Source organism: Mesorhizobium sp. M7D.F.Ca.US.004.01.2.1 (genome assembly GCF_003997785.1).
In the GTDB taxonomy this organism is placed as follows: Bacteria; Pseudomonadota; Alphaproteobacteria; order Rhizobiales; family Rhizobiaceae; genus Mesorhizobium; species Mesorhizobium loti.
In genome coordinates, this window is record NZ_RZRQ01000007.1 from 1 (window position 1) to 53,127 (window position 53,127).

At 62.7% G+C, this 53,127-nt stretch carries 45 protein-coding genes, 2 tRNA genes and 1 pseudogene; 22 read left to right on the forward strand and 26 right to left on the reverse strand.

Going from position 1 to position 53,127, the window contains the following annotated elements:
* Window positions 1-438: 438 nt before the first annotated feature.
* Both EN993_RS02930 and EN993_RS02935 read right to left on the reverse strand, forming a co-directional pair.
* A complete protein-coding gene (locus EN993_RS02930) occupies window positions 439-879 on the reverse strand; it encodes a hypothetical protein (protein ID WP_109666627.1) in 441 nt (146 codons plus the stop codon).
* A 123-nt stretch (window positions 880-1,002) separates the two neighbouring features.
* Window positions 1,003-2,547: a winged helix-turn-helix domain-containing tetratricopeptide repeat protein gene (locus EN993_RS02935; RefSeq protein ID WP_127262332.1), complete on the reverse strand. Its 1,545-nt coding sequence runs from the start codon at window positions 2,545-2,547 to the stop codon at window positions 1,003-1,005.
* A gap of 184 nt (window positions 2,548-2,731) precedes the next feature.
* Here EN993_RS02935 and EN993_RS02940 point away from each other — a divergent pair, with 184 nt between their 5' ends.
* Window positions 2,732-3,433: an alpha/beta hydrolase gene (locus tag EN993_RS02940; protein ID WP_127262333.1), complete on the forward strand. Its 702-nt coding sequence runs from the start codon at window positions 2,732-2,734 to the stop codon at window positions 3,431-3,433.
* Between the two features lie 1,134 nt (window positions 3,434-4,567).
* On the opposite strand, the gene EN993_RS02950 is transcribed toward EN993_RS02940, so the two are convergent.
* Both EN993_RS02950 and EN993_RS02955 read right to left on the reverse strand, forming a co-directional pair.
* Window positions 4,568-4,643: transfer RNA gene (locus tag EN993_RS02950), tRNA-Phe, on the reverse strand.
* A 324-nt stretch (window positions 4,644-4,967) separates the two neighbouring features.
* Window positions 4,968-5,861: a helix-turn-helix domain-containing protein gene (locus tag EN993_RS02955; RefSeq protein ID WP_206532339.1), complete on the reverse strand. Its 894-nt coding sequence runs from the start codon at window positions 5,859-5,861 to the stop codon at window positions 4,968-4,970.
* An 85-nt stretch (window positions 5,862-5,946) separates the two neighbouring features.
* Here EN993_RS02955 and EN993_RS02960 point away from each other — a divergent pair, with 85 nt between their 5' ends.
* From EN993_RS02960 to EN993_RS02980, 5 genes are all read left to right on the forward strand, one after another.
* Window positions 5,947-7,218, forward strand: a complete 1,272-nt coding sequence (locus EN993_RS02960) for an ABC transporter substrate-binding protein (RefSeq protein ID WP_109670578.1) — start codon at window positions 5,947-5,949, stop codon at window positions 7,216-7,218.
* Window positions 7,219-7,375: 157 nt separating this feature from the next.
* A complete protein-coding gene (locus tag EN993_RS02965) occupies window positions 7,376-8,236 on the forward strand; it encodes a sugar ABC transporter permease (protein ID WP_109670576.1) in 861 nt (286 codons plus the stop codon).
* The gene (locus tag EN993_RS02970; protein WP_127262335.1) at window positions 8,233-9,069 is read left to right on the forward strand and encodes a carbohydrate ABC transporter permease; all 837 of its coding nucleotides are present in this window, start codon (window positions 8,233-8,235) and stop codon (window positions 9,067-9,069) included. Before EN993_RS02965 ends, EN993_RS02970 begins: the two co-directional genes overlap by 4 nt.
* 11 nt (window positions 9,070-9,080) lie before the next feature.
* The gene (gene ugpC, locus EN993_RS02975; protein ID WP_127262336.1) at window positions 9,081-10,190 is read left to right on the forward strand and encodes a sn-glycerol-3-phosphate ABC transporter ATP-binding protein UgpC; all 1,110 of its coding nucleotides are present in this window, start codon (window positions 9,081-9,083) and stop codon (window positions 10,188-10,190) included.
* A gap of 35 nt (window positions 10,191-10,225) precedes the next feature.
* Window positions 10,226-12,253: an aldo/keto reductase gene (locus EN993_RS02980; protein ID WP_127262337.1), complete on the forward strand. Its 2,028-nt coding sequence runs from the start codon at window positions 10,226-10,228 to the stop codon at window positions 12,251-12,253.
* Between the two features lie 37 nt (window positions 12,254-12,290).
* Here EN993_RS02980 and EN993_RS02985 read toward each other — a convergent pair whose 3' ends face one another.
* A complete protein-coding gene (locus EN993_RS02985; protein WP_206532340.1) occupies window positions 12,291-13,322 on the reverse strand; it encodes an AraC family transcriptional regulator in 1,032 nt (343 codons plus the stop codon).
* Window positions 13,323-13,397: 75 nt separating this feature from the next.
* Here EN993_RS02985 and EN993_RS02990 point away from each other — a divergent pair, with 75 nt between their 5' ends.
* The 6 genes from EN993_RS02990 to EN993_RS03015 all read left to right on the forward strand — a co-directional run bounded on the left by EN993_RS02990 (window position 13,398) and on the right by EN993_RS03015 (window position 22,435).
* Window positions 13,398-14,864, forward strand: a complete 1,467-nt coding sequence (locus EN993_RS02990; RefSeq protein WP_127262339.1) for an alpha-glucosidase/alpha-galactosidase — start codon at window positions 13,398-13,400, stop codon at window positions 14,862-14,864.
* Window positions 14,865-14,997: 133 nt separating this feature from the next.
* Window positions 14,998-17,082, forward strand: coding sequence for an ABC transporter substrate-binding protein (locus tag EN993_RS02995; RefSeq protein WP_127262340.1), 2,085 nt, complete (start codon window positions 14,998-15,000; stop codon window positions 17,080-17,082).
* A gap of 134 nt (window positions 17,083-17,216) precedes the next feature.
* Window positions 17,217-18,224 carry an ABC transporter permease gene (locus tag EN993_RS03000; RefSeq protein ID WP_127262341.1) on the forward strand — a complete coding sequence of 336 codons (1,008 nt, stop codon included), beginning with the start codon at window positions 17,217-17,219 and terminating at the stop codon, window positions 18,222-18,224.
* Window positions 18,225-19,364, forward strand: a complete 1,140-nt coding sequence (locus tag EN993_RS03005) for an ABC transporter permease (RefSeq protein ID WP_126067675.1) — start codon at window positions 18,225-18,227, stop codon at window positions 19,362-19,364.
* A gap of 10 nt (window positions 19,365-19,374) precedes the next feature.
* Window positions 19,375-21,042 carry an ABC transporter ATP-binding protein gene (locus tag EN993_RS03010; RefSeq protein ID WP_127262342.1) on the forward strand — a complete coding sequence of 556 codons (1,668 nt, stop codon included), beginning with the start codon at window positions 19,375-19,377 and terminating at the stop codon, window positions 21,040-21,042.
* 19 nt (window positions 21,043-21,061) lie between these two features.
* On the forward strand, window positions 21,062-22,435 hold the full coding sequence (locus EN993_RS03015; protein WP_109670562.1) for an alpha-glucosidase/alpha-galactosidase: 1,374 nt from the start codon (window positions 21,062-21,064) through the stop codon (window positions 22,433-22,435).
* Between the two features lie 16 nt (window positions 22,436-22,451).
* Here EN993_RS03015 and yacG read toward each other — a convergent pair whose 3' ends face one another.
* The 9 genes from yacG to EN993_RS03060 form a co-directional block, all read right to left on the reverse strand.
* Window positions 22,452-22,649: a DNA gyrase inhibitor YacG gene (gene yacG / locus EN993_RS03020; RefSeq protein WP_023809262.1), complete on the reverse strand. Its 198-nt coding sequence runs from the start codon at window positions 22,647-22,649 to the stop codon at window positions 22,452-22,454.
* The gene (locus tag EN993_RS03025) at window positions 22,646-23,275 is read right to left on the reverse strand and encodes a Maf-like protein (protein WP_023809261.1); all 630 of its coding nucleotides are present in this window, start codon (window positions 23,273-23,275) and stop codon (window positions 22,646-22,648) included. Before EN993_RS03025 ends, yacG begins: the two co-directional genes overlap by 4 nt.
* A 21-nt stretch (window positions 23,276-23,296) precedes the next feature.
* Window positions 23,297-23,515 (reverse strand): translation initiation factor IF-1, encoded by a 219-nt coding sequence (infA, locus tag EN993_RS03030; protein WP_006200926.1) that lies wholly within the window; start codon window positions 23,513-23,515, stop codon window positions 23,297-23,299.
* Window positions 23,516-23,714: 199 nt separating this feature from the next.
* Window positions 23,715-24,185: a low molecular weight phosphatase family protein gene (locus EN993_RS03035; protein WP_109670560.1), complete on the reverse strand. Its 471-nt coding sequence runs from the start codon at window positions 24,183-24,185 to the stop codon at window positions 23,715-23,717.
* Entirely contained in the window at window positions 24,173-24,658 is a 486-nt protein-coding gene (locus EN993_RS03040; protein WP_109670558.1) for a UPF0262 family protein, read from the reverse strand. The genes EN993_RS03035 and EN993_RS03040 overlap by 13 nt, the downstream gene beginning before the upstream one ends.
* 6 nt (window positions 24,659-24,664) lie before the next feature.
* The gene (hisD, locus tag EN993_RS03045) at window positions 24,665-25,957 is read right to left on the reverse strand and encodes a histidinol dehydrogenase (protein WP_109670556.1); all 1,293 of its coding nucleotides are present in this window, start codon (window positions 25,955-25,957) and stop codon (window positions 24,665-24,667) included.
* 7 nt (window positions 25,958-25,964) lie between these two features.
* Complete coding sequence (locus tag EN993_RS03050) at window positions 25,965-26,399, reverse strand: DUF2948 family protein (RefSeq protein ID WP_109670553.1); 435 nt, start codon at window positions 26,397-26,399, stop codon at window positions 25,965-25,967.
* Between the two features lie 206 nt (window positions 26,400-26,605).
* The gene (gene murA / locus EN993_RS03055; protein ID WP_109670551.1) at window positions 26,606-27,898 is read right to left on the reverse strand and encodes a UDP-N-acetylglucosamine 1-carboxyvinyltransferase; all 1,293 of its coding nucleotides are present in this window, start codon (window positions 27,896-27,898) and stop codon (window positions 26,606-26,608) included.
* Between the two features lie 128 nt (window positions 27,899-28,026).
* Window positions 28,027-28,221, reverse strand: coding sequence for a hypothetical protein (locus EN993_RS03060; RefSeq protein WP_109670614.1), 195 nt, complete (start codon window positions 28,219-28,221; stop codon window positions 28,027-28,029).
* 161 nt (window positions 28,222-28,382) lie between these two features.
* Between EN993_RS03060 and EN993_RS03065 the strand changes: the two genes are divergently transcribed.
* The 4 genes from EN993_RS03065 to EN993_RS03080 all read left to right on the forward strand — a co-directional run bounded on the left by EN993_RS03065 (window position 28,383) and on the right by EN993_RS03080 (window position 32,912).
* A tRNA-Thr gene (locus tag EN993_RS03065) sits at window positions 28,383-28,457 on the forward strand.
* A gap of 310 nt (window positions 28,458-28,767) precedes the next feature.
* Complete coding sequence (locus tag EN993_RS03070) at window positions 28,768-30,411, forward strand: DUF882 domain-containing protein (RefSeq protein WP_164757523.1); 1,644 nt, start codon at window positions 28,768-28,770, stop codon at window positions 30,409-30,411.
* 242 nt (window positions 30,412-30,653) lie between these two features.
* Window positions 30,654-31,553: a MurR/RpiR family transcriptional regulator gene (locus EN993_RS03075; RefSeq protein ID WP_127262344.1), complete on the forward strand. Its 900-nt coding sequence runs from the start codon at window positions 30,654-30,656 to the stop codon at window positions 31,551-31,553.
* A gap of 42 nt (window positions 31,554-31,595) precedes the next feature.
* The gene (locus tag EN993_RS03080) at window positions 31,596-32,912 is read left to right on the forward strand and encodes an ArgE/DapE family deacylase (RefSeq protein ID WP_127262345.1); all 1,317 of its coding nucleotides are present in this window, start codon (window positions 31,596-31,598) and stop codon (window positions 32,910-32,912) included.
* Between the two features lie 24 nt (window positions 32,913-32,936).
* On the opposite strand, the gene EN993_RS03085 is transcribed toward EN993_RS03080, so the two are convergent.
* The 5 genes from EN993_RS03085 to EN993_RS03105 are packed head-to-tail and all read right to left on the reverse strand — an operon-like array spanning window position 32,937 to window position 37,558.
* On the reverse strand, window positions 32,937-33,971 hold the full coding sequence (locus EN993_RS03085; RefSeq protein WP_127262346.1) for a branched-chain amino acid ABC transporter permease: 1,035 nt from the start codon (window positions 33,969-33,971) through the stop codon (window positions 32,937-32,939).
* On the reverse strand, window positions 33,968-34,843 hold the full coding sequence (locus EN993_RS03090) for a branched-chain amino acid ABC transporter permease (protein WP_127262347.1): 876 nt from the start codon (window positions 34,841-34,843) through the stop codon (window positions 33,968-33,970). Before EN993_RS03090 ends, EN993_RS03085 begins: the two co-directional genes overlap by 4 nt.
* A gap of 10 nt (window positions 34,844-34,853) precedes the next feature.
* Window positions 34,854-35,567 carry an ABC transporter ATP-binding protein gene (locus EN993_RS03095; RefSeq protein ID WP_127262348.1) on the reverse strand — a complete coding sequence of 238 codons (714 nt, stop codon included), beginning with the start codon at window positions 35,565-35,567 and terminating at the stop codon, window positions 34,854-34,856.
* Complete coding sequence (locus EN993_RS03100) at window positions 35,564-36,301, reverse strand: ABC transporter ATP-binding protein (RefSeq protein WP_109670308.1); 738 nt, start codon at window positions 36,299-36,301, stop codon at window positions 35,564-35,566. Before EN993_RS03100 ends, EN993_RS03095 begins: the two co-directional genes overlap by 4 nt.
* 3 nt (window positions 36,302-36,304) lie before the next feature.
* Window positions 36,305-37,558: an ABC transporter substrate-binding protein gene (locus EN993_RS03105; protein ID WP_109670307.1), complete on the reverse strand. Its 1,254-nt coding sequence runs from the start codon at window positions 37,556-37,558 to the stop codon at window positions 36,305-36,307.
* Between the two features lie 190 nt (window positions 37,559-37,748).
* Between EN993_RS03105 and EN993_RS03110 the strand changes: the two genes are divergently transcribed.
* Both EN993_RS03110 and metH read left to right on the forward strand, forming a co-directional pair.
* The gene (locus EN993_RS03110) at window positions 37,749-38,567 is read left to right on the forward strand and encodes an alpha/beta hydrolase (RefSeq protein WP_109670304.1); all 819 of its coding nucleotides are present in this window, start codon (window positions 37,749-37,751) and stop codon (window positions 38,565-38,567) included.
* Between the two features lie 131 nt (window positions 38,568-38,698).
* Window positions 38,699-42,508 carry a methionine synthase gene (gene metH / locus EN993_RS03115; protein ID WP_127262349.1) on the forward strand — a complete coding sequence of 1,270 codons (3,810 nt, stop codon included), beginning with the start codon at window positions 38,699-38,701 and terminating at the stop codon, window positions 42,506-42,508.
* 89 nt (window positions 42,509-42,597) lie between these two features.
* Here the strand turns inward: metH and EN993_RS03120 are convergent, their stop codons facing one another.
* Complete coding sequence (locus EN993_RS03120) at window positions 42,598-43,002, reverse strand: VOC family protein (protein ID WP_109670300.1); 405 nt, start codon at window positions 43,000-43,002, stop codon at window positions 42,598-42,600.
* Between the two features lie 102 nt (window positions 43,003-43,104).
* Here EN993_RS03120 and EN993_RS03125 point away from each other — a divergent pair, with 102 nt between their 5' ends.
* Both EN993_RS03125 and EN993_RS03130 read left to right on the forward strand, forming a co-directional pair.
* Window positions 43,105-43,737 (forward strand): TetR/AcrR family transcriptional regulator, encoded by a 633-nt coding sequence (locus tag EN993_RS03125; RefSeq protein ID WP_109670298.1) that lies wholly within the window; start codon window positions 43,105-43,107, stop codon window positions 43,735-43,737.
* 156 nt (window positions 43,738-43,893) lie between these two features.
* A complete protein-coding gene (locus EN993_RS03130; protein ID WP_127262350.1) occupies window positions 43,894-45,288 on the forward strand; it encodes a multicopper oxidase family protein in 1,395 nt (464 codons plus the stop codon).
* A gap of 52 nt (window positions 45,289-45,340) precedes the next feature.
* Here EN993_RS03130 and EN993_RS03135 read toward each other — a convergent pair whose 3' ends face one another.
* The 3 genes from EN993_RS03135 to EN993_RS03145 all read right to left on the reverse strand — a co-directional run bounded on the left by EN993_RS03135 (window position 45,341) and on the right by EN993_RS03145 (window position 47,588).
* Window positions 45,341-45,628 carry a PTS sugar transporter subunit IIB gene (locus EN993_RS03135; RefSeq protein ID WP_056583361.1) on the reverse strand — a complete coding sequence of 96 codons (288 nt, stop codon included), beginning with the start codon at window positions 45,626-45,628 and terminating at the stop codon, window positions 45,341-45,343.
* 17 nt (window positions 45,629-45,645) lie between these two features.
* The gene (locus EN993_RS03140) at window positions 45,646-46,107 is read right to left on the reverse strand and encodes a PTS sugar transporter subunit IIA (protein ID WP_127262351.1); all 462 of its coding nucleotides are present in this window, start codon (window positions 46,105-46,107) and stop codon (window positions 45,646-45,648) included.
* A gap of 74 nt (window positions 46,108-46,181) precedes the next feature.
* A complete protein-coding gene (locus EN993_RS03145) occupies window positions 46,182-47,588 on the reverse strand; it encodes a PTS transporter subunit IIC (RefSeq protein WP_109670291.1) in 1,407 nt (468 codons plus the stop codon).
* A 338-nt stretch (window positions 47,589-47,926) separates the two neighbouring features.
* Between EN993_RS03145 and EN993_RS03150 the strand changes: the two genes are divergently transcribed.
* The gene (locus EN993_RS03150) at window positions 47,927-49,243 is read left to right on the forward strand and encodes an NAD(P)H-dependent oxidoreductase (protein WP_127262352.1); all 1,317 of its coding nucleotides are present in this window, start codon (window positions 47,927-47,929) and stop codon (window positions 49,241-49,243) included.
* Window positions 49,244-49,247: 4 nt separating this feature from the next.
* On the opposite strand, the gene proC is transcribed toward EN993_RS03150, so the two are convergent.
* Genes proC through EN993_RS03165 form a run of 3 tightly spaced genes read right to left on the reverse strand, consistent with a single transcriptional unit; the run spans window position 49,248 to window position 52,437 of the window.
* Window positions 49,248-50,063, reverse strand: coding sequence for a pyrroline-5-carboxylate reductase (gene proC, locus EN993_RS03155; RefSeq protein ID WP_109670284.1), 816 nt, complete (start codon window positions 50,061-50,063; stop codon window positions 49,248-49,250).
* A gap of 60 nt (window positions 50,064-50,123) precedes the next feature.
* The gene (locus EN993_RS03160) at window positions 50,124-51,470 is read right to left on the reverse strand and encodes an O-antigen ligase (protein WP_127262353.1); all 1,347 of its coding nucleotides are present in this window, start codon (window positions 51,468-51,470) and stop codon (window positions 50,124-50,126) included.
* The gene (locus EN993_RS03165) at window positions 51,439-52,437 is read right to left on the reverse strand and encodes a glycosyltransferase (RefSeq protein ID WP_109670280.1); all 999 of its coding nucleotides are present in this window, start codon (window positions 52,435-52,437) and stop codon (window positions 51,439-51,441) included. The genes EN993_RS03160 and EN993_RS03165 overlap by 32 nt, the downstream gene beginning before the upstream one ends.
* 171 nt (window positions 52,438-52,608) lie before the next feature.
* Here EN993_RS03165 and EN993_RS03170 point away from each other — a divergent pair.
* Window positions 52,609-53,127 (forward strand): annotated as a pseudogene (locus EN993_RS03170) (glycosyl transferase); the annotation flags it as partial.

The window sequence follows — 53,127 nt, forward strand, 5'->3', positions numbered from 1 at the left end:
CCGCAAGGCTGGTTTCGCCGGCACGCCCTGCGAGCTGCAGACGGAAGCGCGCCATTGCGGTCGCGTATGCGGTCACAAGATCCGCTTGGCGAAAATAGGCGGTCGCTAGGCTTGAGCGGTCAAGCAGATGAGACATCCACTCGCCTGCCTCTACCGGCCTCAGCAAGGCAACAAACGCAAGAAAGGCGAAGCAAGCTCGTGACATTTCCAGCAGCCATATCGATCTCGGCGTGCCGGTTTGCCCCCCGGTTGCCCTCCCATAACATCCTGCCAATCGGCGCCCGGCGCAAGCCGCTTGCGGAGGCAGCTCAAAAGGCCGCCGAGCAAAGGCGCCTAGAGCCGAAGACGGTGACCCGCATCGACGAACTTGTGTGGGCGATGGCGAGGTGGAGGCGGGGTTTGCGGCAAGGGCTGAAGATCTTCACCAGCCAGGGTTCCTTAGCCGATGCGAGCCGGCGGCAGTTCGAACAGAGTGGCGCCGTTCTCCTGGCCGCGTTCGACATAGCCGATGACTCCAAACCATCTTGCGACATCCGGTCCCCGGAGCCAGCTGCGCGAGTGGATGGGGAGGTTGCCGGCAAGCGCCTGGATGTGCCGGATATGCCGCTTGCAGAAGCGGACGGTCGCCGCACGGAAGAAATCCTCCTGTGCGGCAAACAGCGTGTCGGCGGCGTCGCTGTTCTCATGCCAGGCGATGATCGCCACGGCCTTGTCGCCCTCGACAAGCGCGTGAGCACGGCCTTCCTTCAAATTCATCATCAGATTGTCGTAGGCGATCTTGCTGTCCTTGCCGGCCGCCGCGTATTCGTCCGACATCCGCTTGGACAGACCACGAAAGACATCTTCCAGATCCCCGAGCGTTGCTGCGCGTGCTCTCATTTCTCCTCCTGACGCCCCGGCAGGCAGTTTGCCCTAAGGTTGGGGGATCACCAAGCAAATCAAATCCGCTGGTGGCCTAATATGCGCAAAGTGATTTCGCCCAGAGGATGCGGGCGCCGCCGCCTACGCCGGCAAGCCTGCAATCCGCATGGCGTCGGTGACATCATCGACGATATCAGGCGCAAGTCCCACCGCGGCGGACCAGCGGCCGATGGTGAAATGCGGGTCGAGCGACAAAAGCCGTGCTCCCGCCGCTTTTGCCTCGTCGATCCGTCCGAGCCTGGCCAGCGGTGCGGCCAGCCATCCGTGCAGCATGCTGAATCCGGGGTTCATCTCCACCGCCCGCCGGCCTGATATGACGGCCTGTTCGTGCAGGCCGGTGAGAAAATTGCCGAATCCGATCATGCCTGGCGGCACACAGCTCATGGCGTCGAGGGGGTTCAGCCGTAACGCTTGCTCGCCCCAGTCGATTGCCCGGGCAGCGTCGCCGCCATAGGCAACCGACACGCAACCGAAGGCATAGACGAAGGCGCAGGAGGCGCTGAGCGTCAAAGCCTGCGCAAACGCCTCGTCGGCCAGCCTGCGATCATGCTCCACGATGCCGATGGTGAACCCGGCCAGAGCGAGCGCCATGGCGTCGCCCGAGCCGTGCTCGATCGCTGCATGGGCATGGCGGATCGATCGCTCCCGATTCTCCGGTTTCATGCCGCCGCGCACGAACAGCGACTGATGCGCCCAGGCGGCAAAGCCATGGGCAAGGGCATAGGTCGGTTCGATGGCGAGCGCCTGGTCCAGCAGCGGCAGGCCCTTGGCTGCACCATGCGGCATGAAGGTGTAGACGTCAGGCAGCGCGCGCAGCAGCAGATCATAGGCGTCGAGACTGTGGGGGCGCTGGCGCTTGACGCGTTCGACCTCGGCCCGGCGCAGATTGGGCTCTATTGCCGCAACCACGCTGATGGTGATCTCGTCCTGCAGCGCGAACACATCGGTCAGTTCGCGGTCGTAGCGTTCGGCCCACAGATGGCTGCCGTCCTCCGCGTCGATGAGCTGGCCGGTGATGCGCACGCGGCTTCCCACCTTGCGCACGCTGCCTTCCAACACATAGCGCACGCCGAGCTCGCGCCCGACCTGCTTCACATCCACCGCGCGGCCTTTATACGTGAAGCTTGAGTTCCGCGCGATCACGAACAGCCAGCGGATCTGCGACAGACCGGTGATGATGTCCTCGACCATGCCGTCGGCAAAATAATCCTGCTCCGGATCGCCGCTCAGGTTCACGAAGGGCAGCACGGCGATGGACGGACGGGCGGGAATGCCCAGGCCGGGCTTCGGTTGCTTCACCGAGGCGATAGCCTCGGCCTCCTCGCGCACGGTGCCGACGAAGCGAAGGCCCCTGCGCAGGATGGTGCGGATGAGGCGCTGCTCCTCGCCGCTGTCGTGCAGTGCATTGCGCGCCGCGTTGATGCGGCTGGCGAGCGTGGCGTCGGAGACGATGCGCCCCTGCCAGACCGCGTCGATCAAATCGTCCTTGCTGACCACCCGCTCGCGATTGCGGATCAGATATTGCAGCAGGTCGAACACCTGCGGCTCGATGGAAATCAGGTCGTTGCCGCGGCGCAGTTCGCGCCGATCGCCGTCCAGGGCAAAATCCTCGAAGAGATACGGCAAAATGGCTTGCTCCAGACCGCGCGGCAAACAGGCCGACACTTTAGCCGTGTCGTGGACGCAAAATCAAAGCGATCTCAAGGTAAAATCAAGAGGTCCTGAAGGCCGCCTCAAAGCGCGTCCGTCAGCCCTGCCGCATAGTCCTCCTGCAACCAACGCAAACAACATTTTGAAAAGGAGAACTCAAATGTCTAACACCGCAGCAAAGTCCGTCGTCCTTGTCCATGGCGGCTTCGTCGATGGCTCCGGCTGGGACGGCGTCTATCAGATCCTCAAGAAGGACGGCTATGACGTGACCATCGTCCAGAACCCGACCACCTCGCTCGCCGACGATGTCGCTGTGACCAAGCGCGCCATCGCCGCCGCTCCTGGCAACGTCATCCTGGTCGGCCACTCCTATGGCGGCGTCGTGGTGTCGGAAGCCGGCACCGATCCGAAAGTGGCAGGTGTAGTCTACATCGCAGCCTTCGCGCCGGACGCCGGAGAGTCGGTTTCGAGCCTGATCGCCAACCCGCCGCCAGGAGCGTCGGTGCCACCGATCCTGCCGCCCGTAGACGGCTTCCTGATGCTCGACAAGGCCAAATTCGCAGCCTCGTTCGCCGCCGACGTCCGTCCCTCGCTCGCCTCCTTCATGGCGGATTCGCAGGTGCCGTGGGGCGTGGCGGCGCTCGAAGGCAAGGTCACCGCTCCAGCCTGGAAGGTGAAGCCCAGCTGGTATCTGGTCGCCACGGATGACCGGATGATCCCGCCGCCGGCTCAGCGCAATATGGCCAACCGCGCCCAAGCGACGACGGTGGAAGTACCCGGCAGCCACGCCGTCTATGTCTCCAACCCCGCAGCTGTCGCCAAGCTCATCGAACAGGCAGCCGCCGGCATCGCCAAGAGCTGAACCGCATCACATCCGGAGATGGATGGCCCGGGCGCCTGTGGCGCCCGGGCTTGTTGCTTTGCTGGGATGATCCACGAAAGACATCCTCCAGATCCCCAAGCGTTGCTGCGCGTGCTCTCATTTCTCTACTGGCGCCCCGGCGGGCAGTTTGCCCTAAGGTTGGGGATCACCAAGCAAATCAAAATCCGGATGCAGGCCAATAGGAGCAAAGTTTCGCCCGAAGGATCGCGATGCAATGCAGTGTCCAGTAGTTTGGCGGACGGATCGATGTCGTTCGGCCCCGATCTGACAAGCGAAGCGTGCCGCAAATCTTCCTCGCCGCGGAAGTGCTTCACATTTCGCCGTCCAGTTGTGCCGTTGCGGGCGAAAATCCGGACGTCGTGGTCAATGATGATTGGCTACGGTAGTCGTCGAACTTTATCTCGTGAATTCGGCCGTTACCTTCAGGAGGCTTCTCAACCAAGGTCGGCTGCATGGCTCGACAAACTTCAAACGCATCAACAGACTTGCAAAACCGCGATTCAATTACCTTGCGCTGAAATGGTTACAAAACGCGAAAGAGCCCGCGCATTGTCCAAAGGACACGCGGGCTTTTTGATTGTTTTGGGGGGATCCCTCAATCCCCGTGTCGCGACCCATAAGCAGACATTGCCCTGAATGGCGCTGATGTAGGCAACGGCTAGAGTGGTGGCACTGGCAACAGGCTAGTTTCCTCTGTCACCCGGCTTGTGGCCAGCGTCGCGAGTGTCAGCCGTGCTGAAACTCGTCGTTACGCCGACAGTAGTGGAACAGAGCACGATGATCGCCAGAACTCTAAATAATGCGGTTCGCATGCTTCGCCTCCCTGCGCCGAAACCGGCCATCCAGTCTCGGAACTCAAGGATCATATCGCGTTATTCAAATGAACAACGAGGCGTCGCATACACCAATCGGTCATTTTTCCATGTCAGTTCGACGTAGGCTCATGTCAGTTCGACGTAGGCTGATGTGCAATGACCCGCGCCTCCCCACTGACGCGGGCCGACCAAGCGTTGCCTTTGGCCAGCAGCCTTACCCAGGGAAGGGACGGCGCTTTCCGTCCAACTTTCCGCCTGGTTCCCGTTTCCTCGGATGCCCTTCCCGAGAGATGGGTGATGGTGCCCAGAGGCGGATTCGAACCACCGACACGCGGATTTTCAGTCCGCTGCTCTACCAACTGAGCTATCTGGGCCTGTTCCGGCAAACGAAAACGCGTTGACCGGATTTCATGAAGGCGCCGTGGGGCGCCCCTTGAAAGCGCGTGGGTTATAGCACGGGAATTCGGCCTGTCCAGCGCCTAGGTGGCGATTTCAGACAGGAAAAGCGATGCCGTGTAATACCCCGGTTTCCATGCTGCTTGCATGGCCGGAATGGCGCACGGCATGGCACGATCCGGCCTTCGTCACCCTTGCCCGCGTCGCTGTTGCGGGCTCAAATGCCATGTCACGGCTTTTAGCCGGCGATCGAGGCACAGCAATGCTTTCGCGGCACCAGGCGCGCCGCAAGTAGTCATCGCCTATCTGGCGCCGGTCACGCCTCTGCGAAAATCGGAGGGCGACATGCCAGCCAGCTTGCGGAACGACTTGTTGAAGGCGCTGAGCGAACCGAAGCCTGAATCCATGGCGACGCGCAGCACATTGGCGTCCTGATGCATCAAAAGCGCCTGCGCGTAGCTCAACCGCAGCAGGTTGACATATTCGTTGAGCGTCATGCCGGTGGATTTCTTGAACAGGCTCATGGCGTATTTGGGGTGAATGTCGGCGGCGGCAGCGATGTTCACGCAATCAATGTCGTAGAGGAAGTTCTCGGCGATGAAATCGCACATGCGCCCGACATTGCGCGACGATTGCTGGTCGAAGGGGCTGCCCGCCTCCTGCCCGGGCGCGGTTTCGGGCACGAGCCGGTAGGGCTCGAACCGCACCCGCTCCAACCTGAGCAGCAATTCGTTGACGGCGTGTTCCGCCTTGGCCTGGTCGCCGGACCGTGCGTAGCGGTTCCAGCGCTCGAAACTATGGTTGTCGGACTGGTCGGTGGCGCCGGTCACCAGCGTGGCGCCCGTCATCAGCCGGTGCCTTATGTCCGTTGGCAGGTGCAGGCGAAAAAAATGCACCAGCGGCAGATGCGCTCCGGCATAGATGGCGTCGTCGGACAAATCGTCCATCTGGTGCGGCAGGCCACCCCAGAACAGGCACATCTCGCCGGCCGAAAGCGAAATCTCGTGGTCGTTCATGCGGTAATGCACGCTGCCGCGCACGATGAAATTCACCTCGACCTGGGCGTGCCAATGTGGCTTGAGCATCACGAGGGGATTGGTGTGAAACATCTGCAGGAGCAGTGGCAGGCCTTCCACGCTGCTGGCGCCAGGCTGGTAAAACGGCCGCTCAGGCATCTTACTTTCCGCCAATTTCATATTCCCTTTGACGGCGACAGGCCCTGCCCACTGCATAGTCTAGCCACGCTCACAGTGAGAGAGCAAATGAAATGGGAGGATTTCTATGCGCATCACAATGACCTGCGCCGCGCTCGCGCTTGCCCTGGGCTCAGCCCCGGCCTTTGCGCAATCCGGCGAAATCACCATCTGGAGCTGGAACGTCGCGGCTTCGTCGCTGAAGGCGACCATTGCCGGCTTCAACAAGCAATTTCCCGACGTCAAGGTCACGGTCCAGGATCTCGGCAACCAGCCGACCTACGACAAGTCGATTGCCGGCTGCGCCGCCGGCGGCGTCGGCCTGCCGGACATAGTCACCATCGAGAACGGTGAGGCCGAGAATTACTGGAGCCAGTTCCCCGACTGTTTCGTCGACCTGCATACGCTGGGCTACACTGCCGAGGACCAGGCGAAATTCCCCGACTTCAAACGCACCGAACTCGAAGTCGGCGACAAGGCCTACTCGATGCCGTGGGATTCGGGCCCGGTCGCCGCCTTCTATCGCCGCGACTTCTACGAAAAGGCTGGCGTCGATCCGGCGTCGATCAAGACCTGGGATGATTTCATCGCCGCCGGCAAGAAGATCCAGGCCGCCAACCCGGGCGTCACGATGACCAACGCCGATTTCAACGGCGACTCGGAATTCTTCCGCATGATCTCCAACGAGCAGGGCTGCGCCTATTTCGCCGCCGATGGCCAGTCGATCACGGTCAACCAGCCCAAATGCGTCGACGCCATGACCAAGGTCAAGGAGATGAAGGACGCCGGCATCATCTCGTCGGCGGACTGGGGCACCAAGATCACCAACAACACCGCCGGCACCGTCGCCACCCAGATCTATGGTGGCTGGTATGAAGGCACCATCCGCACCGAATCGGCCGGTGAAAACGGCAAATGGGGCGTCTATCTGATGCCGAGTCTCACTGCCGACGGTCCGCGCGCCGCCAATCTCGGTGGTTCTTCGCTGGCCATTACATCGGCGTCCAAGAACAAGGAGGCTGCCTACGCCTATCTGAAATACACGCTCGGAACCAATGAAGGCCAGATCACGATGCTGAAGGAGTTCGGCCTGGTGCCGTCGCTGGTGTCGGCGCTCAATGACCCCTATGTCTCGCAAGGCTTGCCCTACTGGGGCGGCCAGGCGGTGTGGAAGGACATTCTGGGCACCTTGCCCAAGGTTGTTCCGAGCCGCGGCACGCCGTTCCAGAGCGATGCCGAAATCATCGTCCGTGCCGTGCAGACCAAATATCTGGGCGGCGGCTATCCGGACGCCAAGGCGGCGCTCGACGACGCCGCAAGCCAGATCGCGGCGGCGACCGGATTGCCCGTCAAGTCATGACCTCCCAAGCCGGGTCCGGGGCAGGCGCTTGCGCCGCCCGGACCCGATCTCGCGCGCTCCTTGCGGGGCGTGTGATGGCTTGCATTTTCTGACAAACCGGCTCCGCTGCTGCGGGGGCATAGAATGAAACGTCGACGGATAAAGGAGGAGGAGGAAGATGCGCAACCGCAACGCCACGGCCTATCGCTTCCTCACGCCCTATCTGCTGATCTTTGCAGTCTTCTGGGTGTGGCCGATCATCAGCTCCTTCATGATCTCCTTCCAGGCGACGCGCACCGTGCCGTGGCGGTTCGCGCCAGGCTTCAACTGGGGGCGATTGATCGGCGATCCGGCCTTCTTCAACGCGCTGAAGAACACGCTGCTCATCCTAGTCATCCAGGTGCCGGTGATGATCTCGCTGGCGCTCGTCATGGCAGTGCTTTTGAACTCGCCGTTGCTCAAGGCGCGCGGCCTCTATCGCTTTGCCTTCTTCGCCCCGGTGGTGGTCGGCGAAGTTGCCTACTCGGCGGTGTTCCGGCTGATGTTCAACCTCGATTTCGGCATCATCAACAAGCTCCTGAACAGCGTCGGCCTGCCCAAGATCGACTGGTTTTCCAACGTCACGCCGGCCATGGCGCTGATCATGATCGCGGTGACCTGGCGCTGGGCCGGTTACAACGCCATCATCCTGCTCGCCGGCATGCAGTCCATTCCCGAAGATGTCTACGAGGCGGCGACGCTCGACCGTGTCAGCAAGCTCAAGCAGTTCTTCTACATCACCCTGCCGCTGCTGAAGCCGGTCATCGTGTTCTGCCTCGTGCTGTCGATCATCGGCACCATGCAGCTGTTCACCGAGCCCTTCCTGATCACCGAGCGCGGCGGACCGGGCGGCGGCACGGAGACGCTTGGCCTACTGCTCTACCGCCAGGGTTTTCGGTCGCTCAATTTCGGCTATGCCTCGGCCGTCGCCTACACCATGGCCGGGCTGGCGATCGCCATCACGCTGGCGCAGCTGTGGCTGACGAGGGAACCGAAATGAGTTCGCGCTCCTCCACCAGGCTGGGACGCAGCCTCTTGCTGCATCTGTTCCTGACGCCGCTGGCGCTGATCTGGCTGTTTCCGCTGTGGATGATGGTGGTGTTCTCGACCATGCCGGACAACGGCATCTTCAGCCCCGGCATCGAGCTTTTGCCGCACGGCAACTTCATCGACAATTTCAACAATCTGCAGCGTGACACCAATTTCGTCGGCGCCATCGGCATTTCGGTCTCGGTGGCGGTGACCTACACTGTCCTGTCGGTGCTGCTGACGTCGATGGCCGGCTGGGCGCTGGCCCGCTACCAGTTTTTCGGCAAGGGCGTGGTTGTCGCCATCATCCTGGGCACCATCACGCTCCCCTATGCGGTCGTGCTGATCCCGCAATTCATCATGGTGGCGCGCGACTTCAAGCTCGCCAACACCTGGGTGGCGCTGATCGTGCCGCCGCTGTTCAACTCGCTCGGCGTGCTGTTCATGCGACAGAGTTTTTCGATGATGCCGGACGACCTCTTCGACGCGGCGCGCGTCGAAGGCGTCAAGGAATGGCGCATCTTCCTTTTCGTCGCGCTGCCTTTGGCGCGGCCGATGCTTGCCGCACTTGCCATCATCCTGTTCCTCGCCTCCTGGAACAATTATCTGTGGCCGCTTTTGATCAACAGCCAGCCCGGTTCGATGACAGCGCCGGTGGCGCTAGGCACGCTGATCGGCCTCACCAAGGTGTCATGGGGCGGCATCATGGCGGGCGCGGTGATGCTGACGGTGCCGATGCTCGTCGTCTTCGTGCTGCTGCAGCGCCATTTCATCGCCGGCATTGCCGCCGGCGCGGTCAAGTAAACAGGATCAGCATGGCAACTGTCACGCTCAACAATGTCGTCAAGCGCTTCGGTGTCTTCGAGGTCGTCCACGGTGCCAGCATCGACATCAAGGACGGCGAATTCGTCGTCTTCGTCGGCCCTTCCGGCTGCGGAAAATCGACGCTGCTCAGGATGATCGCCGGGCTCGAGGACATCAGCGGCGGCGAGATCGCCATCGGCGGCAAGGTGGTGAACGATGTCGAGCCGGCCGACCGCGGCATCGCCATGGTGTTCCAGTCCTACGCACTCTATCCGCACATGAACGTCGAACAGAACCTGAGCTTCGGCCTGCGCATGACCGGCAACCCGAAGGCCGACACCGACCGGCGGGTGAAGCGGGCGTCCGAGATCCTGCGCATCAGCGAATTGATGGACAGGCGCCCGAAAAAACTCTCCGGCGGCCAGCGCCAGCGCGTCGCCATCGGCCGCGCCATCGTGCGCGAACCGCAGGTGTTCCTGTTCGACGAGCCGCTCTCCAATCTCGACGCCGAATTGCGCGTCCAGATGCGGGTCGAGATCTCTCGGCTGCACAAGGAACTCGGCGCCACCATGATCTATGTCACGCACGACCAGACCGAGGCGATGACACTCGCCGACAGGATCGTCGTGCTGCGCGCCGGCCATGTCGAGCAGATCGGCCGGCCGCTCGATCTCTACGACAATCCCGACAATCAGTTCGTGGCGGGTTTTGTCGGCTCGCCGAAGATGAACTTCATCAACGGCCGCATTGTCGGGCACGATGCGCGTGGTGTCGTGGTCGAGCTGGCGGGTCAGGAGAAGACCCGTATCGTGCAACCGCTGACGGGCGCTGCACCCGAAACAGGCAACCCAAAAATCGGAAGCCCAGAAATCGGCAGCAGGGTCATCGTCGGCGTGCGGCCCGAACATTTCGGCAATGCCGGAGAGGGCGACACCGACCTTGTGGTTGCCATCGACGTGGTCGAGCACCTAGGCGGCACAAGTTTCCTCTATGCCAGAACGGCCAACGGTGACGACGTGGTGATCCAGCGCGACGCGGCAAAGGTCCCTGACACGCCCGAGATCACCGTTTCCATCCGCAAATCCTACCTGTTCGACGAAAAAGGACTGCGGCTGCGCTGACCGCCGGCCCTTTCCAGCCTTCAAGGAGAATGACAATGAACGCAACCACGCCCATTCGCTGGGGCATTCTCGGTCCGGGCAGTATCGCCCAGTCCTTTGCCGGCGGCGTGGCCGCTTCGCGCACCGGAAAGCTGGTCGCCATCGGCGCGCGAAATCCCGGCAAGCCCGGCCTCGCCGAGAGTTTTCCCGGCGCCCGCATTCTCGATGGCTACGACGCGCTGCTCGCCGATCCCGACATCGATGCCGTCTACATTTCGATACCGCATCCCGGTCATGCGCAATGGGCGATCAAGGCGGCCGAGGCCGGAAAGCATGTGCTGTGCGAAAAGCCGCTTGCGCTGACCGCCTTCGAGGCCGACGCCATGATCCATGCCGCGGGCAAGGCCGGCACATTCCTCGGCGAAGCCTTTATGTACCGGCTGCATCCGCAGACGCTGAAGCTGGTGGAGCTGATCAGGTCTGGTGTCATTGGCGACATCAGGATGATCAAGTCTAGTTTCGGCTTCGCCATGCCGGGCTTCATGCCGCAGCACCGGCTCTATGCCAACGATCTCGCCGGCGGCGGCATTCTCGACGTCGGCGGCTATCCCGTCTCGATGGTGCGGCTGATTGCCGGCGCCGCAGTCGGAAAACCTTTCGCTGAGCCAGACAAAGTGGTCGGCACCGCCCATCTTGGCCAGTCCGGCGTCGACGAATGGGCCTCCGCGCTGCTGCATTTCCCAGGTGGCATTGTCGCCGAAGTCTCCTGCAGCATCTCGCTCAACCAGGACAATGTCTTGCGCATCCTGGGCACCAAAGGTCGCATCGAAGTGCCGGACTTCTGGTTCGCCGGCGGCAACCGCGACGTCGGCCTCGGCCAGATCGACGTCATCGCATCCGACGGCGCGCGCGAGACCATCAGCGTCAACGAGAGGCGCCATGTCTATTCCTTCGAGGTCGACGCAGCCGGTGAGGCCATCCGCGCCGGGCGGCAGGAATTCGCCTGGCCGGGCATGGCGTGGGCGGAGAGCCTCGGCACCTTGCGCGTGCTGGACAGATGGCGCGCGGCAGCCGGCCTCGAATACGGGATCGAGAAGGCTCAACAACGCGTCAACACCATCTCCGGCCGGCCATTGCGATCGGGAGGCACGGCGATCGCCAAGCGCACGATCCCTGGCCTGTCGAAGCCGGCGTCGGTGGTGGCGCTCGGCTTCGAGGATTTCCGTACGTTCTCCTCGGGTTCGATCCTGCTCGATGCCTTCTTCGAGGCCGGCGGCAATCTCTTCGACACCGGTTTTGTATATGGCGCCGGCTACACCGAAAAGTTGCTTGGCGAATGGCTGAAAAATCGCGGTGTGCGCGCGCAATCGGTGGTCATCGCCAAGGGCGCGCATTCGCCGCTCTGCTATCCCGACGTGATCGGCAAGCAGCTCGACCAGTCGCTCGACCGCCTGCAGACCGACCATGTCGATGTCTATTTCATGCATCGCGACAATCCGGGTGTGCCGGTTGGCGAATTCGTCGATGCGATGGATCGTGAGGTCAAGGCTGGCCGCATCCGCGGCCCGTTCGGCGGCTCGAACTGGACGATGGAACGCATAGACGAGGCGATTGCCTATGCCGAACGCACCGGCAAGCAAAAGCCCGGCGCGCTGTCCAACAATTTCTCGCTGGCCGAAATGCTGGAGCCGATCTGGGCAGGCTGCGTCACTGCGTCCAGCGATGCCTGGAAGACCTGGCTGACCGCCCGGCAGATGCCGAACTTCGCCTGGTCAAGCCAGGGGCGTGGCTTCTTCACCGATCGCGCCGGGCGCGACAAGCGCGACAATGAGGAACTGGTGCGGGTGTGGTACTCGGAGCGGAATTTCGGCCGCCGCGACAGGGCGATCGAACTTGCCGCGAGACTGGGCAAGAGCCCGATCCATATTGCGCTGGCCTATGTGCTCGCTCAGCCGTTCCCATCCATCCCGCTGATCGGGCCACGCGCGCTGGACGAACTCGATGACAGTCTGCGCGCCCTCGACATCACGCTGTCGCAAGCCGATCTCGAATGGTTGGATGGCGGGAGTCTGCGCGCTGCCTAGTTAACTGCCTGTTTAACGGCGCCGGTGTCAGGTCTCGTCATCGAAGGCCCTGACGCCGCGCCGGAGTTCTCAAATTGGCATACATGCCGGTCGTGCGGAATTGGCTCGGCGTGATGCCGTAGCAGCGGCGAAAGACCTTCGAGAAATAGTTGGCGTCCTCGAAACCGCACAGGATGGCGACTTCCTTCACCGGCAGGAAATCCGCCTTGGTCAGCAGCTTTGCCGCCCGTTGCAGGCGCTGCTGCAGCACGAACTCGGCAGGCGGCAGGCCTTCGCTTTCGGCGAAGCAGCGTGAGAAATGGGCCCGGCTGAGGCCACTGATCTGAACCAGGTCCGCCACCGGCAGCGGCCTGTCGAGATTGGCGTTGATGTGATCGATGACCGGCTGCATGACGCTCTGTTTTTCGGCAAAGGCATGTGAGCCGAAGACATCGTCATAGAGCGCCATCGCCGCCTCGTAAGCGACGGCGGACGCAGCCCCCGGCGAAGCGGCTCCTTTGATCAGACGCAGGCTGCAATCGGCAAGATGATCGATCGTCGCCGGCTGCAGCCGAAATACCGGACCCGAGACGCTGAGGATCGACTTGTGGATGCGCAGCGCCTCCTCGCCGTTCATCGAAATCCAGAAATATTCCCAGCGCTCGTCCCCGGCCAGCCAGTAGCGGTGGTTGTGCGGCACCAGCACCAGCAAGGTGTCGTTCTTCTGCAGGCGGTAGTTGCGGTTCTCGTAGCGCAGCCGGCCGGTTCCGCTGATCGTGTGCTGGAGCACGGTGAACGGCGTCTGGCCGCGCCTGCGCCCATCCCAGTCGTAGATTTCGTCCTCGCGCACCTCATAGCCCGTGCTCGTCGGCATGGCGTGCAGGCGCTGGCGGCCGCGCGGCAGCGAGATCGTGCGCATGGACTGTCCGTTGGCGATCAAATCTTGCAGCACAAAATTACCCTTGAAAGCATAATCCTTCTCTGGTCGCGCTCGCGAATAAGCGCATAATCCCCGTCGAAAAGCGAGAGAGATCCGCAGTCGAGGAGCGGACAGGGAGGTTGGCGAGCCGGATTCCGGCTTGTCTTGCATGCGTGTCGCGGCATGTGGCTACAGCCTCCCATTGTCATTCCTTGCCTGCCATTCGAATGGAATGAGGTGCGGCTGATGAGTTTCAAAATCGCTATCATCGGTGCCGGCAGCGTCGGCTTCACCAAGAAATTGTTCACCGACATCCTCTGCGTGCCCGAATTCACCGACATCGAATTCGCGCTGACCGACGTCAGCGAGCACAACCTTCAGATGATCAAGGCGATCCTCGACAGGATCGTCGAAGCGAACAGATTGCCGACCAGGGTGACGGCGACCACCGACCGCCGCAGGGCGCTTGAAGGCGCACGTTACGTCATCAGCTGCGTGCGGGTCGGAGGTCTCGAAGCCTATGCCGACGATATCCGCATTCCCCTGAAATACGGCATCGACCAGTGTGTCGGCGACACGATCTGCGCCGGCGGCATCCTCTATGGCCAGCGCAACATCCCGGTGATCCTGGATTTCTGCAAGGACATGCGCGAGGTCGCCGAGACCAACGTCAAATTCCTGAACTACGCCAATCCGATGGCGATGAACACCTGGGCAGCGATCGAATACGGCAAGGTCGACACTGTCGGGCTCTGCCACGGCGTCCAGCACGGTGCCGAGCAGATCGCCGAGGTGCTGGGCGCGAAGTCCACGCAGGAGCTCGACTATGTCTGTTCCGGCATCAACCACCAGACCTGGTTCATCGACCTGCGCCTCAACGGCCGCCCCATCGGCAAGGACGAACTGGTGGCCGCCTTCGAGGCGCATCCGGTCTATTCGCAGCAGGAGAAGCTGCGCATCGATGTCCTGAAGCGCTTCGGCGTCTATTCGACCGAAAGCAACGGCCATCTTTCCGAATATCTGCCCTGGTACCGCAAACGCCCCGACGAGATCACGCGCTGGATCGATATGTCCGACTGGATCCACGGCGAGACGGGCGGCTATCTCCGCCACTCCACCGAAACCCGCAACTGGTTCGAGACGGAATATCCGCAGTTCCTCCAAGCGGCGTCACAGCCGATCGATCCCGGGAAGCGCTCCAACGAGCATGCCAGCCACATACTGGAGGCGCTGGAGACCAACCGCGTCTATCGCGGCCACTTCAACGTCAGGAACAATGGCGTGATCACCAACCTGCCGCAGGATGCCATCATCGAGTCGCCCGGCTTCGTCGACCGCTTCGGCATCAACATGGCCGCCGGCATCACGCTGCCGGAAGCCTGCGCCGCCACCTGCATCGCCTCGATCAACGTCCAGCGCATGTCGGTGCATGCCGCGATATCAGGCGACATCGATCTGCTGAAGCTCGCCGTGCTGCATGATCCCCTGGTCGGCGCGGTTTCGACCCCGGAGGAGGTCTGGCAGATGGTCGATGAAATGGTCGTCGCCCAGGCGGCCTGGCTGCCGCAATATGCCCATGCGGTTCCGGCCGCCAGGGAACGGCTGTCGACATCGGCGGTAAAGACCCGCGAGTGGGCGGGCGCCGCGCGGCGCAGCGTTCGCTCGATCGAGGAATTGCGCGCCGAAAAAGCAGCGCTGAAACAAGCCGGCTGAAACGGGCCGGCTGAGCCTCATGCGGTGATGGTGAATCCAAGGGAGGCGGATCCACTCTCACGAAGCCGTTTTGAGTTCGAGGAGAAGCGGAGCAGGTGCAAACGCTCCGGAACAAACAAGAGGGAGAGAGACAGTGAGGAATTTACGCAATATCGGCCTTGCTGCCGGACTGGCGCTGAGCGTCTCGGTTTCGGCACTCAGTGCATACGCTTCCGAGCCGACGGTTCCGCCGGCGCCGACACCGTTCCCCGCCGAGGGCAAGATCAACTATGTCTCGCGCGATTCCATTCTGGAGTTCAAGGCGCTCCCGCAATATCACGAGCCCGACTGGATCACCGAGAAATACGTCAAGACCGGCAAGTTGCCGCCGGTGAAAGACAGGCTGCCGAAAGAACCGCTGGTCTTCAAGACGGGTAACATGCAGGACGGCATCGGCGTCTATGGCGATACGATGCGCCATGTCATCGGCGGGCGGCCGGAAGGCTGGAACTACGGCGCCGGCCAGACGCAAGGCTGGGGCGGCATCGACATCGGCCTTTCCGAATGCCTGACGCGCACCGCGCCGCTGTTCCAGGTCGAGGCGAAGGACACCGAGCCGCTGCCGAACCTGGCCAGGAGCTGGGACTGGTCGAGCGATGGCCACAAGCTCACCATGCATCTGGTCGAAGGGGCGAAGTGGTCGGACGGCGTTGCCTTCAACGCCGACGATGTCATGTTCTATTGGGACGACGAGGTCGTTGATCCCAATGTCTCGCCGCTGAACGGTGCCACACAGGAAACCTTCGGTGTCGGCACGACGCTGAAGAAGATCGACGACTACACCGTCGAGTGGACCTTCAAGGAGGCGTTTCCGAAACAATATCTCTATGCGATGGCCTACGGCACCTTCTGTCCCGGTCCCGCGCACATATTGAAGCCGCAGCATCCGAAATATTCGAAGAACACCTACGACCAGTTTAAGAACGCCTTTCCGCCGGAATTCATGAACATGCCGGTGATGGGCGCCTGGGTGCCGGTCGAGTACCGGCCGGACGACATCATCGTCATGCGCCGCAACCCCTACTATTGGAAGGTCGACGAGAAGGGCAACCAGCTGCCTTACCTCAACGAGCTGCAATACAAGCTGTCGACCTGGGCCGACCGCGACGTCCAGGCGGTTGCCGGCTCGGCCGACTTCTCCAATCTGGAGCAGCCGGAAAACTTCGTCGCCTCGCTGAAGCGCGCTGCGGAGGCAAATGCGCCCGCACGCCTGGCCTTTGGCCCGCGGCTCATCGGTTACAATCTGCGCATGAATTTTTCCGCCAATGGCTGGGGCAACCCGGACGAACGCGGGCAAGCTGTGCGCGAGCTGAACCGCAACGAGGACTTCCGCAAGGCCGTCACCATGGCGCTCGACCGCAAGGCGCTCGGCGACTCGCTGGTCAAGGGTCCGTTCACCGCCATCTATGCCGGCGGCCTGTCGTCAGGCACCAGTTTCTATGACCGCGATTCGACCGTCTACTACCCCTTCGACCTCGAGGGCGCCAAGGCGGAGCTCGCCAAGGCCGGCCTCAAGGATACGGACGGCGACGGTTTCGTGAACTTCCCGGCCGGCACCGCCGGCGGCAAGAACGTCGAGGTCGTGATGCTGGTCAACAACGACTACACAACCGACAAGAGCCTTGCCGAAGGCGTCGTCGCCCAGATGGAAAAGCTCGGAATTCGGGTCGTGCTCAACGGGCTCAACGGCACCCAGCGCGACGCCTCGCAATATTCCGGCCGCTTCGACTGGCTGGTCCGGCGCAACGACCAGGAACTGACATCGGTGGTGCAGAACACCGAGCAACTCGCTCCCGTTGGTCCGAAGACCAGCTGGAACCACCGCGCGCCCGAAAGCGGCGAGGTAGACTTGATGCCTTTCGAAAAGGACCTCGTCGATATCGTCAACAAGTTCGTCTCGTCCGAGGACAATGACCAGCGCGCGAGCTTGATGAAGCAGTTCCAGAAGATTTCGACGGAACACGTCTACAATGTCGGCCTGACGGAATATCCTGGCGCGCTGATCATCAACAAGCGCTTCTCGAACATTCCGCAAGGCACGCCGATCTTCATGTTCAACTGGGCCGAGGATTCAATCATCCGCGAACGGGTCTTTGTCGCCGCCGACAAGCAGGCGAAATACGAATTGTTCCCTGAGGAGCTTCCCGGCAAACCCGGAGACAAAGGCCCGATGGACTAGGAGCCCGATGAGATGAATTAGGTTTACCTCCCTGACCAAGAGAACTCCGGCCGCGCCGCTGGCGCGGTCGGACAAAACCAACCTCCGGACGCAACCAAAAGGCGCGATCGGCGAGACAAGGAAGCGGACCGTCCATGCTGCGATTCCTGCTCACGCGCATAGCGTCGGCAATACCGGTCCTCGCCATTCTGAGCCTGGTCACCTTTGCCATCATCCAGGCGCCGCCGGGCGACTACGCCGACTACATCCGCTCGCAGCTAATCAACCAGGGCGGTGCCTCCTTCGCCGAGGCCGACGCGCAGGCCAAGGCCTATCGCATCGAGCATGGCCTCGATAAGCCGCTGCCCGTCCAGTATCTGAACTGGATCGGCGGCATCATCACCCGCGGCGATTTCGGCTACAGCCTCTACTACAACAAACCGGTCGCCGATGTGGTCGGCGAGCGCCTGCCGCGCACGCTCATTCTGGCGCTCGTCTGCCATCTGCTGGCCTCGGTGCTCGGCATCACATTCGGCATATGGGCGGCGACCCGGCAATACACCTGGATCGACTCGACGCTGTCGGCCATCTCCTTCCTCGGCATGACGGTGCCGCGCTTCCTGATGGCGCTGATCATCGTCTATCTCATGGTCTTCCAGTTCAACGTGTCGGAGATAGGCAGCTTCTTCTCGCCGCAATATGGCGGCGCGCCATGGTCGTGGGCCAAGTTCGTCGACCTGGTCAAGCATGTCTGGCCGGTCGTGGCGATCGCTACCTTCGGCGGTCTTGCCTACAATATGCGCGTCATGCGCGGCAATCTGCTCGACACGCTGAACGCGCAATATGTCGAGACGGCCAGGGCCAAGGGGCTGACCGGCGCCGCCGTCGTTATGCGCCATGCCGTGCCCAACGCGCTGCACCCGCTCGTCATGTATCAGGGCGTGGTGCTGCCCTACATGCTCACCGGCGAGATCGAGACGGCGATCATCTTCGCGCTGCCGACCGTCGGCCCGGCAATCGTCGGCTCCATGGCCGTCGGCGACGTCTATGTCACCGCCACCTTCATGATGGTCCTGTCGGCGACGCTGATCGTCGGCAACATCATCGCCGACATGCTGCTCGTCCTGCTCGATCCGCGCGTACGCCAGTTCGGGGAGGGTTAGATGTTGGCGCGCGATCCATCACCGCCACCGCTGCCGGCCGAAGGTCCCATCGTAGCCAAACCGGCGCGCGGCAATGAGAGCTACATCGCGCTGGTCTGGCGCCGGCTGAAGCGCTCCTGGACCGGCATGGCTGGGCTTTGGCTGGTCGTGCTGCTGCTGGTGATGGCCGTGTTCGCCGAGTTCATGGCGCCAATGGACCCGAAGGTCACGGATGTCGGTTTCGCTCCCCCGCAGTTGCCGAGCTTCTATGACAAGGACGGCGGTTTCGTCGCGCGGCCGAGGGTCTATGCGCTGGCCGATTCGGTGGACCTCGATCCGGTCACTTTCCAGCCCGTCGTCGGTCCCGACTATGACCATCCAAGGCTGCTTGGTTTCTTCGTGCATGGCGCGCCCTACAAGCTGTTCGGGCTGTTGCCGGCGGACCGGCATCTGTTCGGCTCGCTGGACGGCCAACCAGTGCATTTCCTCGGCACCGACAAATTCGGCCGTGACGTGCTGTCGCGCGCCATCCATGGTTCGCGTGTCTCGCTGATGATCGCGCTGACGGTCGTCTTCATCATCACCGTCATCGGCACCACCGTCGGCATGGTCTCCGGTTATTTCGGCGGCAGGTTCGATGTCTGGATGCAACGCTTCGTCGAACTGGTGCTCGCCTTCCCGCAGCTGCCGCTCTATCTGGCGCTGACGACGCTGATCCCGGTCACCGCTCCCACCAACGTCTTCCTGGCTTTCGTCATCATCGTCATGTCGGCGTTGGGCTGGGCGCAGATGTCGCGCGAGGTGCGCGGCAAGACGCTGGCGCTGGCGCGGATCGAGTATGTGCGCGCCGCCATGGCGGTCGGCGCCACCGACCGGCGCATCATCATGCAGCACATCTTTCCCAATGTGATGAGCCATGTGATCGTCGCCGTGACGCTGGCGATCCCGACGGTGGTGCTGCTCGAATCCTTCCTCGGTTTCCTCGGCTTCGCCGTCAAGCCGCCGCTGATCTCGTGGGGCCTCATGCTGCAGGACACCGCGACCTATTCCGTCATCGGCACCTATCCCTGGATACTGTCGCCAGTCGGTTTCGTGCTCGTCACCGTCTTTGCCTTCAACGCGCTGGGCGACGGCCTGCGCGACGCCGTCGATCCCTATTGAGGTGGCACAGATGTCCGTCGCGTTCGCCGAATCCTTCGCACCGATCGTCCGCCACGACCATGACGGGCGCCAGGACCAGCCCATCATCGACGCCCGCAATGTCGCGGTGGCCTTCAAGGTCGAGCATGGCGTCGTCGAGGCGGTCAAGGACATCTCGTTCCAGCTCTATCGCGGCGAGACGATAGCGATCGTCGGCGAATCCGGTTCCGGCAAGTCGGTGACGGCGCGCACCGTAATGGGACTGCTGTCGCGACGCGCCACAGTGTCGCCCGGATCGAGCGTTTGCTATGACGGGCAAAACATCCTGAAATTTCCTGAGAACGCCCGCCGCAAGCTGCGCGGCAACCGCATCTCGATGATCTTCCAGGAGCCGATGAGCTCGCTCAACCCGATCTATACGGTCGGCAGCCAGATCGTCGAGGCGATCAGGGTGCATCGCAGGGTCAGCCGCAAGCATGCGTGGGCGCGCGCACTCGAACTTCTGCAGCACGTGCAGATTCCCGATCCTGTCGCGCGGCTCAAGCAGTATCCGCACCAGCTATCGGGCGGGCAACGCCAGCGGGTGATGATCGCCATGGCGCTGGCCAACAATCCCGATGTGCTGATAGCCGATGAGCCGACCACGGCGCTCGATGTCACCGTCCAGGCGCAGATCCTGAACCTGATCCGCAGCCTGCAGAAAGAGCTGCGCATGGCGGTGATCCTGATCACCCACGACCTGACCGTGGTGCGCCAGTTCTCCGACTACGTCTATGTCATGCAGCATGGCGAAATGTGCGAGCACAACGTCACCGAACGGCTTTTCGCCGATCCGCAGCATCCCTATACAAGGCGGCTTCTCGCTTCCGAGCCGCACGGGCAGCCGAAGCCGCTGCCGGAGGGCTGCGGCACCATTCTCGAGGCCAGCGGCGTGCGCGTCTCATTCATGCTGCGCCACGGCACTTTCCTGAAGCCGGATTGGCGAGAGCTGGTCGCCGTCGACGATCTCAGCCTCAGCCTGTGCCGCCATGAGACGCTGGGGCTGGTCGGCGAATCCGGCTCCGGCAAGACCACCTTCGGTCAGGCCCTGCTTAGATTGATAGACGCCAAGCGCGGCGAGATCCGTTTCGACGGCAAGCCGATCCACGGCCTGTCGCGGGCCGAGATGCGGCCGTTGCGCTCGCGCATGCAGATCGTCTTCCAGGATCCGTTCTCCTCGCTCAACCCGCGCATGACGATCGGCCAGATCATCGAGGAAGGGCTGATCGTCAACAGCATAGGGGCGACGCGGCGCGAGCGGGTCGAACGGGTGCGCGATGCGCTGGTCAGCGCCGGCATGCCGGGCGATATACTGTCACGGTTTCCGCACGAATTCTCCGGCGGACAGCGGCAACGCATCGCGATCGCCCGCGCCATCGCATTGGAACCCGAATTCATCCTGCTCGACGAGCCGACATCGGCGCTCGACCTTTCGGTCCAGGCGCAGATCATCGACCTGCTGCGCAAGCTGCAGGACGAGCGCGGCCTCAGCTACCTCTTCATCTCGCATGACCTCAAGGTGGTGCGTGCGCTATGCCACCGCGTCATCGTCATGCAGAACGGCAAGATCGTCGAGCAGGGCCCCGTCGACGACGTCCTGTCCAATCCCAAGACCGCCTACACCGAACGGCTCGTTAGGGCCGCTTTCGACGTGGCCTGAACATATGCCGGAGGTTAGCATGGCAAGAAATCCCAAGATCACTTTCATCGGCGCCGGCTCCACGGTGTTCATGAAGAACATTGTCGGCGACGTGCTGCAGCGCCCGTCGCTTTCTGGCGCGACCATCGCACTGATGGACGTCAATCCGCAGCGGCTGGAAGAGAGCGCCATCGTCGTCAACAAGCTGATCGCGACGCTCGGCGTCAAGGCGAAGACCGAGACCCATTCGGACCAGCGCAAGGCGCTGGCCGACGCCGATTTCGTCGTTGTCGCCTTCCAGATCGGCGGCTACGAGCCCTGCACGGTCACCGACTTCGAAGTGCCGAAGAAATACGGCCTGCGTCAGACGATCGCCGACACGCTCGGCGTCGGCGGCATCATGCGGGGCCTGAGGACCGTGCCGCATCTGTGGAAGGTCTGCGAGGACATGCTCGCCGTCTGCCCGCAGGCGATCATGCTGCAATATGTCAACCCGATGGCGATCAACACCTGGGCGATATCAGAGAAATATCCCGAGATCAGGCAGGTCGGCCTCTGCCATTCGGTGCAGGGCACGGCAATGGAACTGGCCCACGACCTCGACCTTCCCTACGAAGAGATCCGCTATCGCTCGGCCGGCATCAACCACATGGCCTTTTATCTCAACTTCGAGCATCGCCAGCCGGACGGCTCCTACCGCGACCTCTATCCCGATCTCGTACGTGCCTATCGTGAGGGCCGCGCGCCCAAGCCCGGCTGGAATCCGCGCTGCCCTAACAAGGTGCGCTACGAGATGCTGACCAGGCTCGGCTATTTCGTCACCGAAAGCTCGGAACATTTCGCCGAATACACGCCCTATTTCATCAAGGAAGGCCGCCCGGACCTGATCGAGAAATACGGCATCCCGCTGGACGAATATCCCAAGCGCTGCATTGAGCAGATCGAGCGCTGGAAAGACCAGGCGCAGGCCTACCGCTCGGCCCAGCGCATCGAGGTCGAGGAGTCGAAGGAGTACGCCTCATCGATCATGAATTCGGTGTGGACGGGCGAACCCTCGGTGATCTACGGCAATGTCCGCAACAATGGCTGCATCACCTCGCTGCCCCGGGATTGTGCCGCCGAAGTGCCGTGCCTGGTCGATGCCTCCGGCATCCAGCCGACCTATATCGGCGACTTGCCGCCGCAATTGACCGCGCTGATCCGCACCAACATCAACGTGCAGGAACTGACGGTGCGGGCGCTGATGAGCGAGAACCGCGAGCATATCTATCATGCGGCCATGATGGACCCGCACACCGCGGCCGAGCTCGATCTCGACCAGATCTGGTCACTGGTCGATGATCTCTTGGCTGCTCATGGTGACTGGCTGCCGGGCTGGGCGCGCAAAAACCGCAAGAACGAAGCCGCCGCCTGATCGGCGGCGCTCGGCCTTAATTCGGAGCGTCGGGGTCCGTCTCTTCCTCGTCGTCGCGGGCCTTGATGACATAGGCGCCCTTCAGCCAGCGGTTGAGGTCGATGTCCTTGCAGCGCGTCGAGCAGAACGGAAAGGTGTCGCGCGCCGAGGGCTTGCCGCATTCGGGGCAGGGGCGCTTCGGGCGCAAGGGCGTGACCTTGGAGTCGGAATTCACAGCCGGGTTCCCGCCAGCCAGCCGCCATGCACCTTGAAGCCTTCGCCGCTCAACAGCGCGACGGTCTCATACAGAGGCAGCCCGACGATGTTGGTGTAGGAGCCGACCAGCTTGACGACGAAGGCGCCGGCGAGACCCTGGACGGCGTAGCCGCCGGCCTTGCCGCGCCATTCACCTGAGGCGACATAGGCGTCGATCTCCTCGCGCGGCAGCCGCTTGAAGCGCACCCGCGTCTCGACCAGCCGCTGGCGCAGCTTGCCGCCCGGCGTGATCAGGCAGATGCCGGAATAGACCCGGTGCGAACGGCCCGACAACAGCCCGAGGCAGTTGGCGGCGTCGTCAAGGGTTTCTGCCTTGGGCAGGATGCGCCGCCCGACGGCAACCACCGTGTCGGCGGCCAGCACGAAGCCCGGCGCATAGTCGGCTTCGGTCTTCAGCGACGCGAACGCCTTTTCGGCCTTTTCCTTCGACAGCCGCTTGGCCAGCGAGCGCGGATGCTCGGCACGCAACGGCGTTTCGTCGACATCGGCCGGCAGCACACGGTCCGGCTCGATGCCGGCCTGTTGCAAGAGCTCGATCCGGCGCGGCGAACCCGAGGCAAGCACCAGCTTCTGCAAAATGCTCATCGCGGACCAGTCGGGCTTTGCTTACTTGAAACGATAGGTGATGCGGCCCTTGGTCAGGTCGTATGGCGTCATCTCGACCAGAACCTTGTCGCCGGTCAGCACGCGGATGCGGTTCTTGCGCATGCGGCCGGCCGTATGGGCGATGATTTCGTGTTCGTTTTCGAGCTTTACCCGGAACATCGCGTTGGGCAACAATTCCGTCACGACACCCGGAAACTCGAGGACTTCTTCCTTCGGCATTCGATACCTTTGCTTGGATGGCAGTTCCGGCGCTTAGAGCATGATGCCGAAAAGTGTAAAGCGGTTTTCGGACGACATCATGCTCTACTTCTTGGTTTAGAGGCGGATTCAGATTTCAGGTCGAACAGACCTGAAATCATCCGACTCTAGCCGGAATTTCGGCGGAACCTATATGATAATCGTCCGCTTGTGAACACGCTTAATCCGTCGCGTTTTTTGCCTCTGGAAGCAAGAAACGTCGGCCTATGCGCAACTTCAGGCGCTCGCGCACGTCGCGATAACTAGCCATGATCTGTTCGCGCGTGCCGCCGGCATCGGTCGGGTCCGGCGTCGGCCAGTATTCGACCTCGACGGCGAGCGAGCGGGTGAGTTCGAGTGCCGCGTGGTGCGCCTCCGGCGCTAGCGTGACGATGAGGTCGAAATAGTCGTCCTCGAGATCGTCCATCGTCCTTGGGTGACGTTCGCCTAGCGTGAGGCCCTCTTCGGCCAGCACCGCATCGACGAACGGATCGCGTTCGCCGGCGCGAACGCCGGCCGAAGCGACAAAGATGGTGGCAGGCAGCATCCGCCGCGCCAGTTGCTCTGCCATTGGCGAGCGCACGGCATTCATGCCGCAGAGGAACAGGATCGAACGGGGCAGGGCGCCGGGTGCCAGGGCTAACCCCGCCAGTGCAGCACGCAGACCAGCGTGAACAGCCGGCGCGCCGTATCGAAATCGATGTCGATCTTGCCGGAGAGCCGGTCCATCAGCGTTTGCGAACCCTCATTGTGCAGGCCGCGGCGGCCCATGTCGATCGCCTCGATGTGGCTCGGCGTCGAGGAGCGGATGGCGTCGTAATAGCTTTCGCAGATCATGTAGTAGTCCTTGACGATGCGCCTCAGCGGCGTCAGCGACAGGATATGGGTGACGACGGCGGCGCCATCCTCGCGCGCCACGGCAAACACCAGGCGCTGCTCGGCCAGCGACAGTTTCAGCCGATAGGGCCCAGGGCCGCTGTCATTGACCGGTTGAAAACTGTTTTCCTCGATCAGGTCGAAGATCGCCACCGCGCGCTCATGCTCGACGTCGGGTGTCGAACGGCCGATCGATTCATCGAGTTCGACATCGATCAGCCTGGCGCGGGTTTGATCGGAGTCCGACATAACGGCCTACATGTTCAGCCGTATGGCGACGGAGCGACCGTGCGCATCAAGGCCTTCCGCCTTGGCGAGCGCAATCGCCGCCGGCGCCAAGATACGCAGCTGCTCCGGTCCAAGCTTGAGGATCGACGTGCGCTTGACGAAATCGAGCACCGACAGGCCGGACGAGAAGCGCGCCGAGCGTGCCGTCGGCAGCACATGGTTGGAGCCGCCGACATAGTCGCCGATGGCTTCCGGCGTGTGGCGGCCGAGAAACACGGCACCCGCATTGCGCATCCGCGACAGGAAACCCTCGGCATCGTCGATGGCGAGTTCGACATGTTCGGCAGCGATGCGGTCGACCAGCGGCAGCGAGGATTCAATGGTTGGAACCAGGATCACGGCACCAAAATCGCGCCAGCTCGCCGCAGCCGTCTCGGCGCGCGGCAGGCTCAGCAGCTGGCGTTCGACCGCCTGTTCGACAGCGATGCCGAAGGCCGGATCGTCGGTGACCAGGATCGACTGCGCCGATGTGTCGTGCTCGGCCTGGGCCAGCAGATCGGCGGCGATCCAGTCCGGATCGTTGCTGCCGTCGGCCACGACGAGCACTTCCGACGGCCCGGCGATCATGTCGATGCCGACGGTGCCGAACACCTGGCGCTTGGCCGCCGCGACATAAGCATTGCCCGGGCCGACGATCTTGGCGACTGGCCTGATCGTCTCGGTTCCGTAGGCAAGAGCTGCGATCGCCTGCGCGCCGCCGACGCGGTAGATTTCCGACACGCCTGATATATCGGCGGCCACCAGCACCAGTGGATTGATGATGCCGCCCGGCGCCGGCACGACCATGACGATGCGCTCGACGCCGGCCACCCTGGCCGGGACAGCGTTCATCAGCACCGAGCTTGGATAGCTCGCCGTGCCGCCCGGCACATAGAGCCCGACCGCCTCGACCGCCGTCCAGCGCCAGCCGAGTTCGACGCCAGCGGCATCCGTATAGCGGTCGTCCTTCGGCCGCTGCCGCTCGTGATGGGAGCGGATGCGGTCGCGCGCGAATTCCAGCGCCTCGATCGTCTTTGGGTCGGCGGCCTTGTAAGCCTGCGCGATGTCGTCCTTCGAGACGGCGATGCCTAGCCCAGCCAGATCGGCGCGATCGAACTTCTGCGAATAGTCGATCAGCGCCGCGTCTCCTTCGGCGCGCACGCGCGCGATAATATCGCGGACCGCGGCATCGACATCGGCCGACACTTCCCGCTTGGTCAGCAGGAAGGCGGCGAAACGCTGCTCGAAATCGGCGTCGGACTGACGAAGCGTGATGGCCATCGGACGCTCAGGCCTTGTGGATCGGGCGCGAGGTGGCTTCCCACGCCCCGCCGATATCGGCAAGGCGGGCCTCGATGCATTCGACATCGAGCATGATCGTGCCGCCGCCCGCAAAGATCAGCTCGACGATGCCGGCCGGCTTGCTGATCTCGATGAAGCTGATCGCCAGCAGTGATAGGACCTCATTCGGCTTGTCGCGGTCAATGCCACTGGTCTTGGCGCCGAGCACCCGGTCGAAATGCAGCACGGCCTGCCGCCGCTCATTGTGCTGGCGAAACAGGCCGGATTTCGCCTCCCAGACAAAACGGTTCATGGTCAGCAGGAAACGCTTGGCCGCAGGCAGGAATTCGAGGTCGCTGACTTTCAGTACGGCGTCCTGGACATGGGCCGAAACAATGCTCAGGTCCTGGTCGTCGAGTGCGATAAGCTTAAGGGCGGTCATACGGATTTCGCACCTGAAGGTTGATTGTTCAGCCTTCTGTTAGGCGGTCTTGGCGATCCGTGCAACCGCGCCAGCAGCTGCAGGTCTGTGCTGCCCCCCATCGCCCTACCGGGCACTTCTCCCCGTATAGTGACGGGGAGAAGGACGCTGCCGTAAAGGATTTCGCCAATCTCCTGCCGTTGCTGGAGAGGAGCCGAGGTCGCGAGCTACGCCGAAATCCGCTCGATCACCGCGCCGCAGTTGGACAGCTTTTCTTCCAGCCGCTCGAAGCCGCGGTCGAGATGGTAGACCCGGTTGACCGTGGTTTCGCCTTCCGCCGCCAGGCCGGCAATGACCAGCGACACGGAGGCACGAAGATCGGTCGCCATGACCGGCGCGCCCTTCAGCTTCGGCACGCCGTCGACGATCGCCGTCTGGCCCGAAAGCGTGATGTGGGCGCCGAGCCGCGCCAGCTCCTGCACATGCATGAAGCGGTTTTCGAAAATCGTCTCGGTGATGCGCGACTTGCCCTTGGCCATCGTCATCAGGCCCATGAACTGCGCCTGTAAATCGGTCGGGAAGGCCGGGAAGGGTGCGGTCGTCACGTCGACCGGCGAAATACCGGCGCCGTTGCGCTTTACGCGAATGCCGGAATTGGTTGGCGTGATTTCGGCGCCGGTCTGGGCGATCACGTCCAGTGCTGTCTGCAGCAGCTCCGGCCGCGCGCCTTCGAGCACGACATCGCCGCCGGTCATGGCAACGGCCATGGCATAGGTGCCGGTCTCGATGCGGTCGGGGATGACACGCACGCGCGCACCCGACAGCGATTCGACGCCGTCGATGGTGATGGTTGGCGTGCCGGCGCCATAAATCTTCGCGCCCATGGCATTGAGGCATTCGGCGAGGTTGACGATTTCCGGCTCGCAGGCGGCATTTTCCAGCACCGTCTCGCCCTTGGCCAGCGCCGCCGCCATCATCAGCACATGGGTGGCTCCGACCGAGACTTTCGGGAAGATGTAGCGGTTGCCGACAAGGCGGCCATTCCGGGTCTTGGCGATGACATAGCCGGTGTCGACGTCGATATCGGCGCCCAGCGCTTGCAGGCCTTCGAGGAACAGATCGACCGGGCGCGTGCCGATGGCGCAACCACCCGGCAGCGACACCTTGGCTTCGCCCATGCGGGCCAGCAGCGGGCCGATCACCCAGAACGATGCGCGCATCTTCGACACCAGCTCGTAAGGGGCCGTCGTGTCGACGATGTTGCGGGCGGAGAAGTTGATGGTGCGCGAATAGCCCTCATTCTGCTTCTCGCGGCGGCCATTGACCGAATAATCGACGCCGTGATTGCCCAGAATGCGGATCAGCTGCTCGACATCGGCCAGATGCGGGACGTTTTCCAGCGTCAGCGTGTCGTCGGTCAAAAGCGAGGCGATCATCAGGGGCAGCGCTGCGTTTTTCGCGCCCGAGATCGGAATACTTCCGGAGAGCTTGTTGCCCCCGACAATTCTGATGCGATCCATGGAAGAACGTCCCTCTCGGCCAAAAAGGCCGGTTCAATCGTTTGAGTAGCGGCCCGTCTAGACCATTGGCCGGCTTGGTTCAAGAAATAGGATTTCCTGCTATCCGAACCAAGAGTGGCCGATTTGAGTTAATCTTTCCGCATTTCCTTCGAAGCAGCGAGCCCGTCCGGTCGCTGGTCGGCTTCTCCGGTGCGGCGCGAGCGCGACTGCGCCTTGCGCTTCTGCAGATTGGCGCGCAATTGCTCGGCCAGCCGATCCTTGCGGTTGGTACCGCCCTTTTTCGCTGGACCATCCTTTTTCAGTGGAATTACCTTGTCGTTCATCGTCCCGCCCTGGCTGGCGACCAGCCAGCTCGCCATTCAGGGATAGCCAACATTGTGGCGCCGCCATGTCATTAAAAGCTATCCGGCAAAGCCTTTCACAGAAGCGTTGCACTTGGCCTTGCGCTTGCCGGTTCGATATGGCAGAAGCCCCGCCATCAGCGGCTGCGGTAGCTCAGTGGTAGAGCACTCCCTTGGTAAGGGAGAGGTCGAGAGTTCAATCCTCTCTCGCAGCACCAGTTTCCAACCATCATCCTTGTTAGCCCCCTTCGTCCTCTGCATCTGCGTGGGCGGCGCGGCGATCGTGCCGGCAGACCTGATCAGCAGTGCATTGCTCCAGAAAAGAGTTGCCAGGGCAACCTCCAGCCGAAGCGCATTCTCGGCACCCGACACGATTCATTAACCAAGATGCTGTTCATCGACATGACGTGTTTTCGGCATGGATGCGCGCCTGCGCCGGTCAAGGCCATGCTCTGTCGGTTAGAGGCCGAAAGCCTCTTCATCTGGGCGGAGACCTCAAACCGCCCGAAACAAAAGAATGTGCAAGGCATGAACGTGATTGAAAGCGAGCAAAACGCGCCCGACGCCTCCCATCGTTGGACATTGCTGCCGGTCATCATGGCAGCGTTCCTTTGCCTGTGCGTCACCAGCGCGTTCGCGGAGACGCGGGCTCTGAGGATTCAACATCTCCATACCGGCGAGAAGGCTGAAATCGTCTTCAAGCGCAATGGGCGTTACGATCCGGCGGGATTGAAGAGGATCAATCTCATGCTGCGCGACTGGCGTCGCAACGAACCGACGAAGATGGATCCTCGCCTGCTCGATCTTGTCTGGCAGGCCTATCGTGCCAGCGGCTCAAGGGCCTATATCCATGTGGTCAGCGCCTATCGTTCGCCGGCGACGAACGCAATGCTGCGCAGCCGCTCGAAGGGCGTGGCCCGGGAAAGCCAGCACATGGTTGGCCGCGCGATGGATTTCTTCCTGCCGGATGTGCCGCTGAAGAAGCTGCGCGACATCGGCCTCAAGATGCAGGGCGGCGGCGTCGGCTATTACCCGACCTCCGGTTCGCCTTTCATACATATGGATGTCGGCAATGTGCGGCACTGGCCGGGCATCAGCCGCCAGGAACTTGCCAGGGTATTTCCCAACGGCAACACACTGCATGTGCCGAGCGACGGCAAACCGCTGCCCGGCTACGAGCAGGCGTTTGCCGCCTACAAATCGCGCAAGGGCGCCGGCACGCCCAACATCGAACTGGCAAGCGTCGACGGCGGCCAACGCAGGCCGCGCGGCCTGCTGGCGACGCTTCTGGGTGGCGGAGACGAGTCGGATGATGTCGCGGAGGCGGTGCCGGCACCACGCAAGCCGGCCAGATCGGTTGAACCCAGGCCTGCCGGCATCGCTATCGTGCCGCCGCAGGATGCCCAGCGGGCGGACATCCAGATGGCTGCCAGCGATCCAGGCGAGGAACCGCCAGTTGGACAGAAGGGGAAGACGCCTGAAGCGATCGTCACGGCCATGGCGCCGGGCTCGGTGCCGCTGCCCGCCTTCGCATCGCGCACCGAGCTTGCGGCACCCGTTCCGACCCCGCAAACCGCACCGTTGGCAAACGCCGATGCGTCCACGGCACGGGCCGAACTGGCCGATGCCAAGCCGGCAGCCGCCAATGCCGAAATTTCCACGGGCAAGGCGGATGCCGCTGCCGCGAGCGCCGCGCCGGACATGGTGGCGCTCAACATCCCTTTGCCGACATGGCGGCCGGAAAGCCGGACAAGCCCGGCGCGCCAGCCGGAAGCAGCCAAATCTCGCGATGCGGTCGGTGCCCTCCTGGCCATGCAGCACTCCGCTGACGGCCTTGATGGTCTGGCCGGCCAGCGGGTTGCGGTTCCCCCATCGAAGCCCGAAGATCGCGTCAGGACCAGCCCGAAGGCCGACCGCGTCCAGCCACGTCTCGATCCCGAAGCCACCGCCGTCATTGTGCCAGCCGCGTTGTCCGGCCGGCCGATCGGGACAAGTCGCGGCATCGCCGGCGGAGCCAGGCCTGCGACGGCGCCCGTCATTGCCGCCAATCTCATCCGCACGGCGCCGGAGCACATCTATCTCGACGGATTCCAGCCGCGAGGACAGACGTCCGATCACCGCCGCTTCACCGGCTCCGCGGTCAAGTTCCTGCCCATCGCCAGCTTCAAATAGGCTGGCCGCGTCCGGGATTCGACATATCCGATAAAGAGCGACCGCAGGCGTGTCGTGGACGGCGAATGCACCCGTTCGACCTGACATGAAATGTGGTGCACGATACGGATTGCGGGGTCGTCGGGGGATTGCGCAACCCATCCTGAAATCTTCCCGGATAGCCCTGTAAGAGAATTTCCAAATTTGACAATCTTGCATGAAATTGTAAGATAATCATCTTCCGTCAGCGATAGGCGATGACCATGTCCATCCGTGAAGAACTGGCCAACATGACCGTGGCGTTCACCTCCGCGGAAGAGAAGATCGTCCAGGTCCTGCTTGCCGATTACCCCATGTCGGGGCTGGGTACCGCGACCAGGCTGGCGCGGCGGGCCGGCGTCAGCGACCCGAGTGTGACGCGGCTGATGACCAAGCTTGGCTATGTCGGCTTTGCCGACTTCCAGGCACGCCTGCTCACCGAAGTCGAATCCAGGCTGCATTCGCCGCTTTTGATGATGGAGGCCAAGCGTCCGGGCGGCTCCAGCGAAGGCACCGCACTCGCATATTTCCATTCGGTTTCCGACAGTCTCGAGCGCACCCGCACCGCGGTGCCGGTGCAGGCCTATACGCGCGCCGTCAACATGCTGCTTGAGAGCAAGGGCCAGGTCGTGCTGCTGGGCGGCCGGTTCAGCCGGCATATCGCATCCATGCTTGCTGGTTATCTCCTGCAGTTCCGCTCCGGCGTGCGCGACATCGGTTCGTTGAGCCCCGCCGATTTCGACTTGTTGATCGACCTTGGCAAGCGCGACCTGCTCGTCGTCTTCGACTACCGGCGCTACCAGTCGGACGTGGTGAGATTTGCGCAGCAGGCCAAGGAACGCGGCGTTTCCGTCCTGCTGTTCACCGATGTGTGGCTGTCGCCGATATCAGAGGTCGCCGACCTGACCATGGTCGCGGCGATCGACGCCAACTCGCCCTTCGACACGCTGGCCACCGCCGTTGCCCAGATGGAAACCGTCTTTGCCCATGCGCTGGAAGGCCATGGCGCCGGGGTACGCAAGCGCATCGAGGACATCGAGAAGATCCGCAGCGCCAATGCGGTCACCCTCGATGCCGCCCTGTCGCCCGCGGCGGATGATGCCGCCAAACTCCCAAGGAAATAGCGTCGATGCGCCCAGCGCGGCGATGCAAGGAAGGAAACGACAATGCCTGACAACCAGACCATCATCGACGCTGTGCAGGCTGAGATCGAGGCCGATCGCGACTGGTTGATCGGGCTGACCCGCGACATGGTCCGTATCCCTTCGGTCAACCCCAAATTCGAGCCCAATCCGGCGATCAACCGCGAGGCGGATGTCCAGGCGCTGCTCGAGCCGATCCTCAAGCAGGACGGCTTCAAGACCGAGCAATGGGATGCCTTGCCCGGCCGGCCCAATCTGGTCGGCGAATGGGCGGGCGACGAGGACCGCAGCCTGATCCTGTGCGGCCATATCGATGTCGTGCCGGTCGGCGCGATGAAGGACTGGTCGGTCGATCCGTTCGGCGGCGAGATCACCAATGGCCGCCTCTATGGCCGCGGCGCCGTCGATATGAAGGGCGGCGTCGCCGCTTGCATCGCTGCAGCACATGCGATCCGCAAGGCGGGCATCACACTGCAAGGCCGGCTGGCCATCCACTCCGTCGTCGACGAGGAAGCCGGCGGCTTCGGCGCCATGGATGCCGTGAAGAAGGGCAAGCTCGCCAAGGCGGTGCTGGTCGCCGAACCGACCTGGGGCGATGTCCTGCCGGTCGAAGGCGGGCTCGAATGGGCGCGGGTGACGATCCGTGGCCGCAACGCCCATTCGGCACTGCGCTACAACGAGATCTATCCGCAGCGCCACGACAAGGACCGGCTGGAGCCAGGCGTCAACGCCATCGAGATCGCCGCCCGCTTCATTGCCGCCGTGCGCCAATATGAGCTGGACCGCACGCGGGCGAAATCCCATCCGCTGCTGCCGCTCGGCATGAACACCATCAACATCGGCGTCATGCATGGCGGCACCGGCCTTGGCGAACACGGCCTGCCGACCGTCATGACCAATCCGGCCATCATTCCCGATGTCGCGGTGCTCGACCTCGACATGAAATTCCTGCCGGATGAGAACTCGGCCGATTATCGCCGCGACTTCGAGAGCTTCGTCCATCATTTCGCGCAGACCGATGCCTGGCTGCGCGACAACCCGCCGACGATTCAGTGGGAACTCGGCGGCCTCTATTTCCCGCCGATGAACACGCCGGTCGACCACCCCCTGGTGACATCGCTGATGAAGCGTAAGGCCATGGTCGGCAAGGCGCCACAGGCGCGGGGCTTCGTCGCCGTGTGCGATGCGGCGCACTATGCCGGCGCTGGTGTCGACGGCGTCATCTTCGGTCCGTCGGGCGATGGGTTTCATGGGTCGAACGAGTATGTCGAGGTCGAATCTGTCGTCGAGACCGCCAAGGTGATCGCCGCTTCGGTCATCGACTGGTGCGGCATCCGCTGAGGCGGAGCCGCTATTCCGAAACTATCAGGCCGGGCGCTTCAGGCGTCCGGCGACAGCGCCCCATGAAGCCTTGATCATGCCGACCAGCCCGCTCGGGTAGGCCAGCATCACGCCGATGATCAGCACCGCCGTGATCATCGGCCGCCACGCGCCGAAATCAGCCATCCATTCGGCGAAGATCGTCAGCACGAAAGACGCGATGATGGCGCCGTAAATGGTGCTGGTGCCGCCAAGCAGCACCATCGACAGGATGATGGTCGCCAGACTCATACCGAACACGTCGATCGAGGCATTGCGCTGGTAGGCAGCGTAGAAGGCGCCGGCGACGCCGGTGAAGAAGGCGCTCGCGGCAAGCGTCAGCATGCGCTGGCGCACGATCGAGACGCCGCGGCTGATAGCGTATTCCTCATTGTCGCGCAAGGCGACGATGCTGGCCCCGGCGCGTGAGCGCACGAACACGCGCAGGAACAGGGTGCTCGCCACCAGCAGCGCCAGTGCGATGTAGAAATAGGCTGATTTGCCGTCGCGGACCATGTTGTGGTCGAAGACGTAGAGGCCGGGAATGCGCACCAGCCCTTGCGTGCCGCCGGTGATGGCGGACTGGCTGATGATCACCTGCATCACCAGCTGCGCGAAGCCGAAAGTGACCAGGATGATGTAGATGCCCTTCAGCCGCAGGATCGGGATGGTCACCAGGATCGCCGCCAATGTGGCGATGACACCGCTGGCAAACAGCGCGATCCATGGGTCGAATGCGGCCAGCTTGGTGAGCAGGCTGTAGGCGTAGACGCCGATGCCGAACAGCGCCAGATGGCCGAAATTGAAAACGCCGCCATAGCCAAGGCTGAGATCCCAGTTCGAGGCGACGATCGCATAGATGAAGGCCATGATCAGGATGTGGCGGGCATAGGTGTCGCCGAAGATCAACGGCAGCAGCGCCAACAGGGCGAAGCCGAGCACGAAGCCGATGGCCTCCTGCTTCCAGGGCGTGCGGCCGGGGGCGATCGGGGTTGCCGCCTCTGCGTGGCCAAGGGTCATCGGCGATGTCGTGTCGGTCATGCAAGGCCTCGGGAGCGGCTGGCGAAAATGCCCTCGGGGCGCACCATCAGGGTCAGGATGAGCACGCCGAACAGCAGCGCCGGTGTCCAGTACAAGCCGAAATAATAGCTGCAGGCGGCTTCGAAGAAGCCGATCAGATAGGCGGCGAAGATCGGTCCCGAGATGCTCGATATGCCGCCGAAAACGACGACGATCAGCGCCTTGAGCAGCGGATCGCTGCCCATCACCGGCGACATGAAGCGGTAGCCGCCCATGAAGATACCGGCCAGCCCGGCCAGCGAGGCGGCGATGGCGAAGGCCAACCCGTAGAGCGCGGTGACATTGAGGCCGACAAGGTGGCTGGCGTCTTCGTTCTGCGCCACGGCGCGCAGCGCCAGCCCGAGCCGTGTGCGGTTGAGGAACATCCACAGTGCGGCCAGGATCAGCGGCGTGATGACGATGATGGCGATCTGGTGCAGCGACACGCCGACGCCGCCGATGGTGGTGTTGCCGGCGATCAGGGGAGGGATCTGCTTCGAGCGCGGCCCCCAGATGGTCAAGGCTCCGTTCTCGATCAGCGAACCGGCCGCTAGCGTGGTGATGACGACGACCAGCACGATGTTGGGCCGACCGATCAGCGGCCGCACGACGCTCGCCTGCAGGATCCAGCCGACGCCGGCCATGACGACGACGGCGACCGGAAAGGCGACCGCCGCCGGCAGGCCGAGTTCGACCAGCTGCCAGGCGATGTAGGCGCCCAGCATCATGAACACGCCATGGCTGAAATTGAACACGCCGATCGTCGTCCAGACGAGCGCGAGCCCGACTGCCATCATGGCGTAGAGGGAGCCCTGGAACAGGCCGCCGAACAGGATTTCCGCCAATGCGCTCATTCCCAAGTTCCTAATGGCCAAAATACATCGACATGATCTCGCCGTGGTCGAGGCTTTCGCCCGGCTTGATCTCGGTCGCCACCGCGCCATGATTGACGAGGTAGAGTTGCTGCGTCAGCTCGAGCAGGAATTCGATGTCCTGCTCGACGACGATGAGCGGCACGCCGCCGCGCGAAATGTCCATGACGGAGGCGCAGAGTTCGTCCTTGATCTTGGGCGCCAGCCCAAGCGTCGGTTCGTCGAGGATCAGCAGGCGCGGATGGCTCATCAATGCCGTGCCGATCGACACCATCTGGCGCTCGCCGCCCGACAGCGTGCGCACGCGCTGGCGCCAGCGTTCCGCCAGTTTGGGGAACAGCTTGATCACCTTTTCGCGGTTCTCCGCCTCATGCGGCCGCGCGCGCGGGGAATAGGCGCCGAGTGCCATGCAGTCGGCGATGGAGAGATCGGGAAACGGCCGGTTGCCTTGCGGCACATGGATCAGGCCGGCGCCGACGATGGCGCGCGCGCTGTGGCCGACAATGTCCTGCCCGTCGAACCGGATACGGCCGCTCTTCGGCTGCAACAGCCCGGAGATGGCGCGCAGCAGCGTCGTCTTGCCATGGCCGTTGGGGCCGAACAGGCCGACATTGCCGAAGCGGCCGGCCTCCAGCGAGATATCGTGCAGCACGGTGACGCGGCCATAGCCGGCGGTGACGCCTTCGACGCTGAGAATGGGGTTCACGCCGCCGACCTCCTGGTGCCGAGATAGGCCTCGATGACGCGCGGGTCGGCAATCACGCCGGCCGGGTCGCCGGCGGCCAGAACGCGGCCATTGTTGAGCACCAACAAGTGCTGCGAAAGGCTCATCAGGAAGGTCAGCACGTGTTCGATCAAAAGGATGGTGATGCCGCGTTCGGCGGTGCGACGGATCAGGCCGATCGATGTCTCGATCTCGGGCTTGGTCAGGCTCGACGCCGGTTCGTCAAGCAAGAGCATGCGCGGCTGCATGGCGATCGCGGTGGCAAGCATCAGGCACTTGCGCTCGAAGACGGACAATTCGCCGGCAAGCCGCCCGAAGGAAGCGGACCCCAGGCCGACGAACTCCAGCGCCTCGGCGGCCGCATTGCGGGCCGTTGCCGCCGTTTTTTCCTGCTTGCCGTAGCTGGCGCCGATCAGCGTGTTCTCGAACACGGTCAACCCGTCGAAGCTGGTCTCGCGCTGAAACGTACGGGCAAGGCCGAGGCGCGCGATAGCGTGTCCCGATTTGCCGTTTATGGCATTTCCGTCAAACCGGATGCTGCCCCGGTCAGGGCCAAACGGGATGCCAGTGATGATGTTGAACAGCGTGCTCTTGCCGCTGCCGTTCGGGCCGGCTATGCCGAAGATCTCGCCGGCCTCGACCTTGAACGACACGCCGTCGACGGCCTTCAGCGAACCGAAGGCCTTCGACACGTCGTCCAGTTCAAGCAGGGCCATTCCTCACTTCATCCAGGGCTGGAGCTTGAAGGCGCCGGTGGCGTATTTCTCAGGCGAGATCAGCGTGCGCTGGCCATCCCAGATCTGGAAGAAGGTGATCGGGATGTAGTCGTCGCCCTGCGTGGCAAGGTGGGTGGCGGGATCGAATTTCAGCCGCCCTTCAGCGACCTGCTTGTCGGTCTCCGACAGCGCCTTCATGATCGCCGCATGGTCGGATGCGCCGCCGGCCTTCTTGACCGCGTCGAAATAGACATTGGTCATTTCGTAGAGACCAACGCCATAGGTGCCGCTCTCGACGCCGTATTTTGCCTTGAACTTGGCCGCCACCTCATCGGCGCGCGGGTTCTTTGGCGTCGTCAGCGCGCCACCGAGCAGATTGTAGATGACACCATCCGACTTCTTGCCGGTCAGTTCGACGAATTCCGGAACGCTCGGTGCATATTGCAGGAAGACGAGGCTCTTGGTCGGCTGCTCGAGGAACTGGTTGAGGAAGGACGCCGAATTGCCCGGCAGATAGTCGGTGTTGATGACGACGTCGGGAACGTTCTCGCGCACCTTGGCCAGGATCGAACGCCAGTCGGTCACTTCGCCGAAGGGCACGATCTCGTCGACAGTGATGGTCCAGCCCTTCTCCTTGAAGGTCTTCTTCATGCCTTCGGAGATGGTCTTCGAATAGGCATTGTCGGAGGAGATGATGGCGACCTTCTTGGTTGGCAAGGTGATCTTGCCGTCGGCCGCGAGCTTCTCGACGAACAGGGTGACGTCGGTGTTGTAGGCGTCGAAGGAAGGCGTCAGCGACCAGCAGCACATGTATTTGTCGGGGCTCGGTGCGATGATGTCCCGGGTCTGCTGCGAGGTGGCCGCCAGCATGTAAGGCATGTCAGCCTCGGCCATGTTGTCGATCTCGAAATTGGTCAGGCTGGCATAGCCCGTCAGCATGAAATGCACGCCCGGATCGCCAAGCAGGCGCTCGACCGCACTGGTGACGTTGCCGGCGGACTGATCCTTGACGTCGCCGACCACCAGTTCGAACGTATCCCCGGCAACGCCGCCGGCTGCGTTCGCCTCGTCGATGGCCATCTGCACGCCACGCTGGAACTCCTGGCCGTCCGCCGCGGCCGGGCCGGTTAGCGGCGCAAGCAGGCCGATCTTGACGACCTCGGCGAAAGCGGGCGCGCCTGATGCGGCAAACATGCCGATCAGCGTCGTGCTCATCAGGATATGGCGGATTCGACTTGCGGCGGATTTCGGCTTCATCGTGCTGTTCCCTGTTTTCCTCCCGTTCATCGGGAGTTGGATAATTGACAATCTACGCATAATTGTTCTTATTTGAAAAGGATTTTTCAGCGTAACCTGACCGAGAAATGTTTACCGGCGGGACATGGGAGACAGTGGCGCTTTGTTGCGCAGCTGCTTCAAAACAGGGCAATTCCAGACGGAGCCGACAATGACGATCTCGCAGAAGACCCTTGAAACCAGCCACGGCAAGATCGCGGTGCGCCAGACCGGCGGCCAGGAAACCACTGTCATGCTGATCCACGGCAATTCGTCTTCCAGCGCCGTTTTCCGCAACCAGTTGGAGAGCCCGCTAGGCGAGCGCTACCACATCATCGCTCCCGACCTGCCCGGCCATGGAGCGTCCGGCGATGCGATCGATCCGGAGCGTTCCTACAGCATGGAAGGCTATGCCGATGCCATGACCGAAGTGCTCGGGCTGCTCGGTGTCGACAAGGCCATCGTCTTCGGCTGGTCGCTCGGCGGCCATATCGGGCTTGAGATGATCGACCGCTTTCCGGGCCTGCTCGGGCTGATGATCACCGGCACGCCGCCAGTATCACCTGACGAGGTCGGCAACGGCTTCAAGCCGAGCCCGCATATGCACCTTGCCGGACAGGAAACCTTCAGTGCCGCCGATGTCGAGGCCTATGCGCGCAGCACCTGCGGCGAGCCGTTCGAACCGTTTCTCCTCGACACGGTGGCGCGCACCGACGGACGGGCACGGCGCCTGATGTTCGAAAAATTCGCGGCCGGCACCGGCAGGAACCAGCGCGAGATCGTCGCCGGCAAGACGCCGCCGATCGCCGTTCTGAACGGTGTCGACGAGCCATTCGTCGACACCGATTTCGTCGCGACGGTGAAGTTCTCCAATTTGTGGGAAGGCAGGGCCCATTTGCTCGACAAATCCGGCCATGCGCCATTCTGGGATTCGCCGGATCGCTTCAATCCGATCTTCGCCCGCTTCCTGGCAAGCGTCGACAGAGCGTAGGTCCGTCAGAAAACCGGCGCCCCGGACCCCGCCTTCGTGGCGGGTGGGTGACAATCATGAGCGTCTGTCGTATATTGACATAAAGATATCCTTATGTGACATGGATCGGCTTGTCGCCAAAGGGATAAAAAATGTCGCAGAATTCTGCATCGCTGGACGCATTGTTCGGCCCCGTTGCGGCAAAACCCGACGGTTCGGACGTGCTTGCGGCGCTCACAGTGGCGGCGCGCGAACGCATCCTCATCCTTGACGGTGCCATGGGCACGCAGATCCAGGGCCTCGGCTTTGACGAGGACCAGTTTCGCGGCGAGGCCTTCGCCGGCTGCGCCTGCCACCAGCAAGGCAACAACGATCTTCTGATCCTGACCCAGCCTGGGGCGATCGAGGAAATCCACTATCAGTACGCCATATCAGGCGCCGACATCTTGGAGACCAACACTTTCTCCTCGACCTCGATCGCCCAGGCCGATTACGGCATGGAGGATGCCGTCTACGCGCTGAATCGCGATGGCGCGCGACTGGTGCGGCGCGCCGCTATTCGTGCCGAGCAGCAGGACGGCAAGCGCCGTTTCGTCGCCGGCGCGCTCGGGCCGACCAACCGCACCGCCTCGATGTCGCCGGATGTGAACAATCCCGGCTATCGTGCCGTGACCTTCGACGATCTGCGCCTCGCCTATGGCGAGCAGTTGCGGGGGTTGATCGACGGCGGCGCCGACATCATCCTGATCGAGACCATCTTCGACACGCTGAACGCCAAGGCGGCGATCTTCGCAGCAGAAGAGATCTTCATCGAGAAGGGCGTGCGCCTGCCGGTGATGATCTCCGGCACCATCACAGATCTCGCCGGCCGCACGCTGTCGGGCCAGACGCCGACCGCCTTCTGGCATTCGGTGCGCCATGCCAGCCCCTTCACCATCGGCCTCAACTGCGCGCTCGGCGCCAACGCCATGCGTGACCATCTGGCCGAAATATCAGGCGTCGCCAACACCTTCACCTGCGCCTATCCGAATGCCGGCCTGCCCAATGAATTCGGCCGGTATGACGAGAGCCCGGACTTCATGGCCGCGCAGATCGAGGAGTTTGCCCGCGAGGGATTGGTCAATGTCGTCGGCGGCTGCTGCGGCTCGACGCCGGAGCACATCCGCGCCATCGCTGATGCGGTGCGGAAGTATCCGCCGCGCACCATTCCGGACATCGAGCCCAGGATGCGCCTGTCCGGGCTGGAGCCGTTCACGCTGACCGACGAGATTCCGTTCGTCAATGTCGGCGAGCGCACCAATGTCACCGGGTCGGCCAAGTTCAGGAAGCTGATCACGGCGGGCGACTATGTCGCCGCGCTCGACGTGGCGCGCGACCAGGTCGCCAATGGCGCGCAGATCATCGACATCAACATGGACGAGGGGCTGATCGATTCGAAGAAGGCGATGGTCGATTATCTCAACCTGATCGCCGCCGAGCCGGACATCGCCCGCGTTCCCGTCATGGTCGACAGTTCGAAATGGGAGATCATCGAGGCCGGCCTGAAATGCGTGCAGGGCAAACCGCTGGTCAACTCCATCTCGATGAAGGAAGGCGAGGCTGCGTTCCTGCATCATGCCAGGCTCGTGCGCGCCTATGGCGCGGCGGTGGTCGTCATGGCCTTCGACGAAGACGGCCAGGCCGATACCAAAGCGCGCAAGGTGGAGATCTGCACCCGCGCCTACAAGCTCTTGACCGAGCAGGCCGGCTTCCCGCCCGAGGATATCGTCTTCGATCCGAACGTGTTCGCCATCGCCACCGGCATCGAGGAGCACGACAATTACGGCGTCGACTTCATCGAGGCGACGGGCGAGATCACCGGCACGCTGCCGCATGTCCACATTTCCGGCGGCGTGTCGAACCTGTCCTTCTCGTTCCGCGGCAATGAGCCGGTGCGCGAGGCCATGCACGCAGTGTTCCTCTACCATGCCATCCAGCGCGGCATGGATATGGGCATCGTCAATGCTGGCCAGCTCGCCGTCTACGACACGATCGAGCCGGCGCTGCGCGAGGCCTGCGAGGATGTCGTGCTCAACCGTGTGCCCAAGGCCGGCGGCACCGCCACCGAACGCATGCTGGAGATCGCCGAACGCTTCAAGGGCACGGTGGGCCAGGAAGCCAAGGAGCGCGATCTTGCCTGGCGCGAATGGACAGTCGAACAGCGGATCAGCCATGCGCTGGTCAATGGCATCACCGAATTCATCGACGCCGACACCGAGGAAGCCAGGCTGGCGGCCGAGCGCCCGCTGCATGTCATCGAAGGCCCGCTGATGGCCGGCATGAACGTCGTCGGCGATCTGTTCGGCGCGGGCAAGATGTTCCTGCCGCAAGTGGTGAAGTCGGCGCGGGTGATGAAGCAGGCGGTGGCCGGATTGCTGCCGCATATGGAGGCCGAGAAGCTGGCCAACGCCGCCAATGGCATCGACAATGGCGAACGCCAGACGGCCGGAAAGATCCTGATGGCGACGGTGAAGGGCGATGTCCACGACATCGGCAAGAACATCGTCGGCGTCGTGCTGGCCTGCAACAATTACGAGATCATCGATCTCGGCGTCATGGTGCCGGCGGCAAAAATCCTGCAGACGGCGCGCGAGAGACAAGTCGACATTATCGGCCTGTCCGGCTTGATCACGCCTTCGCTCGACGAGATGGCGCACATGGCCGCCGAGATGGAGCGCGAAGGCTTCGACATTCCGCTGCTGATCGGCGGCGCGACGACCAGCCGCGTGCACACGGCGGTGAAGATCCATCCGCGCTACACCAGGGGCCAGACCGTCTATGTCAACGACGCCAGCCGGGCAGTCGGCGTGGTGTCAGCCTTGCTGTCAAATGACAGCAAGGCTGACTATGTCGACGCCGTGCGGGCCGAATACAAGAAGGTCGCCGATGCGCATGCCCGCTCCGAAGCCGACAAGCAGCGGCTGCCGCTGACCAAGGCGAGGGCCAACGCGCATCGGATAGACTGGTCTGAATATGAGCCACCGAAGCCGTCTTTTACCGGCGTGAAGGTGTTCGAGAACTGGGACCTCACGGAACTCGCGCGCTACATCGATTGGACACCGTTCTTCCAGACCTGGGAGTTGAAGGGCCGCTATCCGAAGATACTCGAAGACGAGGCGCAAGGCGCCGCCGCGCGCCAGCTGTTCGAAGATGCGCAGGCGATGCTGAAGAAGATCATTGCCGAAAAATGGTTCGCGCCGCGCGGTGTCATCGGCTTCTGGCCGGCCAATGCCGTCGGCGACGACATCAGGCTGTTCACGGACGAGAAGCGGTCGCAGGAACTGGCGACGTTCTTCACGTTGCGCCAGCAACTGACCAAGCGCGACGGCAAGGCCAATGTCGCGCTGTCGGATTTCGTCGCGCCAGCGGATAGCGGCAAGCCCGACTACATCGGCGGCTTCATCGTCACCGCCGGCATCGAGGAGGTGGCGATATCAGAGCGCTTCGAGCGCGCTAATGACGACTATTCCTCGATCATGGTCAAGGCGCTGGCAGACCGCTTCGCCGAAGCCTTTGCCGAGCGCATGCACGAGAAGGTGCGCAAGGAGTTCTGGGGCTACGTGCCAGACGAAGCGCTGGCGCCCGACGAGCTGATCGGCGAACCCTATCGCGGCATCCGCCCGGCGCCCGGCTATCCGGCGCAGCCCGACCATACTGAAAAGGCCACACTGTTCCGGCTGCTCGACGGCGAAGCCAATGCCGGCGTCAGCCTGACTGAAAGCTATGCGATGTGGCCGGGCTCGTCCGTATCGGGGATCTATCTCTCGCATCCCGAAAGCTATTACTTCGGCGTCGCCAAGGTCGAACGCGACCAGGTCGAGGACTATGCTGTTCGTAAGGCGATGCCGTTGGCCGAGGTCGAGCGCTGGCTTGGCCCCATTCTCAATTATGTGCCGGCGCACTATGCCGAGGCGGCTGAATAGCTGATGCCGGCGCGCGTCTGATGGAGAAGCGACAGGCGAATGCCAATCGCTTCTCCATTGTCATCCTGGCCCGCTTCGATTCCGGTGGGCTATTGCATGGCGGACGGGTTCATCCACAGCAGCTCCCAGACGTTGCCGTCCGGATCTTCGATGTGGCGGTTGAACATGAAACCGAGATCCTGCACTGGGTTGGGATCGGCGCGACCGCCTGCCGCCACGCCCTTCTCGATTACGGCATTGACCTCGTCCTTGCTGTCGGTGGTGAGCGCAATCAGCATCTGGCTGTCACGCTTGGCATCGCCGATCGGGCGCGCTGTGAACTGGCTGTAATGCTGGTGTGTAAGCAACATGACCCCAATGGAGTCGGAGAACATGATCGAGCTGGCCTGGTCGTTCGAGAACTGCGGATTCAGCGTGCCCCCGATCGCGAGATAGAACTTGGTCGCCACCTGCAGATCGCGTACCGGTAGATTGAGGAAGATCATTTTGGTCATCGGTCTAAGCCTTGCTTTCGTTGACGGGTACTAGCCAGTCTAGTACTGTATTTGTGGCTACCATGCGGGAACGGTACCGTCTAGTACTAGTTGAGAGGCGCTATGAAAATTAATGGTGAGACCAGGTCGGCTCGCAAGGATCGTGAAATCATCGAAGCGGCCACAGCCGCGTTCATCGCCAAGGGTTATGATGGAACCAGCATGGAAGAGATCGCCACCAAGGCAGGCGCTTCCAAGCAGACCGTCTACAAGCATTTCACGGACAAGGAGACGCTTTTCAGCGAAGTCGTCGAGTCCACCGCCAGCCAGACCAACGATGTTGTCGAGTCCGTGACGATGCTGCTTTCCGAGGCGCAATTCATGGAGGGCGGTCTGCAGCAGCTTGCCCGGCGCATGACAACGACGCTGATGGACGACAACTTGTTGAAGCTGCGGCGTCTGATTATCGCCAACTCGGATCGAATGCCGCAGCTTGGCCGCAGCTGGTATGAAAAAGGTTTTGAGCGCATGCTTGCCTCGGTGGCATCATGCTTTCAAAAACTTACCAGTCGAGGCCTGTTGCAGACTAGCGATCCCCGTTTGGCGGCCAGTCATCTCTTCGGAATGCTTCTCTGGATCCCTATGAACGAAGCCATGTTCACCGGAAGCAACCCGCGCTCGAAGGCTGACCTTGAGCGGCACGCCGATGCTTCGGTCGAAGCGTTTCTTGCCGCCTATGGGGCGCGGTTGAAATAGTCGCGCTCCTCCGTCTACATCGGCTGGTATCTTGAGTAGATCTGCCGCGCCAGAAACAGCTTCAACTGCCAGCAGGCCGGTTTTGCACAGGCTGCTCGCTTACGATCCAAGGCTGCGATAAACCCAAGGCAGCCGTCTTTGCAGTTGGAGCGCCGAATGACCGTACTCACACGCCGCAGGCTTTTGAAAGCGGCTGCGGTTGCCGGCGCGGGCGGGATCGGGCTCTCGGCCCTGGGTCGGCTTGGCGGTTGGGCCGCTGCCACGCCTGAGCCGGTGGTTTTGCAGACGGCAAAGATCCAGACGAAGCTGATGGATGTCGGCCAGACCAGGGATGTGCTGACCTATGGCAACGCCGGAATGCCGCCGGTGCTCAGGATGAAAAAGGGCGAGCCCTTTGCCGCGCGTCTTGTCAACGCCATCGACGATCCGACGACGATCCACTGGCACGGCATTCGCGTTCCAAACAAGATGGACGGCGTGCCGTTCCTGGTCCAGCCCTACGTCTATACCGGCGACCATTTCGATTACGCCTTCACGCCACCCGACGCCGGCACCTTCTGGTACCACCCGCATTGCAACACGCTGGAGCAGATGGGCCACGGCCTGACGGGCGTGATCGTGGTCGAGAACCCCAGCGATCCGGAATTCGATGCCGAAATCGTCCTCAACCTGCGCGACTGGCGCCTCGGCGACGATGGCCAGTTCATCGATCAGTTCCGACCGCGCGATGCCGCAAAAACCGGCACTTACGGCACGGTGCGCACCGCCAACTGGCTCGATCAGCCGCAATATGATGCGCCGGCCGGAGGGCTGGTGCGGCTCAGGGTCGCTATCACCGACGTCACCCGGATCTATGCCTTTCGCGTCGACGGCGCCGAGGCGTCAGTCATCGCGCTGGATGGCAATCCGGTGCCGCAGCGTTTTTCCCCCGATGCCTTGCTGCTTGGACCCGGTCAGCGCATGGAGCTGGCCATCAGCATGCCCGACGACGAGGGCGCGATCGTCAGCCTGAGAGACGTCAGGGGCACGAAGCCAAAAATCCTGGCGACCCTGCGCGCGACAGGAAACTCGCTCAAGCGGGACATTCGCGATCTCGCGCCGCTGGAGGTCAATCCGGTGGCGGAAGTAGATCTCACCGGCGCCCAACATATTTCCCTAGCACTCAGCGCCACGGCGGAAAATGTCCCGAGCGATGGCATCTGTGGTTCACTTGGCTACAGTTTCTGGGCCATCAACAAGGTGCCCTGGCCCGGCGATACGCCGGATCCGACCGCCCCGCTGGCCGAATTGAAGCTCGGCAGGAGCTATGTCATCGACATGGAGAACCTGACGCCGCAATCCCATCCGATGCATCTGCACGGCATGAGCTTCAAGGTGCTGTCATCCTCGACGCGCCAGGTTCAGCCTGTCATTTCCGACACCTATCTCATCCAGCCCAATGAGAAGGTTCAGCTCGGTTTCGTCGCCGACAATCCCGGCGACTGGCTGCTGCATTGCCACATCATCGAGCATCAGAAATCGGGAATGACGAGCTACGTCAGGGTGGTCTGAAGCCTCGTCCTGTTACCGAGGCCGAGCCAGCCTCCGCGACGCTTCGAGACCGTCACTTGCGCAATTGCGCCTCGATCTCGTCGAGGATCTTGTCCTTGCCGATGCCGGTGAGGAAGGCGAGGCCTTTGATGACCGGCTTGGTCACCGAAGCGGAGATCGGAGTGGTGGCGACGATGAAGTCGACATTGTCGGCCAGTCCCGGCACTTCGGTGGCCTTTGCCTGCTGGGCATTGAAGGTGAGGCCGCGCTTCTTCATTTCCTCGGTGACGGCGACGTTGACCGCGGTCGAGGTGGCGATGCCCGTGCCGCAGGCAAAGAGAATGGTTTTCTGTCTGGACATCTCTGCTTCTCCTTGTTTCAGCCGAGTACGGCTCGCACGTCGTCGAGGGTTCTGGCCGACCTCAAGCCGTCCAAGGTTTGCGGATTCTGGATGATGGCCATGACGGCCTGCAGCGCCTCAATCTGCTTGTCCTTGTCATTGATGGCAAGCAGGAAGACAATGCCGACCGGCAGCATCTCGTCGGGGTCTTCCATGTTGGCGAAGGTTACCGGTTGTTTCAATGTGCCCATCGCGATGCCCGGCTTCAGCACATGCTTCGGATCGGTGTGCGGTACCGCGACATTGTCGGGGCGCTCCAGCGGCAGTCCTGTCGGGATGGTCAATTCGCGGCGCACGACCGCGTCGGCATAGGAGCTTTTGACATAACCAAGCATCTCGAGCCGGCCCGCCAGGATGCGGATGATCTCCTCATTGGTCGATGCATCGGATCCGAGCACGATCGCTTCGGGATCCAGAAGCTGCATGAGGCCGTCAGGCATTTCTTTGCTCCGTCGATGAAATCGTGCGCCCGTGAAGGGCGCACGATCGGTTCAAACGCAAGGCGCTATCAAGTTCAGACCGTCTCTTCGGCCGGCTCGTCCTCGGCGCCCGCGGCCCGTTCCCAGCCGAGCGGATTGCGGCGGTAGAGGACAAACAATGCCGCGATGACCACCGCGATCACGATGATGCCGACAAGCCCCATTCCCTGGATCGCCTCGATGATCACGTAAGGCACCCACAGGAAGCCGTCGACCACCGAGGTGATCTGCAGCGCATCCGCCGGCAGCTTGAAGCCCGATGCGACGGCAGCACTGGTGAACAGCGGCGCCAGCGCGTTGGCGACGTAGAAGCCGATGGCCAGCGTCACCGTGCCGATCACCACCATGCGGAACACATTGCCTTTGACCAGAGGCGCGGTCATGGCGACGATGAAGGGAATGACCGCCAGGTCGGCGAACAGGATGACGCGGTTGCCTGGCAGGATGATGGACAGGATGATCGCGATCGGCACCAGGATCAGCGACGACGAGATCGCGGCCGGATGGCCGATCAGGATCGCCGAATCGAGGCCAACAAGCAGCTCGCGGTCGCCGGTGCGCTTGCGTACGAACGCCTGGGCTGCGTCGGAAACCGGGAGCAGGCCCTCCATCAGTATCTTGACCATGCGCGGCAGCAGCAGCATGACCGCCGCCAACGTCATGCCGGTGCCCAGAACCTTTGCCAGCACCACGCTGAGATCACCCGCATTGTAGAAGGCGATCGCGCCGAGCACGAGGCCGATGATCAGGCCCATCACGACAGGTTCTCCGAACACGCCGAACCTGCGCTCGATCGTATCGGTGTTGATGTTGATGCGGTTGATGCCGGGAATGCGGTCCATGATCCAGTTGAGCACAATGGCGATCGGCAGGATCTGCGCGGAGGCAAGGTGCGGCACGGAAATGCCGGGCACGCCGTAGAATTGCTGCACCGCGCGTGCCGACCAGTCGGCGAAGAGCAGCGACAGCGCGGCGACAAGTGCTGCGACCGCGATGCCATAGGCCAGATTGTCTGTCGCGGCGACGACCAGTGAGCCGACAAAGGCGAAATGCCAGAAATTCCAGACGTCGACATTGAGCGTGCGCGTCATGCGTGTCAGCAGCAGCACGATGTTGACGAGGATGCCGACCGGAATGACCCACAGGCCGACCGATGAGCCGAAGGCGATCGCCGCGGCCGAAGGCCAGCCCACATCGATGATGTCGCGATGGATGCCGGTGTTGGTGACGATGGCCTTGGCAACGTCTCCGATCGACGTGAACATGAGGCCAAGCACGAGATTGATGCCGATGAAGGCGACGCCGATGGTGACGGCGGCGCGAAAAGCCTTGCTGATCTTGGCGCCCAGAACCACGGCGATGATAAAAATGACGATCGGTAGCAGGATCGTTGGGCCGAGCGTGTCGATGGCCCCTTTGAGGCCCGCGAGAACAGTATCCATTATTCCTCCCCTGGAGCCCCCGAGCCTTCGCTCGACGCCTCGCAATGATGCTCCATCCAGCCTTTGACGCCACCCTGGCGCAAAGACACTCCCCAGTCCGCCGCGAGGCGCATGCTCTCTGATCTGTCGATGAACATTTGCCTTTGTTGGCGAACGAATGTTTTATTGTGGCTGTTCACGACAATGTCAATTGGCAACCCTTTGTGCCAATCGCCCGGGACGAATGTCCCTTGTTCGGGCGATTTCGCTGGAAAATGCCGGTCGCCAACGGTTTCGTTGGCAAATGGAGCCGGTTCCCTGCTATCCGACCATAATCACGAAGCTGTGGACATTCCTGCATGACCAATGTCGCCCTGACCGGCCTTGCCCGCGATCTCGCCAGGCGTGCCGCCGAGGGCCGCCCTGTGCGCATCGGCGTCATTGGCTCGGGCGAGATGGGCACCGATCTGGTCACGCAAGGCATGCTGATGCCGGGCATTTCGGTCTGCGCCGTCTCGACACGCCGCCCGCACACCGCGCGCGATGCCATCCGCATCGCCTATGGCGATGAAGCCATGGCGGTCGAAGCCGACACCGCGTCGAAAGTTACCGGCGCCATAGAGAGTGGCAAGATCGCCATCACCTCCAACGAGATGCTGGTCACCAATCCGTTGATCGACGTCGTCATCGACGCCACCGGCAAGCCGGGTGTCGCCGCCGATTTCTGCCTGTCGGCGATGGAGCACGGCAAGCATCTGGTGATGATGAACGTCGAGGCCGACGTCACCATCGGCTGCTACCTCAAACAGCAGGCTGACCGGCTTGGCGTCGTTTATTCGGTGGGTGCTGGCGACGAGCCGTCGAGCTGCATGGAGCTGATCGAGTTCGCGTCGGCGCTCGGGCTAACCATCGTCTCAGCCGGCAAGGGCAAGAACAACCCGCTCAACCACGATGCCGTGCCCGATGACTATCGCGAGGAAGCGATCCGCCGCAACATGAACCCGCGCATGCTGGTCGAGTTCGTGGATGGCTCCAAGACCATGGTCGAGATGTGCGCTATCGCCAACGCCACCGGGCTCGTGCCCGATGTGCCCGGCATGCACGGCCCCAAGGCCGACCGCGACGATCTCGCCAAGGTGCTCATTCCGCGTGAGGATGGCGGTCTGTTGCTGAAGAAAGGCGTCGTCGACTACACGGTCGGCAAAGGCGTCGCGCCCGGCGTCTTCGTCATCGTCGAGGCGACGCATCCGCGCATCATCGAGCGCATGGACGATCTGCATATCGGCCACGGTCCTTACTACAGCCTGTTCAGGCCCTATCATCTGACCTCGCTGGAAGTGCCGCTGACCGCCGCCCGCATCATGCTTTTCGGCAAGCCTGACATGGTGCCGCTGCCAAGGCCGGTGGCCGAGGTGTGCGCCGTCGCCAAGCGCGACCTTGCCGCCGGCGAGACCTTCGATGCGATCGGCGAGACCTGCTATCGTTCCTGGACCATGACTGTCGGCGAAGCCCGTGCCCGGCGCGCCGTGCCGGTCGGCCTGCTCGAGGGCGGCAAGGTGCTGAAACCGGTCAGGAAAGGCGAATTGCTGACCGCCGACAATGCGTCACCCGATCAGACGACGAGGCTGTTCGCCTTGCGCCGACTCCAGGATGAGATGCTTTACGGGGCAAGCTGAGGATTTACTTCCCCAGCTCGACAGACCGCAACCGCGCCGCCTCGACTGCCCGGGTCAGCAGATTGGTCAGCCGGTCCTCGCCCATCAGCACCTCCAGCGCCGCCGCCGTCGTCCCCTTGGGACTGGTCACTTGCTGGCGTAGCACGCCCGGCTCCTCGCCGCTTTCGGCGGCGAGCGAGGCAGCGCCGTAGACGGTCTGCATGGCGAGCAGCTTGGCGGTTGCCGTCGGCAGCCCAGCCCTCTCGGCTGCCACGGTCAGCGCCTCGATGAAATGAAAGATATAGGCTGGCCCCGACCCCGACACGGCGGTCACCGCATCCATCAGGCCCTCGTCATCGATGGTGGTCACCTCGCCGCTCGCCGACAGCAGGTCGGCGACGAAACGCTTGGTGTCTTCGGAAACCAGCCTATTGGAGAACACCACCATCATGCCTTTGCCGATTGCTGCCGGCGTGTTGGGCATGCAGCGCACGATCGGTGTGCGGCTGCCCAGGATTTCCTCGAAGGTAGCGGCAGGCGTGCCGGCGGCGATGCTGACGAAGGTGGTGCGGCCATCTGCGAAGCGCTTGTAGGCGGCGGTGACGTCGCGGATCACCTGCGGCTTCACCGCGATGACGACGAGATCGGGCACGGCATCGGCCGGAATGCTACTGGCATCGGTTGATGTCGCACAGCCCAGCGTTGCCGCGCGATTGCGCAGATCGGCATTGGGCTCGACCACGAAAACCGCCGACGGCGCGAGCTTGCCGGATTTCAGCCAGCCTGAGAGCATGGCGTAACCCATATTGCCGCAGCCGGCGAGAACAAGCCTGATCGTCATCGAAAGCCCTCCGAAGGAAGGCCATCACATAGACGCTAGCGCTTCGCTGGGGAAGCCCTGTCAGGACGGACGGGAAGATTGCGCATCGTGATCGGGATCACGCACCGCCATCGGTCGCAGCGAGACTTGCCTGAGGCCAAGCACGCCGAGCACGAAGAACAGCCAGACCGGGTCGCCGCGATGGAAGAAGAAGCTTTCGAGGAAAGCGTTGAGCGCCGTGAACAGCACCACCATCATGAAGAAGTCGCCGAGAAAGATGTTTTCCCTGCGCAGCGGAATGCGCATGTAGTCGCGCAGCGGCGCGATGAGGAAGGTGTAGACCGCCACGCAAAGTGCCGGAATGCCCATCAGCACGGCGATGTCGAGATAGCCGTCATGGCCGTGCACGATGGTTCTGATGTCCCAGGGCCGGTCGAAGGGCTGGTCCTGATTGAGCAGCAGCGGCGTTCCCCAGAAGCTCTCATAGCCGTAGCCGGTCCATGGCTTCTTCGCCAGCATGCTGCCGGCAAACTCCCACAGCGTCGTGCGGCCGGTGTAGGTCATGTCGGGAAAATAGATTGCCGCCAGATGTTTCACCGGCGGCAGGAAGACGATGCCCAGCGTGCCGACCGCCGTGGCGATGATCGCTAGCGCAAACAGGATCGGCGTGCCGAGCCGCATGCCTATCAGGCTCGGGAACATCACGATCAGGATCGAGAACGGCACCAGGCCAGCTGTTGTCTTGGAGCCGGTGTGCAGCATGAAGATCATCGCCGCGAGGAAGATCCCGGCGCCCCAGTAGCGCTGCCCGCGCCGGTAGAGATAAAGACCTGCGAAGCTGAGGCAGGCCATGATCGGGCCGGCGATGTTCTTGTGGGTGAACACGCCGCGCCACAGGCCGGCATGTTCGGGCTCCTGTGAGTCGGCGGTGTGCATCGCTTCGTGCGGAAAGATGATGAGGCCGAGATAGGAAAGGCCTATGACCGCGACGGCGGTGAAGATGATGACTTTTGAGAAGGCCTCGGCGTCGCGCGGCAGCACCAGGATCGTCGCCATCGTCAGGATGCCGATCAGCGTGAAGGAGGCGGCACGCATGGCCGAGGGCGGGTCGGTTGCCAGCACCACCGACAGGAAAAAGAAGCCCAGCATCAGCATCCAGGATGGGCTGAGCAGCGAGCGCACTACGCGCGGATCGGCAAAAGCCATCAGCGAGAAGATCGACATGGCGCCGAGCGAACTGAAGCCAAGCTGGTTGACGATGTCGCCGCCTTGACCGGTGAGCTCGGCGCCGGCCGGCTGGAACGGCCGGAAGGACACCATGATGACGGTGAACAGCAGCGCGGCAATGGCAGTGGCCACGCCTTCGCGCGTGAACGCGGCGCTGAGCGGCGCGCGCTCAGTTTTTCTCAGGCTGGCGGTATTGCTCATTGGCATATCCGAATTCGGCCAGCACGCGGCCTAGCGCCACATGAACGGGGTAGATGGCGATCGCCGGCGATCCGGTTCGCGCCAGCCGCATCAGGCCGCGAAACGGCGAGGCGGCAAGCAGCACCAGGCTCTTCAGCAACACCTTGACGCCGGCCAATGGCGTGCCGGCGCGCTTCTTCTTTTCGACCAGTGTCGAGATGACGCCGTTGCGCAGGCTGCGGGCACGGATCCAGTCGGCCTCGACACGCCGGGCCGGAACGGTTTCTTGCACTTGCGCTTCAGCGCACCAGCCAAGCACGAAACCGCGCTGCGCCGCCCGGCTCAGGAAATCGGAATCGCCGCCGCCCATGAAGTTGAACTTCAGATCGAGAAAGGGCGGACCCATGGCGATCAGCACGTTGCGCCCGACCAGAAGATTGCCGGACGAATAAAGCGCAGGCACGCGCCCTGTTTCCCGGTAGGGAGGCGCGAACACCGGATGCTCGGCCCATCGCGCATGTGCGGGATCGGCAAACACGGGCACCTGCGGGCCGCCGACAATATCGGCGCCGAGCGTCTCGGCTGCCGTGCACATCCGTTCCAGCCACCGCGGATCGGCGATCTCGTCGTCGTCGATGACCAGCAGATGCCTGAAGTTCGGGAATTGCAGGATCGCTGTCTGCCAGCCGGCATTGTAGGCGCTGCAATTGCCGCGCTCCTGCGCAATGATGACCAGACCTGACATCTCGCCGCGCTCGAACAGCGGCACTGCCGCCTTGGCGCCAGCCCGCGCTTCGGCTTCGTTTTCCATGACGATGACGGCAAAGCGCCTGCCGGTTTGCTGCGCACGTAACGACGCCAGCGTTTCCAGCACCTGCTCGGGCCGCTTGAAGGTCGGCAAGGTGACGACCGCTTCGACGGCCTCGAGGTCAAGCCGCGGCGAGCGTCCAGCGATCGATACCGAACCGTCCGATGGCAAAGGGATCATCCGTGTCCAGCCACATGGTGAGTTGGGTTCTGGTAGCACCCCGGTGATAAGGTTTCGTTAATCACCTTGCACGGAGAAGCCCGCCAGGCAGGGGCTTTCGGTCGTCGAATGTGCTCGCTTAATCAAGGGTTCACCGCACTTTGCTACCGGCTACACCACTGGATAGGTGAGATGCATCTGCTGTTCGCCACATCGATCGTGCCCGACGGCGCTCTCGCCTCGGGCTACGAGATCGCCAACGCTGCGATCATCGCTGCCTTGCGGCGCGCTGGCGCGCGCGTCACCGTCATCGGCTTCACCTGGCCGGGGAGACCCGCGGCCGATCCCGAAAACACCGTGGTGCTGGGTGCGATCGACGTGCGCACGGACAATGCCTCTGCACGGCAAAAGCTGGCCTGGGTCGGCAAGGCGCTGCTTTCGGGCCTCACATTTGCGTCGGTCAAGTTGCGCGCGGTGTCCGAAGGCGATGTACTTGCTGCTGTCGAGCGCACCGGCCCGTTTGACGGCTACGTGTTGAATTCCGTGCAGTTCGCCGGTGCCTTTGAAAAGCTGTTCGCTGACCGGCCTTCGATCTTCGTTGCCCACAATGTCGAGCATCTTTCGGCGCAGGAGAATGCCGCTGCGGCCGGAAGCCTCTTCCAGCGCCTGTTGTTCCGCCGCGAGGCGAGGTTGCTCAAGACCGTAGAAGAA

Coding starts and splice junctions, on each gene's coding strand:
- EN993_RS02930 (WP_109666627.1), bottom strand. CDS start 879: ATGAGAGCACGCGCAGCAACGCTCGGGGATCTGGAAGATGTCTTTCGT.
- EN993_RS02940 (WP_127262333.1), top strand. CDS start 2,732: ATGTCTAACACCGCAGCAAAGTCCGTCGTCCTTGTCCATGGCGGCTTC.
- EN993_RS02955 (WP_206532339.1), bottom strand. CDS start 5,861: ATGAAATTGGCGGAAAGTAAGATGCCTGAGCGGCCGTTTTACCAGCCT.
- EN993_RS02960 (WP_109670578.1), top strand. CDS start 5,947: ATGCGCATCACAATGACCTGCGCCGCGCTCGCGCTTGCCCTGGGCTCA.
- EN993_RS02965 (WP_109670576.1), top strand. CDS start 7,376: ATGCGCAACCGCAACGCCACGGCCTATCGCTTCCTCACGCCCTATCTG.
- EN993_RS02970 (WP_127262335.1), top strand. CDS start 8,233: ATGAGTTCGCGCTCCTCCACCAGGCTGGGACGCAGCCTCTTGCTGCAT.
- ugpC (WP_127262336.1), top strand. CDS start 9,081: ATGGCAACTGTCACGCTCAACAATGTCGTCAAGCGCTTCGGTGTCTTC.
- EN993_RS02980 (WP_127262337.1), top strand. CDS start 10,226: ATGAACGCAACCACGCCCATTCGCTGGGGCATTCTCGGTCCGGGCAGT.
- EN993_RS02985 (WP_206532340.1), bottom strand. CDS start 13,322: ATGCAAGACAAGCCGGAATCCGGCTCGCCAACCTCCCTGTCCGCTCCT.
- EN993_RS02990 (WP_127262339.1), top strand. CDS start 13,398: ATGAGTTTCAAAATCGCTATCATCGGTGCCGGCAGCGTCGGCTTCACC.
- EN993_RS03000 (WP_127262341.1), top strand. CDS start 17,217: ATGCTGCGATTCCTGCTCACGCGCATAGCGTCGGCAATACCGGTCCTC.
- EN993_RS03005 (WP_126067675.1), top strand. CDS start 18,225: ATGTTGGCGCGCGATCCATCACCGCCACCGCTGCCGGCCGAAGGTCCC.
- EN993_RS03010 (WP_127262342.1), top strand. CDS start 19,375: ATGTCCGTCGCGTTCGCCGAATCCTTCGCACCGATCGTCCGCCACGAC.
- EN993_RS03015 (WP_109670562.1), top strand. CDS start 21,062: ATGGCAAGAAATCCCAAGATCACTTTCATCGGCGCCGGCTCCACGGTG.
- EN993_RS03025 (WP_023809261.1), bottom strand. CDS start 23,275: ATGAGCATTTTGCAGAAGCTGGTGCTTGCCTCGGGTTCGCCGCGCCGG.
- infA (WP_006200926.1), bottom strand. CDS start 23,515: ATGCCGAAGGAAGAAGTCCTCGAGTTTCCGGGTGTCGTGACGGAATTG.
- EN993_RS03040 (WP_109670558.1), bottom strand. CDS start 24,658: ATGTCGGACTCCGATCAAACCCGCGCCAGGCTGATCGATGTCGAACTC.
- hisD (WP_109670556.1), bottom strand. CDS start 25,957: ATGGCCATCACGCTTCGTCAGTCCGACGCCGATTTCGAGCAGCGTTTC.
- EN993_RS03050 (WP_109670553.1), bottom strand. CDS start 26,399: ATGACCGCCCTTAAGCTTATCGCACTCGACGACCAGGACCTGAGCATT.
- murA (WP_109670551.1), bottom strand. CDS start 27,898: ATGGATCGCATCAGAATTGTCGGGGGCAACAAGCTCTCCGGAAGTATT.
- EN993_RS03060 (WP_109670614.1), bottom strand. CDS start 28,221: ATGAACGACAAGGTAATTCCACTGAAAAAGGATGGTCCAGCGAAAAAG.
- EN993_RS03070 (WP_164757523.1), top strand. CDS start 28,768: ATGAACGTGATTGAAAGCGAGCAAAACGCGCCCGACGCCTCCCATCGT.
- EN993_RS03075 (WP_127262344.1), top strand. CDS start 30,654: ATGTCCATCCGTGAAGAACTGGCCAACATGACCGTGGCGTTCACCTCC.
- EN993_RS03080 (WP_127262345.1), top strand. CDS start 31,596: ATGCCTGACAACCAGACCATCATCGACGCTGTGCAGGCTGAGATCGAG.
- EN993_RS03085 (WP_127262346.1), bottom strand. CDS start 33,971: ATGACCGACACGACATCGCCGATGACCCTTGGCCACGCAGAGGCGGCA.
- EN993_RS03090 (WP_127262347.1), bottom strand. CDS start 34,843: ATGAGCGCATTGGCGGAAATCCTGTTCGGCGGCCTGTTCCAGGGCTCC.
- EN993_RS03100 (WP_109670308.1), bottom strand. CDS start 36,301: ATGGCCCTGCTTGAACTGGACGACGTGTCGAAGGCCTTCGGTTCGCTG.
- EN993_RS03105 (WP_109670307.1), bottom strand. CDS start 37,558: ATGAAGCCGAAATCCGCCGCAAGTCGAATCCGCCATATCCTGATGAGC.
- EN993_RS03110 (WP_109670304.1), top strand. CDS start 37,749: ATGACGATCTCGCAGAAGACCCTTGAAACCAGCCACGGCAAGATCGCG.
- metH (WP_127262349.1), top strand. CDS start 38,699: ATGTCGCAGAATTCTGCATCGCTGGACGCATTGTTCGGCCCCGTTGCG.
- EN993_RS03120 (WP_109670300.1), bottom strand. CDS start 43,002: ATGACCAAAATGATCTTCCTCAATCTACCGGTACGCGATCTGCAGGTG.
- EN993_RS03125 (WP_109670298.1), top strand. CDS start 43,105: ATGAAAATTAATGGTGAGACCAGGTCGGCTCGCAAGGATCGTGAAATC.
- EN993_RS03130 (WP_127262350.1), top strand. CDS start 43,894: ATGACCGTACTCACACGCCGCAGGCTTTTGAAAGCGGCTGCGGTTGCC.
- EN993_RS03135 (WP_056583361.1), bottom strand. CDS start 45,628: ATGTCCAGACAGAAAACCATTCTCTTTGCCTGCGGCACGGGCATCGCC.
- EN993_RS03140 (WP_127262351.1), bottom strand. CDS start 46,107: ATGCCTGACGGCCTCATGCAGCTTCTGGATCCCGAAGCGATCGTGCTC.
- EN993_RS03145 (WP_109670291.1), bottom strand. CDS start 47,588: ATGGATACTGTTCTCGCGGGCCTCAAAGGGGCCATCGACACGCTCGGC.
- EN993_RS03150 (WP_127262352.1), top strand. CDS start 47,927: ATGACCAATGTCGCCCTGACCGGCCTTGCCCGCGATCTCGCCAGGCGT.
- proC (WP_109670284.1), bottom strand. CDS start 50,063: ATGACGATCAGGCTTGTTCTCGCCGGCTGCGGCAATATGGGTTACGCC.
- EN993_RS03160 (WP_127262353.1), bottom strand. CDS start 51,470: ATGAGCAATACCGCCAGCCTGAGAAAAACTGAGCGCGCGCCGCTCAGC.
- EN993_RS03165 (WP_109670280.1), bottom strand. CDS start 52,437: ATGATCCCTTTGCCATCGGACGGTTCGGTATCGATCGCTGGACGCTCG.